Annotated in this window: 37 protein-coding genes and 1 tRNA gene (1 of these 38 running past the window's edge); 18 read left to right on the top strand and 20 right to left on the bottom strand. The window is 33.8% G+C overall.

The genetic code is table 11. The features are described from left to right. The 4 genes in view from mutL to AAGV33_RS13225 are tightly spaced (at most 44 nt apart) and all read left to right on the top strand, a layout consistent with a single transcriptional unit that may run on beyond the window. On the top strand, positions 1-38 hold the end of the coding sequence (gene mutL / locus AAGV33_RS13240) for a DNA mismatch repair endonuclease MutL (protein WP_373392532.1). It extends 1,831 nt beyond the left edge of the window; 38 of the gene's 1,869 nt are visible here — the last part of the coding sequence; its start codon lies off the left edge, out of view; it ends in the stop codon at positions 36-38. Then, positions 35-784: a rhomboid family intramembrane serine protease gene (locus AAGV33_RS13235; RefSeq protein ID WP_373392531.1), complete on the top strand. Its 750-nt coding sequence runs from the start codon at positions 35-37 to the stop codon at positions 782-784. Before mutL ends, AAGV33_RS13235 begins: the two co-directional genes overlap by 4 nt. Positions 785-820: 36 nt before the next feature. Continuing rightward, entirely contained in the window at positions 821-1,693 is an 873-nt protein-coding gene (locus AAGV33_RS13230; RefSeq protein ID WP_373392529.1) for a rhomboid family intramembrane serine protease, read from the top strand. A 44-nt stretch (positions 1,694-1,737) separates the two neighbouring features. Continuing rightward, a complete protein-coding gene (locus AAGV33_RS13225) occupies positions 1,738-2,784 on the top strand; it encodes an endonuclease/exonuclease/phosphatase family protein (protein ID WP_373392528.1) in 1,047 nt (348 codons plus the stop codon). Between the two features lie 80 nt (positions 2,785-2,864). On the opposite strand, the gene AAGV33_RS13220 is transcribed toward AAGV33_RS13225, so the two are convergent. The 6 genes from AAGV33_RS13220 to AAGV33_RS13195 form a co-directional block, all read right to left on the bottom strand. Beyond that, positions 2,865-3,485 (bottom strand): WbqC family protein, encoded by a 621-nt coding sequence (locus AAGV33_RS13220; protein ID WP_373392526.1) that lies wholly within the window; start codon positions 3,483-3,485, stop codon positions 2,865-2,867. A 161-nt stretch (positions 3,486-3,646) separates the two neighbouring features. Continuing rightward, positions 3,647-5,347 carry a signal peptidase I gene (gene lepB, locus AAGV33_RS13215; protein WP_373392524.1) on the bottom strand — a complete coding sequence of 567 codons (1,701 nt, stop codon included), beginning with the start codon at positions 5,345-5,347 and terminating at the stop codon, positions 3,647-3,649. 33 nt (positions 5,348-5,380) lie between these two features. Continuing rightward, the gene (dapB, locus tag AAGV33_RS13210; protein WP_373392522.1) at positions 5,381-6,082 is read right to left on the bottom strand and encodes a 4-hydroxy-tetrahydrodipicolinate reductase; all 702 of its coding nucleotides are present in this window, start codon (positions 6,080-6,082) and stop codon (positions 5,381-5,383) included. Between the two features lie 54 nt (positions 6,083-6,136). Beyond that, a complete protein-coding gene (locus AAGV33_RS13205) occupies positions 6,137-6,697 on the bottom strand; it encodes a DUF5683 domain-containing protein (protein ID WP_373392521.1) in 561 nt (186 codons plus the stop codon). Further along, complete coding sequence (locus AAGV33_RS13200) at positions 6,697-7,596, bottom strand: ParB/RepB/Spo0J family partition protein (protein WP_373392520.1); 900 nt, start codon at positions 7,594-7,596, stop codon at positions 6,697-6,699. Before AAGV33_RS13200 ends, AAGV33_RS13205 begins: the two co-directional genes overlap by 1 nt. Positions 7,597-7,600: 4 nt before the next feature. Continuing rightward, positions 7,601-8,368 (bottom strand): ParA family protein, encoded by a 768-nt coding sequence (locus AAGV33_RS13195; RefSeq protein WP_373392518.1) that lies wholly within the window; start codon positions 8,366-8,368, stop codon positions 7,601-7,603. Between the two features lie 313 nt (positions 8,369-8,681). Here AAGV33_RS13195 and AAGV33_RS13190 point away from each other — a divergent pair, with 313 nt between their 5' ends. Beyond that, entirely contained in the window at positions 8,682-9,467 is a 786-nt protein-coding gene (locus AAGV33_RS13190) for an SDR family oxidoreductase (RefSeq protein WP_373392516.1), read from the top strand. A gap of 50 nt (positions 9,468-9,517) precedes the next feature. On the opposite strand, the gene AAGV33_RS13185 is transcribed toward AAGV33_RS13190, so the two are convergent. Next, positions 9,518-9,592: transfer RNA gene (locus AAGV33_RS13185), tRNA-Pro, on the bottom strand. 152 nt (positions 9,593-9,744) lie between these two features. On the opposite strand from AAGV33_RS13185, the gene trxB reads away from it, so the two are divergent. Beyond that, entirely contained in the window at positions 9,745-10,689 is a 945-nt protein-coding gene (trxB, locus tag AAGV33_RS13180; protein WP_373392515.1) for a thioredoxin-disulfide reductase, read from the top strand. An 85-nt stretch (positions 10,690-10,774) separates the two neighbouring features. Here the strand turns inward: trxB and AAGV33_RS13175 are convergent, their stop codons facing one another. From AAGV33_RS13175 to AAGV33_RS13150, 6 genes are all read right to left on the bottom strand, one after another. Further along, positions 10,775-11,602: a GIN domain-containing protein gene (locus tag AAGV33_RS13175; protein WP_373392514.1), complete on the bottom strand. Its 828-nt coding sequence runs from the start codon at positions 11,600-11,602 to the stop codon at positions 10,775-10,777. 118 nt (positions 11,603-11,720) lie between these two features. Continuing rightward, positions 11,721-12,500 carry a head GIN domain-containing protein gene (locus AAGV33_RS13170; RefSeq protein ID WP_373392512.1) on the bottom strand — a complete coding sequence of 260 codons (780 nt, stop codon included), beginning with the start codon at positions 12,498-12,500 and terminating at the stop codon, positions 11,721-11,723. A gap of 2 nt (positions 12,501-12,502) precedes the next feature. After that, positions 12,503-13,858 (bottom strand): PspC domain-containing protein, encoded by a 1,356-nt coding sequence (locus AAGV33_RS13165; protein ID WP_373392511.1) that lies wholly within the window; start codon positions 13,856-13,858, stop codon positions 12,503-12,505. Beyond that, positions 13,812-14,204, bottom strand: a complete 393-nt coding sequence (locus AAGV33_RS13160; RefSeq protein WP_373392509.1) for a hypothetical protein — start codon at positions 14,202-14,204, stop codon at positions 13,812-13,814. Before AAGV33_RS13160 ends, AAGV33_RS13165 begins: the two co-directional genes overlap by 47 nt. Continuing rightward, on the bottom strand, positions 14,201-14,539 hold the full coding sequence (locus AAGV33_RS13155; protein ID WP_373392508.1) for a PadR family transcriptional regulator: 339 nt from the start codon (positions 14,537-14,539) through the stop codon (positions 14,201-14,203). Before AAGV33_RS13155 ends, AAGV33_RS13160 begins: the two co-directional genes overlap by 4 nt. A gap of 11 nt (positions 14,540-14,550) precedes the next feature. Further along, positions 14,551-15,006: a DUF4870 domain-containing protein gene (locus AAGV33_RS13150; protein WP_373392507.1), complete on the bottom strand. Its 456-nt coding sequence runs from the start codon at positions 15,004-15,006 to the stop codon at positions 14,551-14,553. 150 nt (positions 15,007-15,156) lie between these two features. On the opposite strand from AAGV33_RS13150, the gene AAGV33_RS13145 reads away from it, so the two are divergent. Beyond that, entirely contained in the window at positions 15,157-15,612 is a 456-nt protein-coding gene (locus AAGV33_RS13145) for a DUF4442 domain-containing protein (RefSeq protein WP_373392505.1), read from the top strand. 9 nt (positions 15,613-15,621) lie between these two features. Here AAGV33_RS13145 and AAGV33_RS13140 read toward each other — a convergent pair whose 3' ends face one another. From AAGV33_RS13140 to AAGV33_RS13120, 5 genes are all read right to left on the bottom strand, one after another. Continuing rightward, positions 15,622-16,632: an FAD:protein FMN transferase gene (locus tag AAGV33_RS13140; protein WP_373392504.1), complete on the bottom strand. Its 1,011-nt coding sequence runs from the start codon at positions 16,630-16,632 to the stop codon at positions 15,622-15,624. Positions 16,633-16,650: 18 nt separating this feature from the next. Beyond that, positions 16,651-18,831, bottom strand: a complete 2,181-nt coding sequence (locus AAGV33_RS13135; RefSeq protein ID WP_373392502.1) for a PepSY domain-containing protein — start codon at positions 18,829-18,831, stop codon at positions 16,651-16,653. Between the two features lie 11 nt (positions 18,832-18,842). Continuing rightward, complete coding sequence (locus tag AAGV33_RS13130) at positions 18,843-19,325, bottom strand: DUF2271 domain-containing protein (RefSeq protein ID WP_373392501.1); 483 nt, start codon at positions 19,323-19,325, stop codon at positions 18,843-18,845. 4 nt (positions 19,326-19,329) lie between these two features. Further along, positions 19,330-20,847, bottom strand: coding sequence for an ankyrin repeat domain-containing protein (locus tag AAGV33_RS13125; RefSeq protein ID WP_373392500.1), 1,518 nt, complete (start codon positions 20,845-20,847; stop codon positions 19,330-19,332). Between the two features lie 303 nt (positions 20,848-21,150). Continuing rightward, positions 21,151-26,058 (bottom strand): LamG-like jellyroll fold domain-containing protein, encoded by a 4,908-nt coding sequence (locus AAGV33_RS13120; RefSeq protein ID WP_373392498.1) that lies wholly within the window; start codon positions 26,056-26,058, stop codon positions 21,151-21,153. Between the two features lie 373 nt (positions 26,059-26,431). Between AAGV33_RS13120 and AAGV33_RS13115 the strand changes: the two genes are divergently transcribed. Beyond that, positions 26,432-27,289 (top strand): helix-turn-helix domain-containing protein, encoded by an 858-nt coding sequence (locus tag AAGV33_RS13115; protein ID WP_373392497.1) that lies wholly within the window; start codon positions 26,432-26,434, stop codon positions 27,287-27,289. A 75-nt stretch (positions 27,290-27,364) separates the two neighbouring features. Then, positions 27,365-27,955 (top strand): DUF417 family protein, encoded by a 591-nt coding sequence (locus tag AAGV33_RS13110; RefSeq protein WP_373392496.1) that lies wholly within the window; start codon positions 27,365-27,367, stop codon positions 27,953-27,955. A gap of 112 nt (positions 27,956-28,067) precedes the next feature. Here AAGV33_RS13110 and AAGV33_RS13105 read toward each other — a convergent pair whose 3' ends face one another. Continuing rightward, complete coding sequence (locus AAGV33_RS13105) at positions 28,068-29,648, bottom strand: Na+/H+ antiporter (protein ID WP_373392495.1); 1,581 nt, start codon at positions 29,646-29,648, stop codon at positions 28,068-28,070. 269 nt (positions 29,649-29,917) lie between these two features. Further along, positions 29,918-32,536 carry a beta-glucosidase gene (locus AAGV33_RS13100; protein WP_373392493.1) on the bottom strand — a complete coding sequence of 873 codons (2,619 nt, stop codon included), beginning with the start codon at positions 32,534-32,536 and terminating at the stop codon, positions 29,918-29,920. Positions 32,537-32,849: 313 nt separating this feature from the next. Here AAGV33_RS13100 and AAGV33_RS13095 point away from each other — a divergent pair, with 313 nt between their 5' ends. From AAGV33_RS13095 to AAGV33_RS13055, 9 genes are all read left to right on the top strand, one after another. Next, the gene (locus tag AAGV33_RS13095; RefSeq protein ID WP_373392492.1) at positions 32,850-37,190 is read left to right on the top strand and encodes a hybrid sensor histidine kinase/response regulator transcription factor; all 4,341 of its coding nucleotides are present in this window, start codon (positions 32,850-32,852) and stop codon (positions 37,188-37,190) included. A 650-nt stretch (positions 37,191-37,840) separates the two neighbouring features. After that, positions 37,841-38,677 (top strand): hypothetical protein, encoded by an 837-nt coding sequence (locus tag AAGV33_RS13090; protein WP_373392491.1) that lies wholly within the window; start codon positions 37,841-37,843, stop codon positions 38,675-38,677. A 43-nt stretch (positions 38,678-38,720) separates the two neighbouring features. Continuing rightward, positions 38,721-41,942: a SusC/RagA family TonB-linked outer membrane protein gene (locus tag AAGV33_RS13085; RefSeq protein ID WP_373392490.1), complete on the top strand. Its 3,222-nt coding sequence runs from the start codon at positions 38,721-38,723 to the stop codon at positions 41,940-41,942. 20 nt (positions 41,943-41,962) lie between these two features. After that, on the top strand, positions 41,963-43,858 hold the full coding sequence (locus AAGV33_RS13080; RefSeq protein WP_373392489.1) for a RagB/SusD family nutrient uptake outer membrane protein: 1,896 nt from the start codon (positions 41,963-41,965) through the stop codon (positions 43,856-43,858). 12 nt (positions 43,859-43,870) lie between these two features. Next, complete coding sequence (locus tag AAGV33_RS13075; protein ID WP_373392488.1) at positions 43,871-45,523, top strand: DUF5123 domain-containing protein; 1,653 nt, start codon at positions 43,871-43,873, stop codon at positions 45,521-45,523. Positions 45,524-45,618: 95 nt separating this feature from the next. After that, positions 45,619-47,319: a glycoside hydrolase family 43 protein gene (locus AAGV33_RS13070; RefSeq protein WP_373392486.1), complete on the top strand. Its 1,701-nt coding sequence runs from the start codon at positions 45,619-45,621 to the stop codon at positions 47,317-47,319. A gap of 27 nt (positions 47,320-47,346) precedes the next feature. Beyond that, positions 47,347-48,573, top strand: a complete 1,227-nt coding sequence (locus tag AAGV33_RS13065; RefSeq protein WP_373392485.1) for a glycoside hydrolase family 88/105 protein — start codon at positions 47,347-47,349, stop codon at positions 48,571-48,573. Positions 48,574-48,789: 216 nt separating this feature from the next. Next, positions 48,790-50,466 carry a glycoside hydrolase family 28 protein gene (locus tag AAGV33_RS13060; protein ID WP_373392484.1) on the top strand — a complete coding sequence of 559 codons (1,677 nt, stop codon included), beginning with the start codon at positions 48,790-48,792 and terminating at the stop codon, positions 50,464-50,466. Positions 50,467-50,640: 174 nt separating this feature from the next. Beyond that, on the top strand, positions 50,641-57,671 hold a 7,031-nt coding region (locus AAGV33_RS13055; protein ID WP_373392483.1), incomplete at its 3' end, for a pectinesterase family protein.

The raw sequence follows: 57,671 nt of genomic DNA, 5'->3' as shown, positions 1-57,671 counted from the left end.
TGCGTGTGGAAGATATAGATAAAAAATTTGCACTATGATGAATGTAACCGAAACGGTAAAGCAATTATTGATAATTAATGTTCTTTTCTTTATTGGAACATTAGCTGTGGGTGATCCAGCTTACCAAATGTTAGCCATGTATTTTCCAGAGAACCAAGCCTTTCATGGTTGGCAAATTATTTCTCACATGTTTATGCATGGCGGATTTATGCATATTTTCTTTAATATGTTTGCTTTGTATTCGTTTGGTTCGGCATTAGAACATTTTTGGGGAGGAAAAAAGTTCCTTTTTTTCTACATTTCTTGTGGTTTAGGAGCGGCTTTATTGCATACCGGAATTAACTATTATTATTTTAATGATGCTGTAAGTATTTTAGGGGAAAATGGTTTTCGAAAATCAGAGATTTTACAATTATTGAATGAAGGTAAAATTAATACGCAATGGCAAGCTATTTTGACACCATCAGAATATCAAAATTTTATTAGCGCTTTTGCAGGAAAAGTTGTTGGCGCTTCGGGAGCGATATATGGAGTTGTAGTTGCTTTTGCATTTATGTTTCCTAATGCAGAGTTGGCTTTAATGTTTATTCCAGTGCCAATAAAGGCAAAATATTTTGTGCCTGGATTAGTTTTGATAGATTTATATTTAGGAGTTTCAGGACAGTCCATTTTTGGGGGATCAAGCGGAATTGCTCATTTTGCTCACGTAGGCGGTGCTTTATTTGGTTTCCTGATTATGTGGTATTGGAAGAAAAACCAGTTTAATGACAACCGTTGGAATTAATTGTAGAAAAAGAATCAACCTAAGAAAATAAGCTAAATGAATATTTTAGACGACTTAAAATTACAATACAAACAAGGAGGAGTAGCTCAAAGATTGATCTATTGGAATATTGCTTTCTTTTTGATTTCCTTTGTTCTTCCAGGTCTACTTGGGTTGTTTAGTGTAAATGTGAATTTGTTGCAATATGTTAGCCTGTCGTCTAATCCAACCGACTTTTTATGGAAACCCTGGTCAATAATTAGTTATTCTTTCTTCCATTTTGACTTTTTTCATATTCTTTTCAATTTGCTGGTTCTTAATTTTTCCAGCCAATTGTTTTTAACTTTTTTTACTCAAAAACAACTTTTTGGATTGTATGTTTTGGGCGGGATTTTTGCAGGAGCTGTATTTGTTGCTAGTTATTATTTTCTAAATATCAATTCGGCTATTGTTGGAGCTTCAGGAGCAATTATGGCAGTTTTAGTTGCTGTTACGGCTTATCAACCTTTAATGCAAGTGCGTTTGTTATTAATAGGAAATGTGAAGTTGTGGCATATAACTGCAGTGTTGCTTATACTAGATTTGGTACAACTTCGTTTAGGTAATATGGGTGGGCACATTTCGCATTTGGCAGGTGCTTTTTTTGGGTTTTTCTACATAAAGGCATTGCAAAATGGCACTGATATGAGTATTGCTATTACTAAAATCATTAATTTTTTTGCCAATAGTTTTAGAAAATCGCCATCAACACCCTTTAAAAAAGTACATAGAAATTATTCAAAACCAGTTGAAAAGAGAACGTCTTCCAGAATCGTAACAAAGGATAAAGCGCAACAGCAAATTGATGAAATTTTAGATAAAATCAGTCAATCGGGTTATGATAGTTTAACAAAAGAGGAAAAAGATTTTTTATTCAAATCAGGAAAATAATTGTTTAAAGTTTTCTAGTTTTACTTTAGCATAAATAAAATAAAATGAAAAATCTTTCGTGGTTCAATAGAGGAATGTTTTTCTTAAACATTATTCTCATAGTCGTCACTTTTATCGCTTATGTGTTGCCTTTTTTGGCACCTAAGATTTTTCCTTTATTGTCGGTTCTGACTTTGGTTATGCCTTTGTTTTTTATTTTAAACAGTCTTTTTTTTGTGTTTTGGGCCATCCAATTTAAAAAAAGAATGATGTTGTCTGGCTTGGTTCTTTTAATGGGGATTACTTTTATCAATAAATTTTACAAGTTTTCGACTAAAGAATATCCTGAAAGTGATAAAGACTTTGTGGTAATGAGCTACAATGTTCGCTTGTTTAATTTGTTTAAATGGCAGGACAAATCAGATATTCCAGAGTCAATTTTGGAGTTTATCAATGATAAAAATCCAGATATTTTATGTGTTCAGGAATATTCTAGTTCGGCTCACATTGACTTAAAAGTGTTTCCGCATCGTACTATTTTTATCGATGGAAAACAGATAAAAACAGGACAAGCTATTTTTTCTAAATTTCCGATTATAGAACAAGGTAAAATTGTTTTTCCTAATTCGGATAGCAATGTCGTTTTTGCTGATATTAAGAAAGGGAAGGATATTATTAGAGTGTATAACATGCATTTGCAATCCATAAAAATTTCGCCAGATGTAAATGAGATTTCTGAAAATATTGATGTGATTAACAAAGAAAAATCGCAAATGATGTTTATTCGAATAAGTAAAGCTTTTAAGCAACAACAGCAGCAAGCGGAGATTTTAAACGAGAATATCAAAGAATGCAAATATCCTGTAATTATTTGCGGAGATATGAATAACAGTGCTTTTTCTTATGTGTATCGCATTATCAAAGGGAGTTCAAAAGATGCTTTTGAAGAAGCTGGACAAGGTTTTGGACAAACCTACCGATTTAAATATTATCCAGCCCGAATTGACTACATTTTTGCCGATAAACTGATGATGGTTAAAAAGTTTGAAACTTTTCCAGAATTTGATAATTCAGATCATTATCCAATTATGGCAAAACTTTCGTTGGAATAACATGAGAAATTCCAATTTTTAAACTCCAAATTCCAATTCCGAAGCTTCGGGATGAAAATTCTAAATTCCTCAAAAAAAGACTATACTAATTGCTGCGATTTTAAATAATCAACCGTAAATTTTCCTTCATTAAAAAGTAAATCCAGAATGCTTAAGTTGTTGATAAAACCATGTTTGTCATCAAAAACCTGAGTGTAAGGCTCAAATTGTGAAGGGTCTTTTTTCCCGTTTACCAAAAAACGATAATCTAAAACAGCATTCGGATCTACTTCATGGAAATATTCCGATGTAGTTTCGAAATTGAATTTTGTACGCATGCATTTAGATATGATTTCTAATGCTTCAAAATTCAAATCCATTAAAAATTGATGCTTTTTTTCGAAAAAAGGAATAAAATCATCTTCGAAGAATTCAAAGAAAGGAGAACTTCTGTAAGCTGCTTCCAGAGATTTAAAATGTTGTTTCTGCCAGTCAAAATCATTTTCTATTTGAATGTCCTTAGTTTTTTGATGGCTTGTTTTTGAATGTTTTATTGGAATATTTAAGAGTTGAATTCCGTTTGGACTATAGATATAAGTACGGTTTCTATTGGTTTGCTTTTGGAAATTGTCTTCCATTTCAAATACGATAGTTTCTGCTTGCAATAACGCAACAAAATGGCTAATCGATGGGAAATAAGAAGGGTGTAATAAGGTTTTCATTTTGGTGCTGGTTTCTAAAATAGTTGAAACTATAAAACTTTAGTAGCTATTGCTTTTTAATATTTTTGCCACAGATTACACGGATTTAACAGATTGATCTGTATTAATCTTTGTAATCTGTGGCAAAATAAAAGAATTTTATAGGTATGCTAAATACCTAATTAAATATTATTTTTCTCTTTTCTTTTTTTCCAAAAATACTCACCAACGAAAAACGCTGCCAATAAAATCAAGAAAATTTTGAAATAAGATTGCGGCTGACCTTCGCCACTTACAGTTGTAAACACTCTATCCCAACGCACTTTGTTCAATCCTTTCCCATTAGTATCCCAACTCATCCAGATAAACACAGGTTTCCCCACAATATGATCTTCTGGAACATAACCCCAATAACGACTGTCTTCAGAATGATGACGATTGTCCCCCATCATCCAGTAGTAATTTTGTTTAAAAGTATAATTATTAGTTATCTCGCCGTTGATTTTAATTTCATTACCGTTTATTTCTAATTTGTTTTTTTCATAAGTATTGATTATCCTTTCATATAAGGATATGTTTTTACTATCTAATTGTACTGTTTCGCCAGCTTTAGGAATTAAGATTGGGCCATATTCATCCATAGTCCATAGTCCATTGTGAGGAAAAATAGAACTACCTCCTTTTTGTTTATCTATATATCTAACAATTGAATCTATTGATTTGTTTTTTCTTAATTCTTCTGCACCTTTTAATGTTAGATTTGCTGATGTTTCAGCAAGATATTGCTCTTGTGCGTATAATCCAGTTTTCTCAATAACATTAGCAGGGATACCGTTAAATCCTGTTCGTATTGTATATGTACCATCTTGATTTTGATCAGCGTAGGTAATATAAGGTCTGATAGCTTCTAATTGAGCATCGTTATTCGGTTTTATGATGTACGTTCTTGAGAATTCCGTAGAACCTGCTGCCTTTAATAATTCATTCGACACTCCTTTTACTGAGTAAATAGTGTGTTCGTATTGAGGTTTTGCTCTTTCAGGTAGAATAAGTTCCTTTCCATTGATAAATACAATTCCGTCTTTTATAGCTAAACTGTCTCCAGGAATACCTAAACAACGTTTTACATAATTTGATTTTTTGTCAATAGGCTTGATTACACCTGGTTTTCCTTTAGCTTCAAAAAAGTAGTGTACGGTATCAACAGGCCAGTTAAAAACTACGATGTCTGTGCGTTTTATTTCGTCTTCAATTCCAGGTAATCTTAAATAAGGCAATAGCGGCCAACTTAAGTATGATTTTCTTTTAGTCATTGGAATAGAGTCATGAACCATAGGTAAAGCTACGGTTGTCATGGGAACTCTTGCGCCATAATTTACTTTACTTACAAATAGAAAATCGCCTATTAATAATGATTTTTCTAATGAAGAAGTTGGAATAGTGTAAGGTTGTACAAAATAGGTATGCACTAATGTCGCTACAATAATGGCAAACAATAAAGAACTTATTGTATCTCCCGTTTTGTTTTTTGGATCTAAGTTTCTTTCTTTAGTATACTCTAGTTTTTGAGTGTAATTAACGTAATAGATGTACAATCCAAAAGTTACAATTCCTAAAATAGTATCTAGTTGACTGCGTTTTCCAAAAGTTCTTAAGGTTTCTACCCAGATTACTGGAAACATAATCAAGTTGATAATTGGGATAAAAAGCAATAAAGTCCACCAAGTAGGTCGACTAATAATTTTCATCAGGACAATAGCATTATATACAGGTATTGCCGCTTCCCATTTATTTCTTCCTGCCGCTTCATATAGTTTCCATGTTCCTGAAAAATGAACAATTTGAATAAAAAGGAAGAATACAAACCATTGATATAGTGTCATAGTTCTCTTTAATTAAAGTTAATTTTGGTTTGATTATTGAATATTAAGCACATCTCTCATACTAAAGATGCCTTGTTTTCCTGCTAACCATTCGGCAGCAATTACAGCGCCTAAAGCAAATCCTTCACGATTGTGAGCAGTATGTTTGATTTCGATGCTGTCAATACCCGAATCATAAGTTACAGTATGTGTTCCTGGAACTTCACCAGTACGAACCGCTTCGATATGAATATCATTTTCTGTCGCATTTTCAAGAGTCCAGTTGCTGTATTTGCTGTTTTCGATAACTCCTTGAGCTAATGAAATTGCTGTTCCACTTGGAGCATCTAGTTTATGGATATGGTGAATTTCTTCCATAGTGACTTTGTAACCATCGATGTTAGCCATCATTTTAGCTAAATATTCGTTTAGACCAAAAAACAGATTCACTCCTAAACTAAAGTTAGAACTCGAAATAAAACCACCATTTTTTTCTTTGCACAAAGCAATCATTTCGTCATAGCGGTCTAACCAACCCGTTGTTCCCGAAACTACAGGAACATTGTTATTAAAACTAGCAGAAATATTATCAACGGCTGCTGTAGGAACACTAAAATCAATAGCGACATCAGCATTTGAAAGTCCGTCGTAGGTGTTGAATTCGTCCTTTTTCAAAACAATTTCGTGACCTCTTTCTAAAGCAATTCTTTCAATTACCTGACCCATTTTTCCGTATCCTAAAAGCGCAATTTTCATTTGTGTATTATTTAAATTAAAAAGTATTGAATTTGTCAATTCTTTTGTATTCGATTAAAAGTTATAACTAAGGCTTAGCCCTACGTTAGTTTTATAATTAAGATTGTTTTGGTAAATTGTTGGTTTTACAGATAATCGGTCGTCTACATTAAACTGCATTAAAGCCGCATCCACATTGGCATCAATAATATTTAAAACATAAAAACCTACAACAAATAAAGAGGATAAATCACGATTACGCTGGTAGAATTTTTGTCCCGCAATTAATCGGCTATCGTCTAAAAATGAAAATTCATCATCTGTATATCCCTCTAATCTTCGTTTGTAAGCATCTCTAAATTCATGGTATTTTTTATTACTGTCAATATAAAAATACAAACTAGTTCCTATGGCACCATATACCAAAGGAATTTTCCAATATTTTTTATTGTAAGCCTGACCTAAACCAGGAATAACTGCCGAATAAAAGGCTGCTTTTGCTGGCGTTAGTGGGTCAATATCTATAGACTTTAAAGTGTCTTTAGCAGCTACTTCTGCTTCGGCTTTTTTTTGTGCCAATACAACGGTAGTGCTTAAGATAAAAAGAAATAGTGCTATGGAAATAATTTTGTTCACTATCCCTTAATTAGTTCCATAATTCGATTGAAATCTTCCTCAGATCTAAATGGAATGGTAATTTTACCTTTTCCATTAGTAGCAATTTTAATGTCGACTAAGTTTCCGAAATAATTATTGAAAATCTTTTTCTGGCTTTCGTCAATATCAAAAGAAGCCGTTTTAGCTTTTGCTGCTGGCTTTGGTTTTAAACTTTCGTGGTAATTTTTTACCAAAGCTTCGGTATCGCGAACAGAAAGATTTTGACTTACAATTTTTTGATAAATATCAGTTTGAGCGTCTAAATCTTCGATATTAATGATAGCTCTACCGTGTCCCATACTGATAAAACCGTCGCGAATTCCAGTTTGGATAATCGGGTCTAGTTTTAGGAGGCGTAAATAGTTAGCAATTGTAGAACGTTTTTTACCTACACGCTCGCTCATTTGTTCTTGAGTTAGTTGGATTTCATCCATCAAACGTTGGTACGAAAGTGCGATCTCGATAGGATCTAAGTCATGACGTTGAATGTTTTCAACCAAAGCCATTACTAGCGATTCATTGTCATTCGCAATCCTGATGTAAGCAGGAACAGTTGCTAATCCTATTAATTTTGAAGCACGCAAACGACGCTCTCCAGAAATTAACTGGTATTTATTAAAGTCTAATTTTCGAACAGTAATAGGTTGAATTACTCCCAATTCTTTGATAGAAGTAGCTAATTCTTTTAAAGATTCCTCGTTAAAATTGCTTCTGGGTTGAAACGGATTGATTTCAATAGCTTCAATTTCAAGCTCAATAATATTTCCAACAACCTTGTCTGCATTTTTATCCTCTACCGATTTGATGTCGTTATCTGGATCTTTTAATAAAGCAGATAAACCTCTTCCTAAGGCTTGTTTTTTTATTGCTTTTGTCATAAAACTATTGGATGTTTTTCTTTATAATTTCTTGAGCAAGATGTAAATAATTCGTTGCACCTTTACTCGTAGCGTCATAATTGATGATGCTTTCGCCAAAACTCGGTGCTTCACTTAGCTTCACATTTCTCTGGATAATAGTTTCAAAAACCATATCGTTAAAATGTTTTTGTACTTCTTCCACCACTTGGTTAGATAAACGCAATCTAGAATCGTACATCGTCAATAATAAACCTTCGATGTCTAAATCAGGATTGTGGATTTTTTGAATGCTTTTTATCGTATTCAATAATTTTCCAAGACCTTCCAGTGCAAAATATTCACATTGAATAGGAATAACCACAGAATCGGCAGCTGTTAAAGCGTTTAGTGTTAATAAACCCAGAGAAGGAGCACAGTCGATAATGATATAATCATAATCGTCTTTTACACTTTGCAAAGCTTTTTTAAGCATGTATTCTCTGTTTTCCTTGTCTACCAATTCGATTTCGATAGCCACAAGGTCAATGTGAGCAGGAATAACATCTACATTAGGAGCCGAGCATTGAATAATAGCCTCTTTAGGGGTATTGCTGTGTTCTAGAATTTGGTAGGTACCAATTTCTACACTTTCCACATCAATACCTAATCCTGAACTGGCATTAGCTTGAGGATCAGCATCTATTAATAGCACTTTTTTTTCTAAAACACCTAGGGAAGCAGCAAGATTTACAGATGTTGTAGTCTTTCCAACGCCTCCTTTTTGATTAGCAATCGCAATGATTTTGCCCATTTATTTTGTATAATTTTGAACGGTAAAAATACAATTTATTATCGTTTCTAAAAATCTATTTTGTTAACATTTGCTAATGTTTACTATAGATTCGTATAAACGCATTATTTTTTAATTTGTTTTAAGATTTTAAATATTTCAAATAATGAAATTAGGTTCTATAATCAAGAGTTTTGGGCTTTAAGTTTAGTTTTAAACGATGTCTGGTTTGTTTTTTTATAACAGTTATTAAATAAATATTAGCAATTTATTAACTGCTTTTAGTACTCATGATGGTTAATTTTATAAGAATACAAATTAAAATTTACATACTATGAAAAATGAAGTAATGATTATAACGGGAGCGGCTATGGGTTTAGGCTATGCTGCTGCTGAAGAATTAGCTAAAAAAGGAGCAAATTTAGTATTGGTTGATTATAATGAAGAAAGTTTGAATAAAGCAGTAGCGCAATTAGAAAAGAAATATTCTGAAATAAAAATAATAACTGTAAAAGCAGATGTTTCTAACGAAGAAGACGTTAAAAAGTACGTTGCCGCAGCAGTGAAAGAATTTGGTAGAATAGATGGACTGTACAACAATGCAGGTATCGAAGGAAAACAAGCTTCAATTACGGAATATGATATTGCTATTTTTAAAAAAGTAATTGATATCAATTTGATGGGTGTATATTATGGATTACGTCATGTGATTCCTGTGATGCAAAAACAAAAATATGGACGTATTGTAAATGTAGCTTCTGTAGGCGGAATTAGAGGAGTAATCAATCAAATGCCTTATGTTGCAAGCAAACATGCTGTTTCAGGAATGACTAAAAACGCTGCTATTGAATATGGAAAGGACGGTATTTTGACCAATGCAATTGCTCCCGGTGCAATATTGACTCCAATGGTAGCAGAGGCTTTTAAGCAAGTTAATCCAAAAGATCCAAAAGCAGCTGAGGAAGAATATGCAAAACACAATCCTACCAGAGCCCTTGGTGATCCAAAAGATGTTGGGAAGTTAGTGGCTTTTTTAATAAGCAAAGACAATGGATATGTCAGTGGACAAACTATTGCTATTGATGGAGGAGAGTCTAATATGTATGGAAATGCCGAGTAATAATGATATTTTAAAATAAAAAAAGCCGAACACTTGTTCGGCTTTTTTTGTCGGGGTGGCAGGATTCGAACCTGCGGCCTCCTGCTCCCAAAGCAGGCGCGATAACCGGGCTACGCTACACCCCGTAACGCGGATGCAAATATAGTAATAAATTCTTTTTGCAAAAGGAATTTAGTAAAATAAATAAAACTTATTTTAGAATAGTTATTTAGGATTTATTTTCAGTGTGATTTTTTATAATAAAGTTTACATTTGCAACACACAAAAAAACATAATTATGTCTGATACAATCGAAAAAATAAAATGTCTTATTATAGGTTCAGGGCCTGCTGGTTATACTGCGGCAATTTATGCGGCTAGAGCCAATATGAATCCCGTTTTATACCAAGGAATGCAACCAGGTGGTCAATTGACTACAACTAACGAAGTAGAAAATTTTCCAGGATATGTGGACGGAGTTACAGGTCCAGAAATGATGATTCAGTTGCAAAAACAAGCAGAGCGTTTTGGTGCTGACATCCGTGATGGATGGGCTACTAAAGTTGATTTTTCTGATGATATCCATAAAGTTTGGATTAATGATACCATCGAATTACACTGTGAAACGGTTATTATTTCTACTGGTGCTTCAGCTAAATATTTAGGATTACCATCAGAACAACATTATTTGAAAATGGGTGGTGGTGTTTCGGCTTGTGCCGTTTGTGACGGATTCTTTTATAGAAATCAAGAAGTGGTAATTGTAGGAGCAGGAGATTCCGCTTGTGAAGAAGCTCATTATTTATCAAAACTTTGTAAAAAAGTAACTATGTTAGTAAGAAGCGAGAAATTTAGAGCTTCTAAAATCATGGAAGAGCGTGTGCGTAAAACGGAGAATATCGAAATTTTATTAAATCATGATACAGTTGAAGTTTTAGGAGATAATCAAGTAGTGGAAGCTATTAAAGTTTTGAATAAAACCAATAACGAAACTTATGATATTCCGGCAACTGGTTTCTTTGTGGCTATTGGTCATAAACCAAATACTGATATTTTTAAAGACTTTTTAAATTTAGACGAAACAGGTTATATAATCAATACTCCAGGAACTTCTAAAACTAATATTGAAGGTGTTTTTGTTGCTGGTGATGCTGCTGATCACGTGTACCGTCAAGCTATTACGGCTGCTGGTACAGGTTGTATGGCTGCTCTTGATGCTGAAAGATATTTAGCTGCGAAATAAAAATTAGCAATTGCTAAAAATAAAAAACAGGCTGTTTCATAATGTTGAAACAGCCTGTTTTTTTGCATTATAGTTTTATTGAAAATTATTTTTTAGATAATTTTGCTTTATCAGCAAATGTATTCATTTCAATTTTTGCTTCGCCATATAAATCTATTTCTGATTTTTCATTGGCACTAATAATGATGTTTTTTACAGCATTTACACTGCTTTTACTCTGTCCTTCGGTAGTTAAATCTATAGTGTTTATTTGTAATTTAGATGCTTCCAGTTCGGCGTTGTTTTCTAATCTTATGACAGCTGTATTTGCTGTTCCTTCAATTTCTACCTTTGTTTTTTGATACATATCTAAGGCTAAATCATTAGTGGTAATTAAAGATTTTAATTCTGCATCTTTAGAGAGTTCGATTTTTATTTTTTCGGTTTTTACATTCAATTCTACTTCTGAATTTCCATCGGCTTGTAAAACAAAACTCTTTGTATTGGCATTCATTAACACCTTAGAATCGTCAAAAGTTTTAATGCTAAGATTGTCGGTTTGGATTTCCTGAATGGCTTTTATTACAACTTCATTTCTAGATATAACCGTGTTTAGCTCTGAAGTGTAAGTTACTTTAACCTTTAATGCTTTTCTTTTTTGAACTTTTTTTGAGGTTGAAAGATGCAATGTCCCATCGGTAACCTCAATATCGATAATGTCCATAAGATTGTCGTCGGCTTCAATTTTTATTTCGGGAAATTCACCTCTTTCTAAAGAAACTTCAAAGTTGTCTTCGACTTCAATAGCATTAAAATTGCCAATGTTTTTTTCCTTTGTGGATATACTTTTGGAACCACTTATTTTTTCTTTTTTCTGAGCTAAAATAACGGTTGTAGATAAAAAGACTAAAAATATAAGACTAATTTTTTTCATAGTAAATGCTATTTGTTTTATTGGAAATATGATGACCTTTTCATTTAGATTACCTACAAATATAAAGAAATCGCCTATTAGTAATGGGCGATTTCTGGTTTTTTAACGGGACTTTTTGTTAATCTTGCTTAATGTTTCCTCCTGAATTAATTGTTTTTTCAATTTGCTTAGGAATCTTTTTGTATTTAATTTCTCCTGCGCTACTGGCGTTTGCTTTTAAACTTATACTAGGTTGAATACTAATTTTTGATGCACTTGAAGATTCCGCTGTCGCAATGTTGACTAATAAATCATCAGCCTCTATTTTACTTGCACTTGATGCGTATGCATTGAAATCGAGTGCCATTCCTTCAAGGTCAATTTTACTTGCACTGCTGGATTCGGCATCTATTTTTTCGTATTCTAAGTTTAGTTTTATTTCACTTGCGCTTGATGATTTTAGCGCGATACTGTTTCCTCTTAAAATTCCTTTGTTTTCAATTTTTGATGCCGAATTTGCTTCTAATTCTTTTATTATTGGTAATTTAACAATGACTTTTTTAGTAGCTGCATCATGAATTTTGGTGCGTTTGTATCCAAATATTGAAAAAGTAGTTTTGTTTGTGGTATTTGAAATATACAAAGTACCATTTTCTACTTTGGTTTTTATTTTCTGCTGAAAGTCTTCATCGGTAATTACAGTAACTTCAGTATTATTAGACTGTTCAATAACTACATTAATCCCGCAACTCACATTAATTTTATTGAAATCTTCGTCAAAATGCCGAGATTCTTGAGTTATATTTCCTGAAGATTTTACGGTCTTTACGGTTTCGGTTCTTTCATAATTGATACACGAAGCAAATAATAGTATTATAAAAGAGAATAAAATAAATGTATTGAATTTAGTTTTTTGCATGACTAATTTGTTTTAATAATGATACCATTTTTATCCACTTTTAATCTTGGAAGACTATTTACACTGTCTTTTGTTATTGTAATTCCATCTTTGTTGATAATTACTGATTCGGTGTTAGTGTCTTGATTTATAATTGTATTATCAGAACAATTTAAGCAGGAAACTTCAGAATAACCTACTTTGTACAATGGTTTATCAGTATCATGATCTATATTAAAAAAGTCATTATCAGATCGGTCGTAATGATGAACACTATCATCTAATTTAAAAAGCGTTCCTTCGGTTAAAAACAGGGTAATCTCTACTTCTTGATTTCTAAATTTATTCTTTAAATCGGTCAGTAAATAATTGTCAAAAACAAGTTGGTTTCCATTTATTTTATATTGATAGCGAATTTGTTCTGCTTTTTCTCTGGCTTCCGAAAATGATTTTCCTTTGGCTTCTTTTTCGATTTGGATATAAGAATAATTTTCGTTCGATTTTTTTATTCGAAAACGTACATCATTCGAGTAAATGATGTCATTGTTTGTAGAATCTGTTGTAATCTTAAATTCGGAACGATCATGAATGTCTTTCGAAAAATAATCGTTGTGTTTGAATTTAATTAGCAAAGTATCATTTAAAGCAATATTTAGTGTTTCTTTTTTAACAGTTCTGCCTTCATTAGCAAAGGCTGAAGCTTGTTGTATTCCTAAAGATGTTGCTAGGGCTATGGCAATAATCCAAAGTGCTAATAAAGTGTATTTTGCAATAGCACCAATCGATTTTGTATTTGGAGCTAATAACTTAAATCCTAATAAAGTCAGGAAAAAGAATGGAATTCCAATGGCAAAAAACATCAATAAACCAAAAGACCAGATAGGATAATCGGTAAAATTGCCTGTTTCTATAAATCCTTGCCATGGAAAATCGATAAACGTATTAGTTCCCAAAGTAAAAACGCCAATTAGTAAAATTACCAAAGTAACTAGACCCGTAATGATCAAAATAATTCCAAGAAATTTAGCTATAGTTTTAAAAAGACATAGAATAAAATTACCTAATGAATTCCCAGCTTTGTTGGCTCCGCGTTTAATTTGATTGCCATATTTGTCGTAATCAACATTTTTAATTTTTTCAGAAACAGTTTCAAATTCTTGCCTCACTTTTTTTTCGATATTAGAAATAGTAACGGGTTCTCCGGTCATTTCTAATTTTTCAGATGTAGTTTTGGCTTCTGGCGTTACAATCCAAAGAATGATGTAGGCAATTATTCCTGTTCCAAAACCAAAAAATATGAAGAGTATTAATGTAATTCTAATCCATATCGTATCAATCCCAAAATAGTGGCTCAATCCTGCTGCTACACCACCAATCATTCCTTTTTCGCCATCGCGGTATAGTTTTTTTTGATTTGAAAGAAGGGGTAGAATGATACTTATTTTCAGTTTTAGGTTCGTCTTCAATAATATAATCCTCTGGTTGTCCCATGATGCTAATTACTTCGTCTACGTCTTTTAAACCCACTACGTGTTTTTCGCTTTTTTGTTTTTCGTTTAACAACTCAGCAATCCTCATTTCGATGTCTTTAATGATTTCGTCTTGGCCAGAAGAATTGGTAAGCGAACGTTTTATAGCGTCAAAATAGCGTGATAATTTTTGGTATGCGTCTTCGTCTATATGAAAAAACATACCGCCTAGGTTTATGTTTACAGTTTTGTTCATGACTCTGTATTTTGGTTTGTGATTAGGTTTACGGCATTGGATAATTCAGTCCAGGTGCCATTGAGTTCGTTCAGGAAAGTTTGACCAATTTCGGTTAGACCATAATATTTTCTTGGTGGTCCCGAGGTGGATTCTTCCCAACGATAAGTTAGTAATCCGTCGTTTTTTAGTCGTGTTAGTAAAGGATAAATAGTGCCTTCGACGACTAATAATTTTGCGTTTTTTAATGTCTCTAATATTTCGGATGTATAGGCATCTTTTTCTTTTAAGACTGATAAGATGCAAAACTCGAGAACACCTTTACGCATCTGGGCTTTTGTGTTTTCAATGTTCATGATTTTTTTGTTTACTTAATAAAGTTAATCGTTAAAGGATATTTGTATTCTTTTCCATTGGAAGCATTTATAGTTCCAATTATAATCAAGAAAAATTCAACTATTTTTAATAAAATAACTAATAATACTGAAACGATTCCTAAGGTGATTAGACCAATATTATCAGCCATGTTAATGCCTTCCCAAAAGAAATCGTGATCGTTTATTAGTTCATTCCAATTCATATTGCTAAAAACTACCGTCATAAAAGTAGGAACAGCAATAAGAATAAGTACAATCGAATAAAGTAATAAACTAAGCTGAAAGTTGATTACATGCTTTCCGTTTGTATCAATAGATTCCGATTTGTCTTTTTTACTACTCCAAATGATTATAGGAAAAATAAAATTCCCAAAAGGGATAAAGTACTGTGATAATGCACTTAAATGCGTTAAAGCTGCTATTGTTTTTTCGTTTTTGGTTTCCATATTTTATAGTATATAGTAATTTCTTATGCAAATATATATCTTAAAACAGGTATTATGTATTGCAAAGTACTAAATATTAACAAAATATTAACTATTTTGAATTCGAGCAGAATTATAAAATATGTTGTATATTAGTTCAAAACCAAGGATATGATACTTACAGCACCAAAACTGAATCGTTTTTTATTATTCAAATTACCTTCGGCATTCCTTTGCGGAGTTCGGGTAAAAGAAATCGTTTTTGACCGCTGTGTAGTGTCAGTAAAACACCGATGGATTAACCAAAATCCATTTAATTCCATCTATTTTGCCGTACAAGCCATGGCTGCCGAATTATCAACAGGAGCTTTAGTGATGTTTCATATCCAAAAGAGTAATCGAAATATTGCAATGCTTGTTGCTAATAATAAAAGTAGTTTTACTAAAAAAGCTACAGGAAGAATTACATTTGAATGCCAAAATAAAAATCAAATAGAAACAGCAATCCAGAACACAATAGCCACTGGAGAAGGACAAACTTTTTGGCTAAAATCTATTGGAACAAATGAAAAAGGGGAGCGGGTTTCTGAAATGGATTTTGAATGGACTATTAAATTAAAGTCATAAAAACAATTTCTAGTTTTTGTATTTCTTTAATTGATGTTTGGGGAAGTTTTTAGACTTTATCATTTTCCCTGAATCGGTAATCATAATAAAATAATACTCAGGATATTTCTTTAAAAGCTGAATTGCTTCTTTTTTACCTAAAACCATAGCCGAGGTACTAAAACCATTAGCCGTTTCAGCATTAGGACCAAAAACAGTTACACTACAGAATCCCGTTGCAGGATAACCTGTTGTTGGGTTGATAATGTGTGAATAACGTTTCCCGTTAAAAACAACAAACTTTTCATAAGAGCCAGAAGTAGTCACAGCGTCTTGTTTTAGTGAAATTGTAGCTAAAATTTGGCTTGGATCAAAAGGATTTGTGATGCCAATATTCCAAGGTTTGCCGTTAGGCTGTGTTCCCCAAACACTCATGTCGCCGGTGGCATTTACAATTCCGGATTCAATTCCTTTGGCGAGCATCATTTGTTGGCATTTGTGGGTGGCATAACCTTCGCCAAGTGCTCCAAATCCAATTTTCATTCCTTTTAATTTCAGGAAAATAGTCGAATTGATACTGTCCAGAATAATGTTTTTATAACCTACTTTTTCAACTGATTTTTTTATGGCTTCCGCCGAAGGCATTTCGGTCATGGAACCATCAAATTTCCAAATTCGATCCATTGCAGCAAAGCTAATATCAAAAGCGCCATTGGTGATTTTAGAAAAGTGTAAAGCTCTTTTAGCCAATTCAAAAACTTCTTTATCCACTTTTACAGGACGAATTCCTGCATTCTGGTTGACTTCTGAAACTTGAGATGTGGGTTTCCAATCGGAGATGAGGTGTTCAATACGGTCAATCTCGGCAACAATGATATCAATATTTTGTTCGGCAGAAAGAGAATCCTGCGCTACAATATTAATATCAAAACGACCGCCCATAAGCATTGTTGTTCTTTTTCGTAAAACTTGCGAATGACAAGATAAACCAAATAGCAGAAAAGTAAAAAAGCTTACTATTGATAAGGATTTTGTTTTCATTCGAATATTACATAGAAATTAATAACAATCCGTCAGGATTTGTCCTTTGACTTTGTACTCAGTAAGTGTTGCGTTATTTTTAGAAATACAAATAGCATCCAATACTTTTTCGACATCAAATTGCATAGCCAGTGCGCCACAAATCATGATTATGCCACCATTTTTTAATAATTGGGCAAAGAAATCAGCGTCAATTTGGATTAAATCCATCACATAATGATGATTGGCTGCGCGGGAATAAGCTAAATGAAATTGTTTTAAATATTGCTTTTGAATCATTTCATTAGCAAAATCCTGATAATGTTTGGTAATTTCAGTTTCCTGACGGAAACCTGAATACAAATGAATATCTGTTTTTTTCTTGTTTTGTGCAATCATTCCCAGAAAAGGAGCAATTCCTGTTCCGTTAGAAATTAGAGCGACCTGGCTTGCTTTTTTTGGAAAATGAAAAGCATGATTGCTAATGATTTGAGATTTAATGGTATCTCCAGGTTTTAGATTGTATAAAAATCCAGAACCCAAACCAGAGGGATGCAATTTTACGGCTAATTGAAGATTTCCATTCCTTTTTCCAATAGAATACAAACGTTCCCGATTATCATTAGCCGGATAAATGGCCAAGAGATCTCCCGATGTGAATTTGCTTCGTATTCCGGCTCTTAAAGTCAATAAAAAAGTTTGGTCCGTTTCTGAAATAGTAGTTTTGTCTAAAACCATTAATTGTTGTAATCCTTTTGGAATATGATTGTAAACCGATGGGGTAGTGCTCAGTGAAATTCCCGTTTTGGCACTCCATAATTGTACCCAATTGACAAATTCTTCGGCTGATTTATCATTTACGGTTTGCAATTCTAACAAGCGATTTGCCCAGGCTTTAGTTTCTAAAAGGGCATCAACTTCTTTAGCATAACCACAAAAATCAGGATAGGATTTGGAACCAAAACCAATTACAGAATAATTAATTGGTTGTTGTTGCGAATTTTTTTCTAAAAGAGTTACAAATTTACTCGCATTAGAAGGCGCATCACCCAGACCATAAGTTGAGGTGAAAATTAGTAAATGTTCTGCTTTTGGATAGCTGGTGTAATTATTTAATTGAGCAAGGTGTGCTTTCTTACCTTGATCATTTAATTGTTTGAGGATTGCATTGGCAAAACGAAGCGAACTTCCGTTTTCTGAACCCACTAATAAAATGTATTTGCTTTCTTCAGCTTTAAATTTATTTTTAATACGGCTTGCTCTTCTTTTAAAGGTCATAGCAAATCCGGAATAGATAAAAAACAGAATGTTTAAAGACGCTAATCCGATGATAAATGCCCAGATACTATTTGTTCTTCCAGTGTGTAAGTCCAAACTTAAATCGGATAACAATTTTGTAGTAGGGAATTGTTCTTCGGAAACAATCGCATTCGAATATTGATCGACTTCAATTTTTCGGTCTTTTAATTCAAAGATGTAATAATCTTCAGGATCATCTGAAAAAGGAAACTCTATTTTAGTAACATTCGCTAAAGGAGTATTTTTTAAATCGAATGTTTTTTTAGTTTGAGTTGTGGTTGGATTTTCGGTTTGGTTTTCATTTTCATTTTCGAAAAGATGAAAACGATCCATTGACAAATAAGTTCCCGAAAGCGCTATAATCAATATGGGAATTAATGCCAAGCGTCCCAATAAAACATGGTAGTATTGTGCAAAATATTCTTTGATAATTTTAGAAAAGAAGTTGCGTAAACCTCGCTGTCTATTGATGACAAGAGCAAAACCTGAAAGAGCAATTAATACTAATAAAAAAGAATTAATTCCTATAAAAATTCGTCCCGTTTCATGTAGAAATAAAGAACGGTGTAGTCCAGTAACCCAATTAATAAAATCACTTTTTTTAGTTGGTGTGCCAATGATTTTTCCTGTTGTAGGATCAATATACCCATTGACATCGTTTCCATCATTATCAATTGCTTGTAGGGTTACAAACTGATTGTGGTCGATACTTAATTCGGTTATTTCGGGATAGGTTTTACGTAATGTAGGCAAAGTTTGTCCCAAAGTAATATCATCGAAATTTTCCACCCGATGCGGTGGTATTTTCTCCTGTATAGCATCTACCGCAAGTATAGTACCTGTTACGGATGCGATAATTAAAAATGCAGCAGAAAATACCGCCAAAGCGAGGTGTGAGTACCGCCAAAAAGAAAGAGTCATCTAGTATGCTATTATATTTTGCTTAATCTTACGTAACGGATGTATCCTTTTCCTTCAGATTTAGCCGCAATTCCAGCTGTTGTAAGAGGAATTTCAACATCAGAAACATGGTATTTTTGGTCTTCTACTGCCGATTCAAAACGCAATTTATAACCGCTATTAATTTTAGCATTGTCAATTTCGAAAGTTGTAATACTGCGGTCACCACCTGTAACAGAAGCTCCTGTAATAGCACTAATGTTAGTTGGTTTTTTAGAGTTGAATTTATGCCATTCTTTTAAACTATTGTACCATTTTTTGTCGTCTCCCATCACGTAAAGTGTTTTTTCGTATTCTCCTTTGGCGTTAATTAAAGAAACTACTACATAAGCACCTTCGCCAACATAATTTGACATTTGAAGCATGCATTTGTATTTACTACTTTGTGCTGTAGCCTGAAAAGAAATAAGGAAGATGAATGCGCCTGCTAAGGCTGTTTTAATAATAGATTTCATTTTGTTATTTTAAAATTTCAACAGAAATGTTGTTTTGAGTTAAGGTTTCGTTTTCTTTAGCTAAGTCATAAGCACTTTCGTCAAACTCAGTTTTAATGTCTTTTTTAGCACCAATTGACAATAGGTATTTTATTATCAAATCATTTTTTGCAATCATGGCTGCTTTGTGCAATGCAGTTAATCCATCTTTATTTTTTGTATTGACATCAATGTTTAAATTAGCAATCTTTTCAAGTAAATTTAAATCATTTTTTAGAACAGCAAAATGATACAAGCTGCTTCCGTCTTTTTGAGCCTGAGCTAAGTTCAATCCACTATCTTGTAATAATTTTAATTTCATTGCAAAAGAATCTTCTTTAGGAGCATTATTGCTAGATTCAGGACCACGTCCTCCCATCATTTGTGGGCGATACGATTGGATTAAGTAATACCCTAAGTTGTTGTTGTCTTTGTCTAAAACATTAATATTGGCTTTTTTACTTAATAAAAGTTCAACTGCTTTAGGACTTCCTGATTGGACTGCTACAGACAAAGCTGATTCTCCTTTTGCATTTTGAACATTCACGTCTTTCACTTTTGAAAGTAATAATTCTAAAGCTTCAGTATCTCTTCCAGATGCCGCGTTAATTAAAGCAGTATTTCCATCATTATCTGCTTTGTTAACATCAACTCCTTTGCTTATGAAGTAATTGATAATTTCAGTTTGATTAGGTTTGCGTACTAAACTATGTAAAACGGTTTCTCCATCAGCAGAAACTACAGTTGGTTTTAACTTTAAATCATCTACTAAATATTGAAAAGTTTCAATAGTAGTGGCATCCCGACGAGAACCTTGTGCAGCAATAATAATTGCATTATCAGTAGGTTTTACTCCTTTTTGTAAAAGTGTTTTTAGAAATTCTATATTTCCTGATCTTGCAGCATAATTAAAGGCAGTGTTTCCTTTGTTATCCGTGTCTTTTAATGATAATCCTTTAGCAATAAAATAATTAGTTAAAGTCAAATCTTTGTCATTTGGTATAGCCAAAAGCAAAAGACTAGCGCCGTCTCTGTATTTTTTCTTAACATCTAATCCCGCTTTGAAGAAAGCATCGTAAATAGCTGTGTTTTTTTGTCCGGCATTAATTGCAAATGTTATTGGAGTTGTTCCGTGGCTGTCTTCAAGATTGATATCTGAACCTTTACCAATTAAATAATTTACTATTTCAACATTTCCTTTATTAGCAGCCCAGTGAAGATAGATACGACTATCATGAGTAGGTTTGCTAACTGGATTTCCGGGTTGTTCTAGTAAAAATTTAATTGTTTCAGCAGGAGCATCATTGTTTATTGCATAAACTACAGCATCAAAAGCCATTCGGTTATTTTCTGACGGATTATTTCCTTTTGCTATTTCTGCTTTTACTACACTAACATCAGGAGATAATTTCCAAAAAGATTGTTCTAAAAGCGAATTTTTTTGTTGAGCTACTGCCAAGAAAGTAGTAGCCAAGGCAAGGGAAACAAATAGATTTTTCTTCATTATTATATTGTTTTTCGATTAGATATTGCTTTTTTCTTTTGGTTTAATCTATTTAGTCTATTTAGAATAAATAAAAATAATGCAAATGTAGAAATAAAAACTATAGTATCAATTTCTTACTATATTATTTTTCGAAAAATTTAATAAACTACATAGAGTTTCTGGGCTAATTAATTAGAATAGAGAAGAGTAAGATGTATGCAAAAAAAATCATCCCAAAATGATTGTATTAATCAAATTTTGGGACGACTCATCTAGTTTTGTTTATTTCAAAAGATATCAAATAAACGCTTTGTAATTATTTTATTGAATAATTATTTTCTTAGTAAAATCGCCTTTAGTAGTTTCTACTTTTACAATATACAGACCTAATCTTTTCTTTTTGATATGAACCTGAATATTAGATTGGTTTCGGTTTTCTTGAATTTTCCAATTTTCAATTTCAACTCCAGAGCTGTTATAAAGTCTTATCTTTTTAACTTTACTATTTTCAAAACTATTATTAACATTAATATTGTCTGATTTTTGAATGTATATAATTTCACAATTTTCGTTTTCAAGTTGCTTTGCAGGCTCTTCTGGTTCAATTGGAGCATCGGCTGGATTATAGAAGCGTAAAGAAAATCGTGTCGTGTTTATTCCTGTAGTTAAGTTGACTTCGTAGTTTTTTTCTCGAATGTTATTATAGACATTAGTTTCACTATCAAAAATATAAATAGCTTGATTAGGGTCGAAATTATCTACTTCATCAATCATAAATTTTACGGTTCCCTCGGCACTTGTTTTTACACCAATTGGATAAGAAGCATTTTTATCGAAAGCACCAACTCCTTGAATTACAAATCGATTGCCTCCAATTAAGAAAAACATATCATTAGGAAAATTATCCATATTATGAGCATCATAACCAAAATCGATTCCATCAGTGGCTTTTTCGTCTATAAAGCCTAATAATAGTTGTCTGTGGTAATCGTTATAAGAGGTAAATCCTAAGCGAATTTTTTTATGTTTTTCTTCCACTACAGCATCATTATCACTATTTCTCCATGAAGTTTTGGTAGGAGTATTTACTTTGAATATCACATTAGAATTTTCAGCATCATCTTCTTTATGGAAAGCTCTTTGATTGTTGTCATAAGTAATTGTACCTCCAGCTCCCGATTTTCCAATTAATAAGAAAGCTTGTCCAACTGGAATAAAACGGTTAGGAATTCCTCTTGATGGAGTTCCTTGTTTACTTATAAAATCTACATTGGCAGATGATGGTGCTACACCTCCAGTTAGGTTTCTGATAGCATAGCCTCCTTGATAATCTTTTAAGAAGTGACTGTTATTGCTGGCGTAATGTTCCCAAAAATAGATGGATCCGTTTATTGAATTGACGTTGTCATTAATAAAAGCATAGCTATCTAAGGAGCAAGGATATGGATTTCCTGCTAGTAATAACTGATTGTCACTTACAGAATTAGAATTAATTAACCCATTGTTCGGTTTTCCTACGAAAGTGTAGTTTTGAGTAGGTGTAGCCGCTCCACTGCCTTTCATAGTATAACCTTGTCCCACTCTAACTGTTGAGTTTTCATTCATTTGTACCCAATTGGCGTAAGCATTTGCATAATTATCAAATTTAAAAAGCCAATAGCGAGCAGTACTTATGGGGGTGGTTGGTGCTCCATTGTCTCCTCCAACCCATTTGATATTTTGTGGTGTAGTTGTGGTGCCATCTTTCATTACACTTCCCACAGAGTAATTTATATTATTGGCAGTAGTACTCAATCCACCAACAGGGGAACTCCAATAATTGTAATTGAATAAATTAGATTGACCTTGCTGGTCTCTTTCTATAGTCCCACTACTATTAACATCTAAAACACTTCCTTGGGTTTGTACTAACTGTGATTTGTTTACCAGATCAATTTTTCCGTCTAATTTTAAATAATGAGAAATTTCTATTTTGTTATCGCTATTTGCGCTAATGACATTGCTGGTAACCAATAATCCTAAAACTGTTTTGTTGCCTGCAGTTGTGATATTATGGTCTGTTTTAACAATGTTCCAATCAATAAAAGTAGTATTATTTATTGCAGTTGTATTTGGAATGTTCCATACATCACCATGTGTCCAAGTGTTGTTTGTCTCCCAGACTCCATCAGCTGTAGAGGTATAAGGTAAAGGAGCTGTTTCAGGTTGTGGAGTGTAAATGTTTAATAATTTTCCATTACGAATATTTGCACTTTTATCTATTAAATACCCATTATTTAAATCAGTTGCTTGCACCATTTGATAATATCCTTCTAAATTATTCCATGATAAATCAGGGATGTTTAAAGGTACCGTTGAACCTAAAATAGCAGTATTGTCCTGCTGAATTTTTTGATTCATCATTTGGTGTATTTGAGCTTCGGTTAGTGCTACATTCCAAATGCGTAGTTCTTCCATCCATCCATCAAAATAGTGAATAGGAGTGTATGGGAAAACAGTATTTTGTGCCATTGCTCCTAGGATAAATCTTGCGTTACTGTTTGCAATTGGGTTTGCTCCAGCAACTGCATTGTGAACACTTACTCCATCAACATACATATAGTAATTGTTTCCATCAAAAGTAACCGCAACATGATACCATCTGTCTGTATTGATAGCATAATTGGAGCTAATGGAATTTCCGTTGTTCCAATGGAACGAAATAATATTATTGACTAATCTTAAATCATAGCCATCATTTAAGTTAGCTGCATTTCGTTTTGATAAAATAGTTTGGATATTTCCATTTGTAGCTTCTGATTTAATCCAAACTTCGATACTAAAAGAACCACTATTAAAGTTGAAATTGTCTTTGAAGTTAACGTTGTCATCCGTTCCATCAAAATCAAGATGACTGCATGGATTGAACGTTATTTCTACATCATCACTAACATCAGGACATTCACCAGCTCCAGAGACAGTCCATCTTAAAGTATAAATACCATTATTAGGGCTGTAAAATTCAGAATTTGGACTAGTAATATCAGAAAATATTTCGCCATCGCCAGCAGGAGCATTAATAATTGACCAAAGTCCTGTTGATCCAGAAGTCGCTTCTAATTGTACTGATTCTGAACCGCATGAAGTTATTTGGTTATTGCCAGCTAATGTTGACAAACAGGAAGTACCATCTATAGCTACTATTATAGAACCCTCAATTGGTTTTTTACATTCCGAATCATCATAGCCTTGAAAAAAATATTCAGTTGAGGGATTTCCTGAAATTGCTCCAACACCAGTAATATTTCCTGTTTCTAAAGATACTCTAGGATTACAACCTTCATTTATTATGATACTACAATCATCAGTAACATTAAGATTGAAACTTAAATCAGCATAAATATATTCTGGATGACCAGCAGTAATGGGTAAAGTCCCTAAATTCCATACAATACTGTTAGTTCCTTCATCATAAGCAGGTGGGTTAGTAGGATTAAAATTGTGGTAAGTGTTGAATGAAATAATGCCACCTGTATTAAAAATGGCAGTTTCGGGTATCGGAATACTTACAATAGTGTTATTTATGGCTTCAGTTCCTGAATTGCTAATAGTGAGAGCATAATTGATGGCTTGTCCAGGCAAAGCATTTAGAACTGTTGGGTTGGTAACATTGTTAATTGAATTGACACTAATTAACCCTTTTGGTTCAGGAACATAAGAATCAACAGACATAGCAAAACCAAAAATAGAATAAACTTCGTAGTTAGAACCAAATCTAAAGGTCGTTGAGCTTTGATTGTTGCCTATGACTAAGTTATCTGCATTTGGGATAGTAAACATACTAAAATCGACACCTGTGTTATTCTGTAAAATAGGATTACTCGTTCCAACTGCTGGCTGTGGAAATATAGAAGAATTAAAGAAGTTAGTTTGTGTATTGTTAGCATGATTTAATGTTAAGTAATTGGTAGTATTATAAGTAGTTGGGTCAGCATTTAGTTTTTGAACTGCCAAGTAATCAGTTCTTCCTGAAGCTGTTCCAACATCTCCTTCTGCAGCCATTACACCTAGTTTCATATTTACAGGACCAGAATCTACTGTAGTAAACCCTGAAATAGGAATGTTTCCAAATTCGCCACCACCACTACGTTGTCCATTTACGTATGCACAACCATCAAAAAGGGTTACAGCCCGGCTTTTCATTAATGGGTTTTCATATATAACAATCATTACCCATCCTCCAAAATAACCAGGATTTGAATTTGTTCCTTCTATTAAAGCTATATCAGCCACAGTATAAGCTCCAGAGCCATGAGTTTTAACATAATCGGTAACTTCTTGATAGCCAATAAATATTCCACTTAATGCAGATCCAGGGAAATAAATGTCTGAATTTGAAGTTACAGAAGTGTAAGAAGTGGCTCCGGGACCTTTTAATGAAATAACTTTCTTATCGTAATTTTTAGATGAGTAGTTATTGATGCTAGCATAACCATTTGCTCGATATGTAAATTCAGTTTCATTTGTTCCTGTAGCTCTTGTTAATTCCGTTAAAGTAAAACTTGTTCCAAAAGCAGGATTAGATGTAAAGGGGGTTGTAAATGTTGCTCTTCCAGCGTTATAGGTTACATTTATGGCGGGTTGTGAAATACCATCTAAAGTAAGTGTAACAGTGGAAGTACCACTTGCTGCAGCATTGGAAAAATTAAAAACATAACTATGACCATTACCTGTAAAGGTATAAATAGGATATCGATTACTATTTGTTCCCCCTCTAGTTATATTTAGTGTGTAATTAGTGTTTGGAATAGTAGATCCATGAGTAGCAGTTGAAACTGTAAAAGTATCCGCATCCTGAGATTTTCCCGTCCAATAAAGCCCCGCAAAAATTACGGTAGAGCAATCTTGGTTGGCACTGTTTTCTCCTGAATTTGAAAGTTCAAGTGTTGCCATAGAAGAATTCAATGTATTGCTGTCACCATCTACATCGACGTATTTCATAAAGTTACTTTCATTGTTGATTGTGTTATCATAATTAACAAGTGTTAAGTTGGTATTGCCTAACATCGTAAAATCTCCATTAATGTTATAAATAGTTTTGGCAGGACTAGTTGCCGCAGTTCTTTGCGTAAAATTGACTTGAGGAGAGGTAAGAGATTGAGCTGCAACTAAATTAGGGAATGTAAATACAGCAAAAAGAATTAATAAGTAAAATTTGTTTTTTGTCTTTTTTGAGTAAAGTTTTTCCATACATCAGGTTAATATTTACTATTGTATAAAACAGTTGTTTTAAATTTTAAGATTAAATTAACTATTCTTATACAATATGGGGGTTTTGTATGGAATAAAAGTAATGTCTTTTTAATTAAAACACCGATTAAATGTATATAAATATCGATTAAAATCATTTTTTTATAAAAAAAGAAAGAAAAAACCGTTTTATTTAATGATGTTCTTCAGGGCTGTTAATGAGGTTAAGTCGATTGGATTCAATATAAAATAAAAAACACACATAATCAGTGATCATAAGAACTAATGAAGGATTACTGTTTTAGGTGATTTTTCAAGCTATTTTAAATAATAGATTTAATAGTTTTGTATTCAATTCAATAAGCAGTGAGTTATGAAAAATATTTTAGGAGATAATGGAGAATGTCTTATTGGTATTGAAAAAAGCGAAAGTTTCTCTTTAAAAAATCCTATTCAGTTATCTGAATATACTATAATTTTAATCCATAAAGGGGAAGGTATTTATCATGCTGATTTTGCTTCTTTTCATTTTTCGGGTCCCATATTACTTTTTTCTACCCCTCTTCAAACTATTTTTATAGAACAGTTGAAGAATACTGAGTATACACTCTTAAAATTTCATGGTGATTTTTATTGTATTGAAATTCATCGGGATGAAGTAGCATGCAATGGATTGCTTTTTAATAATATCTATTTAGAACCTTCGGTAATTCTTTCGGAGCAGCAGCATTACGATTTTTGCCAATTGTTAAAACGCTTAGAAGAAGAACTTATAGATTCTAGTTCTTCGGAGATGATTTTAAAATCCTATTTGCAAGTTGTGCTAGCAAAATGCAGTACCATTAAGTTGAGAAGTATGGAAAAGAAGGCTGCTGTTAGTACTAAAGATGAGAAAATGGAACAGTTTAGGCTGCTGTTAGATGAAAAATATTTGACACTTCATAAGCCTAATGAATATGCAGAAATACTATCTATTTCGTCTAACACACTTGCCAAAAAAAGCATTAAGTATTTTGGTAAAACCCCTTCCCAACTCATTCAAGATCGATTGATATTGGAAGCCAAAAAAATGCTCCATCTTACTACTCTTAGCATTAAAGAAATCGCTTATCAATTACAATTTAACGACGAATATTATTTTAGTCGTTTTTTTAAGAAACATACACAAATTTCTCCGCAAGCTTTTAGAAATAGAGTAGGCATTTCTAAAGTAGCTTATTTGTCCAAGTAATATCCCTTTTTGTCCATTTTAAAGCAAAAATATTCGTTATAAATTTGTTTTTATAAATAATCAGAACAATTTATTATGAAACGAATTTTATTAGCAGGACTACAGTTTTTAGCAAATACTCAGCCGCAATTCATTAACCTTATTAGGATTGCAGTTGCCATTGTGATGATTTGGATTGGCGGACTTAAAGCTTTTCACTATGAAGCGGATGGAATTGTTCCCTTTGTAGCTAATAGTCCTTTGATGAGTTTTTTCTATAACAAAGACGCTCCTGAATATAAAGAGTATAAGAATCCTGAAGGTCAGGAAGTGGCACAAAATATTGCTTGGCATGAACAAAATGGAACTTATACTTTTTCAATACTATTAGGGCTTGTAATTATTGCAATTGGATCGATGCATTTACTAGGTATTTATTACTCAAATATTGGTTTGTTAGGCGGTCTTTTAACTTTTATAATGTCGCTAGTAACCTTATCGTTTCTGATTACTACACCAGAAGTATTTGTGCCAAATTTAGGCGGTGATTTTCCAACTAAGTATTACGGATTTCCCTTTCTATCCGCTGCAGGTCGATTAGTTCTTAAAGATGTAATTATGATGGTTGCTGGTCTAATCATTGCATCTGATTCTTCAAAAAGAATACTTATTTCACTTGAAAAGTAAGATTATAAAACAGTCTATTTTCCTTTTTTTTATATACTGTTTAATGTTCTTATGAACTCATTTTAGAATTTGGGATATTATAAAAACTCATTTTAAAGAAAGAATATTTTTTCTATAAATACCGCAATTTTTCTTCTTCAATGTCTAAATAATGCATCTGTCTTCTTATGATTGATTCGTCTAAGCTTTGATCTTGTTTATTTTTATTAATAAGCCATTGTCTTTGCTGATTTAATAAATCGAGATAAATATCTTTAAGTTCTATAGCAATGGATTCGTCCTCTATTTTATTACTATGTTGTTCCCATCTTTGAATTAGATGTTGCAATGCAGCATTACTTTCTACCTGATTATTATAATTTGTTTTCAAATGATTTACAGCAAATTCGGCTAATTCTTGTCGAATGGTATTATAAATTTCATCACGTGACAAAGCATTATCAATTGTTTTAAATTGAGCTTTTCTAATAAAATAAGGCAATGTTAATCCTTGAATTAATAATGTTAAAAGGATAACAATAAAAGTGATGAACAAAATTAGATTTCGCTGTGGAAATCCATTACCGTTATTCAAATAAACAGGAATTGATAATGCTGCTGCCAAGGAAACAACACCTCTCATTCCAGTCCATCCAAGTATAAATGGCGCTTTGAGACCGGGATTTCTGCTGTCAGCAACTGTAATGAAATTTCGGGCAATTAGCGTAATAATTACTGCACCGTAAGAAGATAATATTCTGCTTACCATTAAAACAACGGTAATTATTATACCGTAACCTACAGCTGTTGGAATGCTGATATTTGCTTCCTCCAGACCTCTGGTAATTTGAGGTAAATCCAATCCGATAAGCATAAAAACTAATCCGTTTAATATAAAACAGAAACTTTCCCAAACGTTTAATCCTTGTAAACGCGATTTGCTTGTAAGAAAACGATGCCTGTTATTAGCCAAAAGTAAACCGCCACATACTACGGCTAATACACCAGAACTATGCACTTGCTCGGCAGCAAGATAAATTACATAAGGTGTAAGCAGAGATAGAACAATATCAATATTAGCATCAGTAGGCATATATTGATGGGCTTTCATGAAAATCCATCCAATAAATAAGCCAATTCCAACACCACCAATAATCATCCAACTGAAATTCAATGCCGCTTTGTAAAATATAAATTGTTCTGTTGCAACGGCAATCATTGCAAATCTGAAAATAATCAATGAAGAAGCATCATTCAATAAACTTTCTCCTTCTAATATTGACGAAATTGATTTTGGTACTTTAACAAATTTCAAAATAGCTCCAGCACTTACAGCATCGGGAGGTGATACAATTCCGCCCAATAAAAAACCTAATGCTAATGAAAAACCAGGAATGATATAATTAGCAACCAATGCTACCGAAAGTGCCGAAAGAAAAACCACTACAAAAGCAAAACTGGTAATAATGCGTCGCCAACGCCACATTTCTTTCCATGAAATTTTCCAGGCCGCTTCATACAATAAAGGGGGCAGAAAAATAAAAAATATAAGTTCGGGTTCAATATTAATTACAGGAATACCTGGAATAAAACTAATAATCAACCCTGCTAATACTAATAGAATAGGATAAGCTACTTTTATTTTATCTGCCAACATGATCAACAATAAAATAACGATTAATATCGCTAGATAAAAAGGAAAATTTTCAAGCATTTTTTGAATTTATAGCTATCTGTTAAAAAATATAAAAGTAAATTATTTGCTCTAGAATAAGTATATTTTGTATTTAAAGTAAATGAATAATATAAAACGAAATGAGAGTTGGTTATAAAAGGCTAATTAATTTCGCTTGTTTTAGTATTTTTAATAATTCAAAAAATAATCAAAAAAACAAACATCCCCTTAAATACATGATGATTAAGGGGATGTTATAAAAAATTAAGAGGCTAGCAGAAAATGAACACTCTCTAAAAGCTTAGACACTATTTGTCTAATAGTATTGTTGGTTTTTTAGAAATATTGAAACGAATTTTTTGTATGTCATCAGAATCATCAGGTAATTTTCCTCCCACAGCAATGGTAAACCATCCTGGTTCTATAATGCGTTGCCCTTTTTTATTGATTAATGATAATTGTCTTGGAGTCATTTTAAAACGCACAGTTTTTGATTCTCCTTTTTTTAGATTGATTCGCTCAAAACCTTCTAATTGCCAGATAGGGCGTGGAGTAGAGGCTTTTTCGTCTTTTAGGTACAATTCAACTACTTCGTCTCCGTCACGATCGCCAATATTAGTTACGTCAACCAAAACCTCAAAATCTTTTTCAGCATCAATAGAATTTGGAATTTGTATGTTGCTATATTTGAATTTGGTATAACTCAAACCAAATCCAAAAGGGTACAATGGTTTTTTGTCGAAATAACGATAAGTACGACCTTTCATATCATAGTTTTCGAAATCAGGCAATTGGTCTACCGATTTGTAATATGTAACGGGTAATCGACCTGCAGGATTGTAATCGCCAAAAAGCACATCAGCAATAGCGTTACCACCTTGTTGACCTGGATATCCAGCGGTTAAAATTGCAGGAACATTATCATTGGCCCAATTGATAGAAAGCGCACTTCCGTTTATTAAAACCACAGTTACAGGTTTTCCTGTAGCTACTATGGCTTTCATTAATTCTTCCTGATTGGATGGTAAGTTAAGACTGGTACGATCTCCACCATCAAAACCATCTGCTTCTACTTTCATTTCTTCACCTTCTAAGCGTTCATTTAATCCCAAAACCAATACTACAGCATCCGCCTGATTAGCAATTTGAATAGCCTCTTGCAATACATTTTCTTGTGGTTCCGCCCATAAAAGTTGTGCTATAGCATCGCCATAGTTGTTTTGGTATTTAATCTCAATTTTGTATTTTTTCTCAGCTTCCAATTCAATTTTTTGGGATCGAATGCGTGGATGATGGTTGTTTTTTCCACCAGTACTTTTTCCACCTTCAATTTCGATAGTCATAAAAGGTTTTGACCATTCAGAAATACTATAAGTTCCAGTTTTTGGTGCTACAATATATCCCGTCCATTTCACACTATAATTGCCCATTTTCATACGAGGATCTGGAGTATTAATATCCCAATGAAAATCAATATTATCATCTGTACGGGTAAAAATCGGTTTTCCTTCCCATTCTTTATTGTCAAAATATTCTGCTTTTAAACCTTGTGTTCCGTTTTCATTTTGAAAATAAACAGACGGTATCACATTCATTTCAGGAACACCTTTAGCCAAATCAGTTCCTTTTGCATAAAGTACTTTTGCATTCGGTTCTAATTTGTTTTGGATTCCTTTTAATACAGTGATTGGATTACTAGGAATACCGCTGTAATTACCCCATAACGATTGTACATCATTGGCATTTGGTCCAATAACAGCAACAGTTTTGATGTTTTTAGAAAGAGGAAGCGTATTATTCTGATTTTTCAAAAGAACAATACTTTTTTGAGAAGCTACTCGGGCCAGATAGTCGTGAGACGAGTTGTTGTTTACTGAAAATGGGATTTGGGCATAAGGAACCATTTCTTCTGGATCAAACATTCCCAGTTTAAATCGTGCGGTAAACAAACGTTTTAAAGTGATGTCAATATCAGCTTCAGTCAGCAATTTGTTATCTAATGCTTCTTTTAATGATTTATAACTACTTCCGCATTCCAAATCTAAACCTGTTTTTACTGCCAAAGCCGAAGCCGAAGCCGCATCTTTGGTAATTTTATGGTATTTCCAAATATCAGTTACAGCACCACAATCGGATACGATGTAACCATTAAATCCCCAATCTTTTCGAAGAATATTGAAAAGAAACGGACTCGCACTAGCCGATTCTCTTCTAAAACGGTTGTAAGCTCCCATTACCGAATACACATGACCTTCTTTTACTAAGGTGCGGAAAGCAGGAAGGTAAGTTTCGTAAAGATCTATGTCACTGGTTTCAGCATTAAATTGATGACGAGATGGTTCAGGACCTGAGTGAACCGCATAATGTTTAGCAGTGGCAACTACTTTAAGGTATTTTTCATCAGTGCCTTGAAGACCGGTTACATATTTTAGTCCTAATTGACTAGTAAGATAAGGATCCTCGCCATAAGTTTCATGACCGCGTCCCCAACGTGGATCACGAAAAATATTAACATTGGGTGACCAAAATGTCAATCCCTGATACATTCCGTGTTGTCCTCTTCTTAAATATTCATGATGTTTGGCACGAGCTTCATCCGAAATAGCATTGGCAACATCAAAAATTAATTGGCGATCCCAAGAAGATGCAATGGAAATAGATTGCGGAAAAACGGTTGCATATCCCGCACGGGCAACTCCGTGTAAGGATTCGTTCCACCAATTGTATTCTGGTACACCAAGACGCTCTATAGCAGGTGAAGAATCCATCAATTGACTAATTTTTTCTTCTACCGTCATTCTGGAGACCAAGTCATTTACACGCTGTTCAATAGGTAGATTGGGATTTTCAAAAGAGAGGTCTTGTTGTGCAAAAGTGGTTGTGGTTATTAGGTTTATAAAAAACACTACATAGGTTCTTTTTTTCATTTGATTTTTTTGGTGATTACTGTTTTTGGTTAAACTTTTTAGCAATTATTGAGTAATGTAATTTAGGAAAGATTTTACTTATTCGAATACAACTAAAACAAATTTAGGGGTTTAAGTATCATTTCATTGGGGTAAATTGCTATTTGAAGGATGTTGTAAAGCTTGATGTTCTTTTTTCGATTTTTTAGAATACTACAAATAGGGGACAAAATGCTATTTAAGAAGGGGTATTTAGCTAGGAGGTGGTATCGTTTTAGGTTCAGACTGGAATTTTGATACTTTTGTAATTAGTATGAGTTTTAAAAAATAAATTTTGAAAAGAAATATAATTGTTACTCTTTTTTGTCTGATTTTCGAATTGTGTTTTTCTCAACCATTTGGAGTTCTAAAACATTTTTCGCATGACGTAAAGTTGAGTCAGTCGCACATCCTCGATATTCAGCAGGATTCGAAAGGATTCATTTGGATGGGAACTTATAATGGACTGATTCGATTTGATGGGAATGTTTTTCAAAATTTTGATGTAGTTCAAAGAGGGAAATTGAATTTATCGTCTAATCGTGTTTCCAGTTTTAAATTTGATAAAAACGGACGAATTTGGATCAAGTCAGAAAAAGAAGAAGTTTACTATTTTGATACTCAAAGTCTAAGTTTTCATTATCCTATGGACAGTCAAAACAATACGTTTTCTAATCTCTCTTTTAATCAGTTTAAATTGATGCCTTCAGGCTTAGTGTGGTTGTTTCCTGTAAACAAAAATTACTTGATTGTTCTAGATGCTAATAAGAAAGTAAGACAAATAGTTTTTGATCAGGCTAAACTTCGTGGACGTAAAATTAATGATGTATTTGAAGATAGTACTGGTGATACATGGTTTTTGACTGATTTAGGTATTTGCAGGTTAAAAAAAGGAGATGAAAAACTAGAATATTTTTTTTTCAACATGACCAGACTTTCTGGTAAATCCTATTCATTTAGTGCTGTTGTGGAAATAAATGATGAATTATGGTTTGCTGGAACTAATGGTAAGTTGACACGTTATTCTAAAAAGTCAAGTACATTTTTTGATGTGCAATCAGGAATCAATTCAGATATAGTTCAAATTAAATATGTTAATGGAGGCAAAGTACTTATTGTTACCAATACAGAAGGTATTTGTTATTATGATATAAAATCAGGAAAATTAGATGTTTATAATAACAAAACAATAGCAGGATTCCCCAACGGAACTATTAATTATATGGGATTGACTGATTCCAAATATTTTTGGTTTGAAACTTCAGCATCGGGAATTTATAGATTTGATTTGAATACTAAAAAGTTAAAACACCTGCAGGTTGATACCAGCGACCCTATTGTTATTGTCGATAGAAAAACATTTTTACTCACCGCACCTAATGGGTCAGTTTGGATTCAACCTAAAGGTGGAGCATTAGGCTATTGGGACAAAGAGCAGGACAAATTGTTGTCTATTTCACATTATACAAAGGAATCCTCAGTAGAAATTTCTGATGTAATGCATACAGCAACATTTGATAAATTAGGAAATTTATGGTTTTGTTCTTATCGAAAAGGCTTGGATTTAATGATTTTTAATAACAATAATTTCTCAGTTTTAAATTTAGATTCCTTTGAAGAGAAAAAGAAAAATAATGTTAGGAGTTTAATGGAAGACAAACGTGGAAATCTATGGCTATCCTGTCGTTCTCAAAAAATTACAATACTTGATTCTAGAAAAAAGAAAATAGGTATGCTAGGCGCTGATGGAACCTTGTCTACTAATAGTCCAGGATGGGGAGCAGATATTTATCACATGCTGGAAGATAACAAAGGTAGAGTATGGGTGGGAACTAGAGGAAACGGATTATTTTGTCTAATCCCCAACGGAAAACCTTTTAATTATAAAGTAGTTCATTATAAGCACAATGAGCTGAATCGTTATAGTATTAGTGCGAATGATATTTATAAAATTTTTCAGGCTGCTTCGGGTAAGATTTATTTGGCTACTTGGGGAGGCGGAGTAAATCTTATCCGAGAGTCAAAAGATGGAATTCGTTTTGTTAATTATCGAAACGAATGGAAAAATTATCCAATAAAATCAGCTGATAGAGTACGATCGATTGTGGAAAATAGAGAGCATCAATTGTTTTTTATTTCTTCTTATAAACTGTTTTCTTTTCCAGACGAAAATAGAGCATTAGGCAAATTAAAATTCAAAGATTTTTCACAAGTTTCAGGTAATGATATTCTTGATATTTTAGTAACATCAAAAAATAAATTGGCATTAGCAACTAACGGCAAAGGCTTGCAATTGGCTTATTTGAATAAAAATGGAAAGCTAGATATTCAATCTTTTGGAGAAGAAACGGTTGCTTTACCAGTTGATGAAGTTGTAGCTATGCAAGAGGATAAATTGGGAAAAATATGGCTCATGGGCGACAATCAAATTGTTCGATTTGATACCAAAAAGAGTACTGCTGAAACTTTTCCCGAATTAAAATCGCTTATTGGAAATGAAATTTTTTCAGAAGCTACAAAATGCCGTCTTGCCAATGGTGAAATTGTCTTGGGTTATTCTAATGGTGCTATTTATTTTAAACCAGAAAAGATAAAAGCTTACCAGTTTAAACCCTATTTAGCCATTACTGGATTTTCAGTAAATAATAAAGAATTACATGAAGTAAATACAGATACTCCTAGAAATCCAGATTTGCTTAAAAAAGTGGTATTAGAGCATGACCAGAATTTTTTAAGATTACAATTTGCAGCTCTTGATTATATTAAAAATGAAAATATTGTTTATCGTTATAAATTAGAAGGTGTAGATAAGCAATGGAATTACATAAAAGGAGGGCAGTCTATTAATTATACTAATTTAAGTAGAGGGAAATATAAGTTTTTAATATCGTCTACTAACGCTCATAATTTATGGGTAGATAATCAAAGAGAAATTGAAATCACAATTTTGCCATCAATTTGGTGGACTAATTTGGCTATAATTTTTTATATTTTGTTGGCTGTTGGTCTTTTTATGTTGATTAGACGTACATTATCAACTATAATCAGGTTACGAAATGATGTGCAAATTCAACAGGAAGTATCTGAATTGAAGTTGAAATTCTTTACTGATATTTCACATGAAATCCGAACTCCGCTGACTATGATTACCGCTCCATTAGAAAAAATGCTTTCTGACAATGAGGTTCCAGATTCAATTAAAACACAGTTACAGGGAATTGAAAAAAACAGTAATCGATTGTTGAATTTGGTAAATCAGATTTTAGATTTAAGAAGAATTCAAAATAGAAAATTAGAAGTTAAAACCATCAATTTAGGAGAATTTGCGGCTAAGGTTTGGGAAAATTTTCGAGAAATAAGCCTGCAAAGTAAGATACGTTTAGAGCTAAAAATAATTGCTTCAACACCAATTATATGGGCAGATGCTGATAGCCTTGATAAAATTTTGATTAATCTAATTTCAAATGCTTTTAAATATTGTCATAAAGGAGATACAATAGAAATAATTGTTGAAGAAACTGAAAAACAAGTTTTATTAAAGGTTAGTGACAATGGACCGGGAATTAATCCTGTTATCCAAAAACGATTGTTTATCCGTTTTTCTAATTATAATGAAAATCCAAACAATCCCAGTACAGGTATTGGGCTTTCGATAGTCAAAGATTTGGCCGATAAGCATAGCGCAAGTATTGTAGTGGATAGTGTAGCTGGTAAAGGCAGTAGTTTCCAACTTTGTTTTTTAAAAGGATATCATCATTTTAATGATGATGTAGCTATTTTATTTGAGGAATCTGATACGCATTTAGAAGAGAATATTACTGTAATCGAAAATGAGCCTGTTGTAACAGTAGAAGAAGAAATAAGAAAAGGCAAGCCTGTAGGTCTGGTTGTGGAAGATGATCCTGAATTAAGAAATTTTATAGTTTCTGTGTTAGAAAGCGAATATAAAATTCACCTTGCCGAGAATGGAATTGATGGACATTTGAAAGCGGCAAGACTATCACCAGATTTTATTATTAGTGATATTATGATGCCCCAAATGGATGGAATTGAAATGCTCAAATTAATCAGAAATAACATTGCAACGAGTCATATTCCTGTTATTTTGCTAAGTGCCAAAACAGCCATAGAATCTAAATTAGAAGGAATGGAATATGGTGCTGATGAATACATGGATAAACCTTTTAATGTGAGTTATCTAAAAGCCAGGATTAAAAATGTTTTAGAACAACGTAAGCGTCTTCAAATTTTATATTCTAGTGGTAATATTACTGAAATTCCAGGCGAAGAACCTTTGCAAATTTCAAATCAGGATCATAAATTCATGTTTCAGGTAATTAAATTAGTTAAGGATAATGTATCCAAAACCGATTTCTCAGTGGAAGAATTAGGAAAATTAATGTGTATGTCACGTGCTAGTTTTTTCAATAAATTAAAAGATTTGACTGGAGTGTCACCAGTGGTATTTATTCGTGATATTCGATTAAATGAAGCTGCCGAAATGCTTAAAAAAGAAGATCTGTTAATTAAAGAAATTTGTTTTGAAGTTGGTTTTAGTGATCTGAAATATTTTGGAAAGTGCTTTAAATCTAAATTTAATTACACACCAGCCGAATACCGCCGTCTTTATCGATAATAGAAATAATTAAGTTATTAAATTTACAACAATAATACTTTAAAGGGAGTATTTGAGTAATTCCACAATTTAAAATGATGAGGTTTTTAAAGCCTCATCATTTTTTTACCCTGTGTTTTAAAATAGTAATTAATGTTGGATTTTTAACATTTAAAATATTGATTTTTAAATACTTGTGTGCCGTATTTGTTTAATGAGTAGAATAGGTTTTATTATTATTTAGTTAAATACCCCCTGTTATTTATCAATTTTTTTCTCGTTTTTAATGCTCCAAAATTAAGAGCTATTTCATTAGTAATATCACCCATCTTGAAAAGTGATTTATCTACCAAATAAATAATTGCTATATCTAGTTTTACATCCGAACCAAAAGTCTTTCGGGACAAAGCTTTAACTAACTATTATTAAATTATTAAACTTATGAAACAAATTAGCACTTTCATCCTGCCGCTATTGGTAGGGATGTTTATAGTGTCGTGCAGTCAAATTATTGAACTCACGGGATTGTCTCCAACATCAAAAAATGGAGAAAAAATAATCGGTTTGAAATTCGGGAGCAATATAAAAAAGAGGACATCAATCAATGTTGCTATCCTTGGTATTTGTGCTGCTTTATTCTTTAATGAATTTCAATTTTAAAATTACAGCGTATGAAAAAGATAAGAAATAGTATCGCTGTAATTGGAATGTTGCTTTTATTGATGACGGCTTGTAGTAAAGACGTACTACAATATGATACATCAATTGTTAAGGATTTTGTGATTCAGTTAAATGGAGAACCTTGGAGTTTAAATACAGGTATTTCAACAAAGCCCATTTTTATTTATAATAATGACGGTGATTTTTTTGCTAACTACAGTTCGCACTATCGTTTTGCATTAGATAATGGAAAATACAAATTCCTGGCAACCGATATTCCAGAGCAAATGGTTCCTTCTCCAGTTAATCTAAACGATTTGATTATTCCTCAATCACCTAATGCTGATCAGGCGGTTAAAATTTCAGCGGCAATGCCTTATGAATCTCCATTTGCTAATAAGTTAACGATGAATATTTTAGCGAGAACTGGTGTGTTACGATTGAAAGCCCTAGACATTGTTGCTGATCCAAGTTATACCAATATTAAAACTTATGTAAAAGTAAAACGTAGTGGTTATAAAGTTGCTGATGAAACATTTGTACAAGAAGACTTGACGGTTTCCAGATCTAAGAAAACAACTTCAGGAGGAATTAATTATACAGACGATTTTATTTTGTTCCAAACAGATGCTGAAGTTAATAATGTTAGCATCCTTATAGAGTTTATGACAGATGATTTAGTTGTTGTTAAGACAAAAGAGATTTCGGGTTCTTTTCCAATTTTGGCTAATGGTGTTACCCAAATCAGTTTTAACTTGAATGATGTTGATACACCAATTATTGAGAATTATGAAGTACTCATTAATGGTGTCGCTCCAACAGCAAAACAAATCAATCAGATCAAATAATGCTTAGACTTAAAATAACAATTTTAAATAAAATATTGTAGTTATGACGATAAAAAAACATATCGTGAGCATTTTAACTGTTTTGCTTTTTGCATTAAATAGTTATGCTCAAGAACGTGTAATTGTAACTGGTGTAGTTCGAGATAATATGGGCTCGATACCATCAGCATCAGTTATTGTAATGAATCAAAATACAAGTACTACCACTGATTTAGATGGTAAATTTTCTATAAAAGTAAGCGACCCTAAAACAGCGGTTATAGTGGTTAAATTTATTGGGATGAATGATGTTACAGTACCTCTTAAAGGACGTACATCAGGAATTGATATCCAAATGAAAGAATCTACGAGTGAATTAAATGAAGTAGTTGTAATTGGATATGGTACGCAAAAACGAGGCAATCTTACAGGTGCTATTTCAAGTATCAAAGGATCTGAATTAGCTAAAGTGCCTACAAGTTCTGTAGCAGAAGCTTTAGTTGGTAGATTACCTGGTGTTCAGGTTACTTCGGCAGATGGTTCACCTGGTGCTGAGATTATGATTCGTATTCGTGGAGGAGGTTCAATTACCGAAGACAATTCGCCATTAATTTTAGTTGATGGATTTGAGGTAGCTAATTTAAATGATATTCCACCCACTGATATTGAATCGGTTGAGGTATTAAAAGATGCTGCGTCAACAGCTATCTATGGAGCTCGTGGTGCTAATGGGGTTGTTTTAGTAACTACTAAAATGCCTAAAGCAGGGAAGGTTGCTATAAATATACATAGTTATGCCCAGATGAAAACACTAGCTAATCGTTTGGATGTAATGGATCCGTATGAATTTGTGATGATGCAATATGAATTTGAACGCCAACGAAATTCAAATCCTACTGCTTTTTTCAATCGTTATGGTCGTGCCAACGAATTGTATATCTATCAAGGAGACAAAGGAGTTGACTGGCAGGATGAAATTTTTGGAACTAATCCAATAGCTAAATACATGGATTTTAGTTTGAACGGTGGTAATGAGAATACAAAATACAAATTTGCATATATCAATCAGGATCAACCTGGGGTTTTATTAGGAACAGGTTTAAAACAAAACAATTTAAACTTAATAATGAACACCAAATTGTCGGATAAATTTACTTTCGAATTTCAGACACGCTTTTCTAATCAAACCATCAATGGATCAGGAACTGATGGAGTTAGTTTACTAGATGCACTGCGTCAAGCACCTACTTTAGGTTTAGAAGATTATATGACTTTGCCAGATGATGATACTTTTTTTGATCCTGAAGATTATCAAATTACAACACGTTTCAATCCAAAACAAGAAGCCGCAAAAAATTACCGCAAACGCAATACAAGAACATTTAATACTGTTGGAGCCTTGACTTGGCATATTATCGATGGTTTAAGTCTGCGTAGCTCATTTGGTTATGAATACAAATACAGTGAAGATGGTCGTTTCTGGGGTACTGATACTGGTACAGCTAATGCTAATAACAATCAGCCAGTAGTTTATTGGGGAATGACTCAAAGTCCGCGTTGGCAATTGAATAATGTATTGAATTATGGATTTAGATTAAAAGACATTCATGATTTCCAAATTATGGTAGGTCAAGAAATGAAAGAACAAGAAAGTTCTAGTAAATTTTATCGTACTCGTTTTTTTCCTGAAGACATAACAGGAGCTAAGGCATTAGACAATTTAGCTTTAGGAACACCTTTTGAAAACGGTTCTGCTTCGGGTTCACCGAACCGAATTTCATCCTTTTTCGGACGTGTAAATTATGGTTTTGATGATAGATACCTTGCCACATTTACAGTTCGTACCGATGGTTCAACAAAGTTTGGTCCAGGAAATCGTTGGGGAGTGTTTCCTGCGGCAGCATTTGCTTGGAGAATGTCAAATGAAGACTTTTTGAAAGAAAGTAAAATCATTTCAAACTTAAAAATGCGTCTAAGTTATGGTGTTTCTGGTAATGATAGAATTAGTGGTGATTTGTATGCTAAATATTATGGTGTTTCCCGAAACCGTTCAGTGGGATGGGGAGAAGTAGATCATTACTATTATAATTTCTACAATAATAATTTTTTAAGTAATCCTGATGTAAAATGGGAAACAACTTATACTAAAAATTTAGGTTTCGATTTTGGTTTTTTTAAAGAGCGTATTAGTGGTAATCTAGATTTTTACGATAATAAGGTGAAAGATTTGTTAGTACCTTCAGATATTCCAGGAGCAGCAGGTTTTACAAAAATTATGACCAATGTAGGACAAACTTCGAACAAAGGAGTTGAGCTAGCTCTTAATGCCAGTGTAATTCAAACAAATGATTGGCAAGTTGATTTATCATTCAATATTGGACATAATAAGAATAAAATTGATAGACTATCAAGTGGAGAGAAAGAATGGATTTTGAGTTCAGGATGGGCAGGAACACAATTGTTAAATGATGATGATTACCGTGCTTATGTTGGAGGACAAAAGGGGTTGATTTATGGTTTTGTAAATGATGGTTTCTATACTATGGACGATTTTGAATCTTTTGATCCAATAACTAAAGCTTGGAAATTAAAAGAGGGTGTTGTTAACTCAAAAAACTTGTCAGGAGATCCTCGTCCAGGTAATGCTAAGTTTAAAAAATTGACAGCTATTGATTTAACCGATCCAAATACTTTTGTAATTGGCGATAATGATCGAAAAGTAATTGGCGATACTAATCCTGATTTTTCAGGAGGTTTTGGTGTCAATGCAACATGGAAAAGTTTTGACTTTTCTACTTTTTTTAATTTCATGGTTGGATTTGATGTGTACAATGCCAATAAAATCATGATGACTTCTTGGTATCAAAATGCTCAAAATAATTTAGGAATGGAAGTTTCCTTGGATAATCGTTGGAGAAACTATGATGATATGGGGAATGAAATTCGTTACCAACCAGAAGTTTTAGCCAAATTTAACGAAAATGCTACAATGTGGAACCCTACTTCAATAGGTCGTCCTATTGCTATGTCTTACGCAATAGAAAATGGTTCTTTTTTAAGATTGAACAACCTTACAATAGGATATTCAATTCCTCAAAAATGGACTACGAAATTTGGTCTCAACAGAGTTCGTTTCTACGCTACGGGTTCCAATTTATTTATTTGGACTAATTACTCAGGTTACGACCCAGAGGTTAATTTAGAAACAGGATTAACGCCAAACATTGATTATAACGCTTATCCTAGATCAAGAAATTACACTTTTGGAGCGCAGCTATCATTTTAATTGAATTAAATCTTAAAACAATGAACAAAAAGATATTATTAAGTCTTCTATTAACTTTTGTGCTGACTTTTACAGCTTGCGAAAATTATTTGGAAGTTGAGCCTGCAACAGGTTTTACTCAGGGAGAAGTTTTCAAAACGGAGAAAGAGATTCAATCTGCCGTTGCTGGAGTATACACGCTCATGTTGAGCGATGATGCTTATTCTAACCGTCTTGCATTTGTTTTCAATATGAATACTGATGTAGAAATGTCGGGAGTTTCAACCAATACCGTTAATGTTAATGGTTCAGATCTTTCGTGCTATGAACCAAAACCGTATTGGACAACCTTAAACTCGACTTGGAATAATATGTATAAGATTATTAATTTCTCTAATGATGTTATTGAAGGAATTGAACAGTCTGAAATTTTTAAAACAGCGAGTAAAGAGAGTCCGTCAGAGATAACACAGCTTTATGGAGAAGTGAAAACACTTCGTGCTATGGTTTATTTAGATATGATTCGTATATGGGGGGATGTAGTTTTTCGTACCAATTCATCTTCAGGAGGAGAAAATTTTGCTGTAGGTGTTACAGATAGAAATCAGATTCTTGAATTTTTAATTGACGATTTGAAGTCGGTTGAACCTTTAATGCAATATGCAAATGAATTGGATTATGGTGTAGAACGAGCTTCAAAAAGTTTCAATCAAGGTTTGATTGGTTTGCTTGCACTTACCCGTGGTGGATGGACCTTGCGTCCGGACACTAACAATCCAGCCAGCATTGGACAAATGGTACGTGGAGAAAATCATGAGTTGTATTATGATATAGCCATTCAATATTTAGGAAAAGTAATTCAAGAGCAACATCATGATTTGAAACTAAGCTATCGTGATTTTTGGATTAAACAAAACAATTGGGAAACACCAGTTGATGATGATGTTTTATTCTCTTTGCCTTTGTTGAAAAATTCCTCAAGCGAGTATGCTTTTTATATTGGTGTGCCAATTACAGAAGGGAGCCATCCTTATGGAGGAGCTTCTGGAAATCTAAGTCTATGTGGAACTTATCTATATTCTTTTGATAATCAGGATTTACGACGTGATATGACTTGTGCTCCATTTTCCTATAATGAGAATTTAAATCAAGTAATACGCTTGGATTTAGCTCGTTTGGCTGTAGCCAAATGGTCTAAGTTGTATATGAGTGATCCTTTGGGAAGTACCAGCAGCAAAGGAACAGGGGTAAATTATTCTTGGATGCGATTTGCTGATGTGTTATTAATGTATGCCGAAGCGGTTAATGAGCGTTTTGGTCCTCGTAACGATGCTAGAGAATGTTTGAAACGTGTACGTCGTAGAGCTTTTGACGAGACAACTTGGTCGGATAAAGTAGAGAATTATGTGGATTCTAAAACTACTTCTGAGGCTTTTTTCCAAGCTATTATGGATGAGCGCGCATGGGAATTTGGAGGAGAAAGTAAACGAAAATTTGATTTGGCTCGCTGGAATAAATTTGGTGAAGTAGTTTACAATCAGTATTTCAAATTATTAAACTGGGGACGCGTGGCTAATGGAGCTTTTGTTCCAGGAATTGATGAGGTACCAGGAAGCGTTTATTGGAAAAACATTCCAGATCCTAATAATTCAGGTAGAACAATTTTAGATATTAAAGGAATTGACGAAATTCTGCAAGCTCGTCCGGCAGGTTATACCGAACATGTTTTTGCAACAAAGTGGTATTCACTTAATAACGAAACTGCTAGCTATGAGCCTATAAATGACATTAAATGGAGTTTTAGAGGCTTTATCAATTACAACAACGCTTCGAGTGTGACGCCTAATGACCCTGTACGTTATTTATGTCCTTATCCGTCAAAAGTAATTACGGATCACCGTGGAGCTATTCAAAATTATTATGGTTTTAATTATTAAACTGAATAGATCATGAAAAAATTAAAAAAAAATACAATTTGTATTTTATCATTCATAGGCTTAATAGTTTTAGGCGGAATGTTAAAATCTTGTCAAGCTGACAATTTGATTTACAGTAAGACTGGCGACTTATTTCAACCCAAATTTGTACTTGCTGCCCCTTTGGTTCAAAGTAATTCTATTGCTTTAGTTTGGTACAAAGTAAACGATGCCGATTCTTATACTATAGAGTTGCATACCGATAACTATTATAAAAGTTTATACAAGGAATATATAGTTACTGACACACAGGTTTTTATGGATGATATTCCATATAAAACGCAGTTTTACATTAGACTTAGAGCCAATCATGCTGATGCGGCACATAATTCGGAATGGGCTTATACAAGTGCTTTGACAGAAGATCGTCCTGCATTTGCAGAAATTTTACAGCGTGTGGAAAAATTAAATATTAATGAAACATCGGTTAAACTAAATTGGATTGTAGATACACAAAATCCAGTTGATAGTATTTCGGTTGAACCATCATTAGCTAAGGAGCTTCCTGCAATTGGACGTTATTTAACATCAGAAGAAATCAGTAGTGGAGAAGCTACCATTACAGGTTTAGAAAAAAACACCTTGTATAATGTTAATGTCTATGATACTAATAAACCAAGACGTTATGATAAACCTTATAATCAGGTAACTTTCCGTTCAGCAGGGCCATCAGCTGAAACAATTTTAGTGGAAAATGGCACCGATTTGGATGCACTGTTGAGAGCTAATAACGAAGATCCAACTATTCCAGAAGGAACAGAGTATTTTCTTGAGGCAGGTTCACTATTTAAAATTACTCCTTTTACCATATTAAAAGGCTTTAAATTGATAGGAGGAACTCAGGGAGAGCGACCTCAAATTGAAATGAACGGAAACTGGAATATTGCTGAGGGATCCTATCTTTCTTCTTTAGCTTTTGAAAACATTCGTTTTTACCAAACTATTGATGCCAGTTACTTTTTTAATAGTGGAAATTCATGGACAATAGGCGAAATTACATTCTACAACTGTGTATTTAACCATTTCAAACGTGGTTTCTGGAGACATCAGGGCGGCGGGAAATATAAAGAAATAGGAAATCTGGACATGAGCTACTGTACTTTTGATGAAGTTGGAGGTCACACAGGGCCTTACGGTACATTTGTCTTTGGTTCTGCCGGAGCAGATAATGTTAAAAGAGCTATTTTCTCTAATTGTACTTTTATGAGAGATTATTATCAAACTACAGATAAAAATAGAAACTTTAAAAACTTATTTGATTACGGTACATCGGCATATCCAATCCATTTGGAGTATCAAAACATTTCCATTTATGACTATGCTTATAACAGATCATTAATTAATATTCCTGCAGCTGTAGGATCGACGTTGATTTTTAAGAATGTGTTATTAGCCTCTGCTTCTGGAAGAGTAATTCAAGCCATTGCAGCAAATACTACTACTGAATTCAGCAATAATTATACTACTACTGATTATTTACTTGGAGCTTCGGCTATTCAAGGAACCGAATTAGGTATTAGTGCACTGGATTTATTTGTGAATCCAACAGCAGGAAATCTAATGATTAAAGATTCAAATTCTCCAATTGTTACCAACAGAGTAGGAGATACCAGATGGCTTCCTTAAAAAGAACTATTAATAATTTCTAAATAGAATAGGTTAAAAAAGGAGTATCCGCAATGGATACTTCTTTAAACCTATTTGATTGAAAACTTTTTAAAATGAGATTAAAAAAATTACTACTGTCACTAGGTTTGACAATATGCATGTTAAATGTAAATGCGCAAGGATGGAATGCCGATTTAGGAAATGGAAAGTACAAAAATCCAATTCTGCATGTTGATTATTCAGATCCGGATGTATGTGCAGGCGAGGATGGCTATTATATGACTGCTTCCAGTTTTAATAGTTCTCCTGGACTGCCTATTCTTCATTCAAAGGATTTGGTCAACTGGGAATTAATTGGGTACGCATTACAAAATCAGTTTCCGGTAGAGCATTATCGTACTGTTCGTCACGGTGATGGTGTTTGGGCTCCTTCCATTCGCTACCATAAAGGCGAATATTATATTTATTGGGGCGATCCTGATTTCGGAATTTATATGGTAAAAACCAAAAATCCTGCGGGGATTTGGGATGAACCAGTATTGGTAAAAGAAGCCAAAGGAATTATTGATACCTGTCCGTTTTGGGATCAAGATGGGAAAGCGTATCTATCTTATGCTTTTGCAGGCAGTCGAGCTAATGTAAAAACAGTTTTAATGTTATCAGAACTTACGCCCGATGGGACTAAATTAATTGGTAATCCGGCAATGGTTTTTGACGGACATAATGGACATACTACCGTTGAAGGTTCTAAAATGTACAAACGTGATGGATATTATTGGATTATGGCTCCGGCTGGAGGAGTAAAACCAGGATGGCAGTTGGCTATGCGTTCTAAGTATGTTTGGGGACCTTATGAATCTAAAGTGGTTTTAAATCAAGGAAATTCTCCAGTAAACGGCCCTCATCAAGGTGGCTATGTGGAAACTCCTAACGGTGACGGATGGTTTATTCATTTTCAGGATCGTTGGGCTTATGGTCGAATTGTGCATCTTCAACCTGTTACTTGGAAAAACGGATGGCCTTTAATTGGGATTGACACAAACAAAGATGGTATTGGAGAACCAATAATGGAATGGACAAAACCTAATGTAGGGAAAAATTATCCTGCAACACCGTTAGTTTCTTCGGATGAATTCAATGGTCATCAATTTGGATTGCAATGGCAGTGGCAAGCCAATCAAAATCCTAGTGAGCAATGGGGTTGGTTATCGGCTAATCTTGGTTTTATGCGTTTGAATTGTATTCCACGTCCGGAGGAAATTAAAACCAAATGGATGATGCCCAATCTTTTATTACAAAAATTTCCAAGCGATAATTTTACAGCAACAACAAAACTCACTTTCGAAAATAATCCCGATGCAGGAGAATGCACCACTGGTTTGATTGTTTTTGGCGAAGACTATTCATACATCGCTATTGAGCAAGACAAAGAAGGGAAATTGAAATTAGTACAACGTACACTTAAAGATGCTCGTACTTCTAAGGATTTAGAGACCGAAATTGCATCTATAGCTGTTGATCAAAAAAACATCTATTTCCGAACTAAGGTGGAGATGGTGCAAAACATTGAACCTTTTGATGCAAAAGTTACTTTTTACTACAGTACTGATGGAAAGAATTTCAAAGTATTTGGAAATGCTTTTACACCACGTGCTGGACGTTGGGTTGGAGCAAAAATTGGAATGTTTGCAACGGGAACTAAATTAATTAGCGATAGTAGTTATGCTGATTATGATTGGTTTAGAGTAGAAAGTAATAATGAAGTTAAGAAAATAGCATTGTCAACAAGTTTGCAAGAGCAAAACAATAAATAAGTTGACTACTAAAAAATAAACATGGCTATGAAAAGTAAAATCAAATATTGCATTTTCTTTTTGCTGGTTTGCCATTTGGTTTCTTTTGGACAATCAAAAGCGAAAAGTGATTTTGAAAGAATCGCTCCTATCGAATGGGCAAAAAAAATGGCGGATTCAGATCAAAAAAGGATTCCGAATCCTGTATTTCTGGATGGTGTAAAATTTCCGAAGTGGAATTACACTAATGGTTTGGTAACGTTGGCGAATCAGAAATTATATGATTATACCAAGGAGCAAAAGAACTGGGATTATGCACTTTCTTATGCTGAACAATTAATTGATAAGAACGGAAAAATATTGGGAGGTTATGAACTAGAAAAGTATAGTCTTGATTTGATAAATTCTGGGAAGATACTTTTTGAAATTTATAAGAAAACAGGTGATAAACGCTATAAAACAGCCATGGATGTACTCCACAAACAGTTGGAAGGTCACCCAAGAAATTCAGATGACGGTTATTGGCACAAGAAAAGTTATCCTTGGCAAATGTGGCTTGACGGTGTGTATATGGCCGATCCTTTTTCGGCAGAATATGGAGCGGTTTTTAATGTTCCGAAAGCCATTGATGATGCTATTTTGCAAGCAGAATTGATTCAGAAACACACTTTTGATTCAAAAACAGGATTGAATTTTCACGGTTATGATGAAAAGCGGGAACAATTTTGGGCTAATAAAAAAACTGGACAATCGGCTCATGTATGGGGACGTGCTCAAGGCTGGTATTGTATGGCCTTGGTTGATATTTTAGATTTTGTTCCCAAAGATCATCCAAAACGCAAGGAGCTGATACAAATTGTTCAAAAAGTATTTGCTGCTGTTCTCAAAGCGCAGGATAAAGATTCGAGAGTATGGTGGCAGGTGATGGATCAGCCTGAAAGAAAAGGCAATTATCTAGAATCGACCTGCTCTACTATGTTTGTCTATTCATTTGCCAAAGCCTATCGCAATGGATATGTGGGTAAAGCTTATCTGAAATCAGCTAAAAAAGGTTTTAACGGAATTCTGAAACAATTCATTAAAGAAAATTCCTACGGAAATATTTCTATTACACGTTGTTGTGCTGTTGCAGGTTTAGGAGGGAAAAATCCTCAGGATAGAGATGGTTCATTCGAATATTATCTTTCAGAACCTATCAGAGATAACGATGCTAAAGCGGTTGGACCATTTATTATGGCAGGGATTGAATTGCAAAAGATTTTAGACAAAAAATAAAAATGACTGTCCGCTAAGCGGACTAAATAAAAAAATAGGCCACAGACCTGTCTGCCGACAGGCAGGTGATACTGATTGAACAGATAAAAACGGATTTTTCATAGCTCTTTGGTAAATCACAACCTGCGATAATCCGTTAAAATTAGTTTCATCTGTGTACCATTCTCAATAATTGGTATAAGAAACGGATAGTCATAAAAAATAAAATAGAGATTAATGATGATAAAAATTAAAACCAGCTTCTTTATAGGTACAGTATTATTGGCTGTTATTTCTTGTGGAAATACACTTTTTGCTCAAAATAAGCCAGCTGTAAAAAGTAATCTTCCTTTTAAAATGCCGGAAGTACAGATTCCAATATTTAAAGCTGATACTTTGAATATTGTTGATTTTGGGGCGGTCCCAAACACAGAAGAGCTTTGCACCAAAGCGATTAATGAGGCAATCACAAAATGCTCGGAATCGGGTGGAGGAGTTGTTGTTATTCCTGCTGGATTGTGGACAACTGGTCCTTTGAAAATGAAAAGTAATGTGAATTTACATACTAAAAACGGTGCTTTTATATCCTTTACCAGTGATTTAAGTCAATACAAACTAATCGAATCTTATTTTGAAGGCAATAAGATGCTTCGATGTGAATCTCCTATTATGGGAGTTGGTGTAGAAAATATTGCTATTACAGGAGAAGGAATTTTTGATGGAAATGGTTCGGCTTGGCGTCCAGTTAAAATTGGTAAAATGACCACTGCACAATGGCAGGAATTAATTAAATCTGGAGGCGTTTTATCTAAGGATGGTAAAATTTGGTATCCATCAGAGGGAGCTTACATTGGCAATGAAGAAAAAGATAAATTGCCTAAAACGCCTACGGTTGAAAATATGGTGTCTTACAAACAGGCACTTCGCCCGGTAATGGTAAGTTTAGTGAATTGTAAAAAACTACTGTTGGACGGTGTTACTTTTCAAAATTCTCCAGCATGGAATGTCAATCCGTTGCTATGTGAACATTTGACTTTAAGAAATCTAACAATCCGTAATCCATGGTATTCTCAAAATGGTGATGGACTGGATATAGAATCCTGCCGAATTGGAACGGTAACTAATTGTCGTTTTGATGTGGGCGATGATGCTATTTGTATTAAATCAGGAAAAGACACAGAAGGCAGGGAACGAGGAAAACCAACCGAATTATTTGTTATTACCGATTGTGTCGTATATCATGCCCATGGTGGTTTTGTAATTGGTAGTGAAATGTCTGGCGGTGTTAAAAATATATTTGCTAAAAACCTAACGTTTAATGGTACCGATTGTGGTTTGCGATTTAAATCTGTCCGAGGTCGTGGCGGAGTGGTTGAGAACATTTGGATGGAAGACATCCGAATGAACAATATTCCAACTGATGCCATCAATTTTAACCTGTATTATTTTGAAAAAGCGATTAAAGAAGATCCACAAACAGGCGAAGTAATTGTTGATAAAATGCCAGTTTCAGAAACAACTCCTGCATTCCGAAATATGTATTTCAAAAATATTTATGTCAACGGAGCCAAGCAGGCTTTGAAGATTATGGGAATACCTGAAATGCCTGTTGAAAATCTTCAATTTACAAATATGATTATTCGCTCTGATATTGGTATCCAAATGAATTATGTCAGCAAAATTGATTTTAAAAATATCAATTTAAGACTAGACAAACCAGGTATAGCTGCAAGTTTTTCTAATAGTCAAAATGTAACTGTTGAAAGTTTTAAAGCCACGGGAGAAAACCAATTATTCTGGGTGGGAGGTGCTGAAACAAAGGCGATTTCGTTGCAATCAAATACAAATAAAATAGCTTTTGATAAAGTAAAATTAGAAGAATCAGTTAAAAGTCAGGTAAAAATAATCAAATAAAACAATCTGCTTGGATTGCTTTTATAATTAAAAAAATACTAACACTTAAATCAAAAAAATATGAAATAAAAGAATTCTTGAATCAAGTTAATGAACCTTTAAATTAATTTGAAATGATTGAAATTTTGAATTGTGAGGGGAATAATAAACTATTTAACTAAACCAAACCAAAAAATGAAAAAACAATACTTTATGTTTCTATTGCTGCTACTTTTTTCAGCAATGGGATTTTCGCAGACAATTCAGCGAATTGAAGCAGAAACTTTTAATGAGGCTTCGGGAGCAAGAGCAGAAGTGAATGCAGCTCTTTCGGGTACGGGAAATGTAGGTTACATTAAAAATAATACCTGGATTAAATTTGCTGCCCATGTATTTAGTGAATATGACATTCGTTTTGATGCAAAAGCTTCAGGAACTACGGGAGGTACTATAGAGTATCGGTTAGATGCCGCAGATGGTACTTTAATTGGTACTGCAACAGTATCTGGAAGTATAGGATGGACTGATTTTAAAATTTGTTCAACAGCAATTACACCCACAACAGGTACACATGATTTATATCTTGTTTTTAAGCATCCAACAAGCACAGGATATTTATTCAATTTAGATTATTTTGAAAAAGTAACTAATAATCCTAATGCTGTTACATATACATTAGCAACTTCGATAACTCCTTCAACTGCTGGGACTATTAGTGCAAATCCGGCCGGGACTACTGTTAATCAGGGAACCGAAGTTACATTGACAGCTAATAAAAATTTCGGCTATAAATTTACACGATGGGTTGATGGCAATGGAACTCCGGTTTCAACGGCTAATCCTTATACCTTTACAATTACTGCAAATACAACTTTAGTTGCCGAATATGAAGTTATTGACACTTATACTTTAGCAGTAAATGTTGCAGGGGCATTTGGATTAGGAGACTATTCAATTGCACCAGCGGGTAAGGATGGAGGATTTTCTGTTTACGAAAAAGGTACGAATGTTACTATCACAGCTATTGAAAATGATATTGTTAAATTCAATAACTGGTCTGATGGATCTACAGCTTTAAGTACGGTTGTAGCCATGAATGAGAATGTGAATATTACAGGGACTTATGATAATCAGTCTTTTATAGCAGGTTGGACTTTTAAAAACGATCAATATGCTAATCCTAGAGTAGCCGAATTGTATTCTAAAGTAGAAAACAGACCACAGTTATTTGCTTATAATGTTACCGATAATGTTTTTACACCTAATATTCGATTATTAAATCGAGGAGGAGCAAATGGAGTAGGTGTTTGGAATACCGATAGAGGACAGTTTTTCTATTATATGACTTCTTTTTCAACTATTGGGTATAAAAACATTACTATTTCATCGGGGCTTATAGGTTACTATTATGGTTGTGACGAATGGACTTTTCAATATTCATTGGATGGTGTTAATTTTCAGAATATTTCCAGTTTGACTACAATTAATACCAATTCAGTTACAGCAATTGGAGGAATATTGCCAGTAGAAGCAGAAGGAAAAGAAAAAGTATATATCAGATGGTTTCCGAATGTAAATGGTACAAAACACGGAAGTGCAACTGATGTAACAGCAACAGTATTGTCGAATGTAATGGTTAAGGCTGATGAAGTTTTAGTTGTTGATACAACGGCGCCTATTCTTCAATCGAGTCTTCCGGCAGTCGCAGCTACATCTGTTGGAGCGAGCGGTAATATTATATTGACTTATGATGAATCAGTTCAATTTGGCGCAGGACAAGCCACTCTCAACGGTAAAAATCTAAATGCTGAGTTTGTAAACAAAACGGTGAAATTCAGTTATTTCGGATTAGAATATAATAAACAATACACTTTTAGTTTACCGGCAGGATTTGTTAAAGATATTTCGGCTAATAATGCAGCAGCATTTGAGTTGAGTTTCACAACAATGTCAAAACCAGTTCCAGCAAAACGTAATTTTGATTTGATTGTGGATGCTAATGCAACCGATGAGCAAGTTACTTCTGGGAAATATGTGAAAACCATAGCTGAAGCATTCAATGCTGCGCCATCAAATTCATCAACTAAATTTTTGGTGTTGATTACTAATGGAACTTATAATTTGGGTGGTGATGGTACAAATCCGCAAGGAGTTGTTTTGAAACTTCCTTCAGGAAAAAATAATGTTTCCTTAATTGCGCAATCAAAGGATAAAGTTATTCTTCAGGGAAATCCAGGCTGGGGTATAAAAAATGCCGTACTTTCTATTGAAGCCAATGATTTATACATGGAGAATGTAACCATTGAACACAAGGACGGAATAACAACATCTGGTCAGCGACCTGCATTGAATCCAGCAGGAGACAGAAACGTTTATAACGGAGTGAGACTAAGAAGTAAGCAGGATACTCAGGTTACTGGTGGAAATAGAAGTTTTTATTATAAATCAACCATCGAAGGTGATGTGGATTTTATTTGCGGAGGCGGAACACACTGGTTTGAAGATTGTAAATTAGTTTCGGTTGCTGCAGGCTATCTTGTAGCACCAAATCATGATGCCAATGTTCAGTATGGTTATATTTTTAATAATAACACAATCACAGCTACTACGGCTTATTATTTAGGTCGCCCTTGGCAAAATGCACCCAGAGCGGTTTATTTGAATACCAAAATGATAAATGAACCTCATACTCAGGGTTGGGCTTCTATGGGAACGGTGCCGGCACTTTTTGCTGAGTACAATAGTGTAGATGTCAATGGAATTAAGGTTAATACTGATAACAGAACCAATGTTTTTAATGTAAACGGAGTTCCTCAAACAGGAAATTACAATCCGGTATTAACTAAGGAACAAGCGGATACTTATACAATAGAAAATGTATTAAGCGGAACAGATAAATGGAATCCTCTTGAAATAGTGGAACAAATTGCAGCTCCTGCTAATTTGGCTATCAGTAATAGTACCCTTAATTGGGAAGCGAATCAATATGCTATTTGTTATGTAATTTGTAAAGATGGTAAAGTGATTGCTATAACAACCGATCCTACTTATGTAGATACAGCAGCGATCAGTGGTACTCATGAATATACGGTTCAGGCAGCTAATGCTTACGGAGGTTTGAGCGCAGTGAGTTCTGTAACAGTGGGAGGAGCGGTAACATCTTCAATATCTTATGTAAATTCTATTGGAAATGTGACTTTGTCTAATTTAACTCCAGTAGAATATACTGAAGGAACTGTAGTAACATTGCCAACTCCCGTTATGGAAGGTTATACATTCTACGGTTGGTCAACATCAGCTACAGTAGCTGCTTCAATGAAAGAAATTGCAGCTACAATCAAAGGTGCACAAACCTTGTATGCTTTTTGGGGAGTTGGAGGAAATAATCAGCCAGATGCTATACTTCCACCAACTAATTTTGATTATGTATTTACTGCAACTCAAAATAAAAGTTGGGATGTTGCAGCCAATTTTAATCCAGCAGTAATGCCAGAAGCGGGTAAACAGGTTTCAGTAACCAAAGAAATTGAAACTACTGCAACTGTTTTTCCAGCCGATATTAGTTTTTCAGAAGGAGGAGTTCTGCGTTTAAGAGGAACGCATAAAGCGACTGGAACGATGAACTTTAAAGACGGAACTCGTATGTACTATTTCACTAGTGGAGCTGGTATGGCATTTGAAGCTCCAATAATTATAAGCGGTAATGTGAGACTCGAAATGATATCAGGTATACTAGGGGAAACCATGATGACATTAACTGGGCCAATTTCAGGTAGTGGAAATATTATTCCACTTAATATTGGTCAGGGGACTAATGTAAATACAGGAATTTTACTTTTAAAAGGGGATAATAGCGAATTTGTAGGGACTTGGGATTTAACTCAAAAAAGCATAAAATATGCCGGCATTGATTATCCTACAGTAATTGAAGGAAATGTTGCTAATGCTTTCGGTGCTGGAACAATCAACGTTGATCATGATAATTCTGTGATTTTTAGTCACGAACGTGCTGCTGGGTCAGAATTGAAATTAAACCTAGCAGGGAATGCTAAAGCAGTTTTAAATACGGTTTTGAATGTACAAAAGCTGACTATTAACGGAGTAGTTTTTAGTAATGGAACTTATGATAAAACAAGCCATCCTGCATTTTTTACAGGAGCAGGTAAAATAGAAGTTGGAGAGAATAACAGCGGAGGTGGCGACACTATAAAAGTTCCAGCTTTTCCAGGAGCAGAAGGTTATGGTAAATATGTAACCGGTGGTCGAGGAGGAAAAGTTATTTATGTAACTAATTTAAATGATTCAGGTGCAGGTTCTCTTCGTGCTGCAATCAATCAAAGTGGTCCTAGAATTGTTGTTTTCAAAGTATCGGGAACTATTAAATTGGAAAGCGAATTAAATATAACGGATAATATAACCATTGCAGGTCAAACGGCACCTGGTGGAGGAATTACCCTAAGAGACTATAATGTGAAGGTAAGAGGAAATAATGTTATTATTCGTTATTTACGCTTTAGAATGGGAGATGCTAAAAATGTGGAGAATGATGCTTTAGGCGGACGTTTCCAGAAAGATATTATAGTAGATCACTGTTCGATGAGTTGGTCAACAGATGAATGTGTTTCTTTTTATCAGAATGAAAATTTCACATTGCAATGGTGTGTGATTTCTGAGAGTCTTCGAAATTCGGTTCACGGTAAAGGAGCTCATGGTTATGCTGGTGTCTGGGGAGGTAAAAATGCTTCGTTTCATCATAATTTGTTAGCACATCATGATAGCCGAAATCCAAGATTAGGTGAATATGCTAATGATCCTTTTGCATTAACTGATTTAGTTGATATTCGTAATAATGTAATCTACAACTGGGGCGGTAACAGCTGTTATGGTGGAGATGCTATGAATGTAAATTTGGTAAATAACTACTGGAAACCAGGACCTGGAACTTCTAATTCTACTAGAGAACGAATTTTGTCAACAGGGAGAATTCTGGATTCAACATCACCATTATACGGAATTTGGGGGAAATTTTATGTTGACGGAAATTTTGTAAATGGCTCACCACGTACTACTCAGGATAACTGGACTTATGGCGTTTACAATCAGTTTCATGGTAGTCAGCTTCCTGTGAGTGATGCAGATAAAAAAGCATTCAAAATTGATGTACCTCACAATCCAGGGGAGGTTACTACTCACAGTGCCACAAAAGCGTATGAGCTAGTTTTAGATCATGTAGGAGCAAGCTTATACAGGGATGCAGTTGATAAAAGAGCGATTGATGACACACGATCTGGTACTGCAACTATTATGAATGGTGGTAACGGAAGCACAAATGGGTATATAGATACTCAAACTGCAGCGGGGGGATGGCCAGAATTGCCTACTGCGGAAGCGCCAGTTGATACTGACGGAGATGGTATGCCAAATGCTTGGGAAATAGAGAAAGGTTTAGATCCTGCTAATGCTACTGATGGTAATTTGAAGACACTTGATGAAGGATATACCAACATTGAAGTATACATCAATAGTATTGTAAAACATATAACGGAGAATCAAAACGGGAGTTTAGACGTGTACGTAAATCCTCAGGATTTTATTGAGAAATACGATAAAGCTGAAGACGGTACCAAGTTTATTATGGCAAGTGGTACTTACACGGTTCCTACTGCGCTTTCAGTTAAAAATCATAAATATAGATTTGTTGCCGATGAAGGAGCAAAACCGGTTTTTGCAGCTTCTTTTCATGCTGATAATGCAGAAGTTAATTCAGGAAGTTTTGATTTTAATGGTGTTGATTTTGATTTGTCAAATGCCAATGCTAATCTTATCCAATTGAAAAATGGAGCTTCTATTTCGGGAATAGAAATTAAAAATGCAACAATCAAAGGGATTAAACAAAGTTTATTAGTTACTGAAGGAGCTAGCGAACATCCAATTTCTAAAATTTTATTTGATAATTGTATTATCGATGGAACAGCAGTTAACGGATATAATTTTATCCAACCCGATTTGCGTATTGTTGCTGAGGTTACGGTTAAAAATTCAACCATTTATAATTTTGATAAAGGGAATCATTTTATCCTGCTTCAAAATAAAGATGCAATAGATCAGACTATCAATGTTACGGTTGAGAATAACACCATTTTTAATATTGGTAGTCAGGATAACCATGCTTTTGTGACAGTTGATAATCGTTACAGTAGTGCTTCAAACTTTACGTTTAAAAACAACATCATGCAGGATGTACGTGAAAATCCTAAAGCTATTTTCATGTTCCGTTCTACTAATGTTGCTGGTGCTGGAACTGCAGTTTTAGATAATAATCTTGTAGTAGGAGTTGTATCTCAGTCGGTAAAGGGAACGGTTTCGGTGACTGAAACTAATGCTAAAACACTAAGTGGTTTAGGTATGGTAATGCTTTCGTATCCAAATTCAACAGCTGGTGATTTTAGTTTCTCTAAATTTTCACCTTTGGCTACAGCAGGAATAGGAGGAGTTGCCTTAGGAGATCCTAGATGGCTAAAAGCAACGGCTACTTTTTCGCCAATTAGCTTTATTAATGCAATTGATGGACAAACAATTACAACACTTTCTTCTTTAGAATATAGAGAAGGAAGCCTAACAGTATTGCCAACTCCTGTGTTAGATGGTTATGTCTTTTTTGGTTGGTCAAATTCAGCTACCATACCTAGTGTAATTAAATCTATTCCTTCAACAGCAACAGGAACTCAGGTGCTTTATGCTTTTTGGGGTGAAGGAGGTAATAATAAACCAATTGTAAACACACCTACAACTTATACTATTTCGTATTTAAACCTGCCTAAATTGGTAATCAATCCAAATGCAAAAACGGTATCGATTGGTACTGATTATGAGTTATTGGAAGCACAGTGTAGAGGCTATCGATTTATGGGTTGGTATTCAGATGCGACGCATTTACATGAAATTACTGGTTTTGATACTACTCAATCCCAAAACACTACGGTGTATGCCCGTTGGAAAAAATTAGAGGCGTTTTATGCTTATCCATCGGTAGCTAAACATAGTGTAACCTTAAAATCATCGGTTGAAAATGATACGGTAAATATTGTTTCGGCAACAGGTATTGTTATCAAACAAATTAAAACCAGCAGTTTTGAAACAGAAATTTCTGTAAGTGATTTGCCTACGGGCTATTATCTGATTCAAAGTGCAAAATCAGGTTTGACTACCAAAATTATTATTAAATA

Origin of the sequence: Flavobacterium magnesitis (genome assembly GCF_041729735.1) — a bacterium.
Lineage (GTDB): Bacteria > Bacteroidota > Bacteroidia > Flavobacteriales > Flavobacteriaceae > Flavobacterium > Flavobacterium magnesitis.
Note: the sequence above shows the minus strand (reverse complement) of the source record. Positions and strands in the feature narration are given on the sequence as shown.

What these genes read in the sequence shown, in the direction of transcription:
- AAGV33_RS13110 (WP_373392496.1), top strand. Translation starts at nt 27,365, where the DNA reads ATGAAACGAATTTTATTAGCAGGACTACAGTTTTTAGCAAATACTCAG.
- AAGV33_RS13190 (WP_373392516.1), top strand. Translation starts at nt 8,682, where the DNA reads ATGAAAAATGAAGTAATGATTATAACGGGAGCGGCTATGGGTTTAGGC.
- AAGV33_RS13235 (WP_373392531.1), top strand. Translation starts at nt 35, where the DNA reads ATGATGAATGTAACCGAAACGGTAAAGCAATTATTGATAATTAATGTT.
- AAGV33_RS13160 (WP_373392509.1), bottom strand. Translation starts at nt 14,204, where the DNA reads ATGAACAAAACTGTAAACATAAACCTAGGCGGTATGTTTTTTCATATA.
- AAGV33_RS13065 (WP_373392485.1), top strand. Translation starts at nt 47,347, where the DNA reads ATGAAAAGTAAAATCAAATATTGCATTTTCTTTTTGCTGGTTTGCCAT.
- AAGV33_RS13200 (WP_373392520.1), bottom strand. Translation starts at nt 7,596, where the DNA reads ATGACAAAAGCAATAAAAAAACAAGCCTTAGGAAGAGGTTTATCTGCT.
- lepB (WP_373392524.1), bottom strand. Translation starts at nt 5,347, where the DNA reads ATGACACTATATCAATGGTTTGTATTCTTCCTTTTTATTCAAATTGTT.
- AAGV33_RS13060 (WP_373392484.1), top strand. Translation starts at nt 48,790, where the DNA reads ATGATGATAAAAATTAAAACCAGCTTCTTTATAGGTACAGTATTATTG.
- AAGV33_RS13155 (WP_373392508.1), bottom strand. Translation starts at nt 14,539, where the DNA reads ATGAACATTGAAAACACAAAAGCCCAGATGCGTAAAGGTGTTCTCGAG.
- AAGV33_RS13120 (WP_373392498.1), bottom strand. Translation starts at nt 26,058, where the DNA reads ATGGAAAAACTTTACTCAAAAAAGACAAAAAACAAATTTTACTTATTA.
- AAGV33_RS13105 (WP_373392495.1), bottom strand. Translation starts at nt 29,648, where the DNA reads ATGCTTGAAAATTTTCCTTTTTATCTAGCGATATTAATCGTTATTTTA.
- AAGV33_RS13225 (WP_373392528.1), top strand. Translation starts at nt 1,738, where the DNA reads ATGAAAAATCTTTCGTGGTTCAATAGAGGAATGTTTTTCTTAAACATT.
- AAGV33_RS13195 (WP_373392518.1), bottom strand. Translation starts at nt 8,368, where the DNA reads ATGGGCAAAATCATTGCGATTGCTAATCAAAAAGGAGGCGTTGGAAAG.
- AAGV33_RS13165 (WP_373392511.1), bottom strand. Translation starts at nt 13,858, where the DNA reads ATGATTGGTGGTGTAGCAGCAGGATTGAGCCACTATTTTGGGATTGAT.
- dapB (WP_373392522.1), bottom strand. Translation starts at nt 6,082, where the DNA reads ATGAAAATTGCGCTTTTAGGATACGGAAAAATGGGTCAGGTAATTGAA.
- AAGV33_RS13085 (WP_373392490.1), top strand. Translation starts at nt 38,721, where the DNA reads ATGACGATAAAAAAACATATCGTGAGCATTTTAACTGTTTTGCTTTTT.
- AAGV33_RS13075 (WP_373392488.1), top strand. Translation starts at nt 43,871, where the DNA reads ATGAAAAAATTAAAAAAAAATACAATTTGTATTTTATCATTCATAGGC.
- AAGV33_RS13125 (WP_373392500.1), bottom strand. Translation starts at nt 20,847, where the DNA reads ATGAAGAAAAATCTATTTGTTTCCCTTGCCTTGGCTACTACTTTCTTG.
- AAGV33_RS13100 (WP_373392493.1), bottom strand. Translation starts at nt 32,536, where the DNA reads ATGAAAAAAAGAACCTATGTAGTGTTTTTTATAAACCTAATAACCACA.
- trxB (WP_373392515.1), top strand. Translation starts at nt 9,745, where the DNA reads ATGTCTGATACAATCGAAAAAATAAAATGTCTTATTATAGGTTCAGGG.
- AAGV33_RS13090 (WP_373392491.1), top strand. Translation starts at nt 37,841, where the DNA reads ATGAAAAAGATAAGAAATAGTATCGCTGTAATTGGAATGTTGCTTTTA.
- AAGV33_RS13115 (WP_373392497.1), top strand. Translation starts at nt 26,432, where the DNA reads ATGAAAAATATTTTAGGAGATAATGGAGAATGTCTTATTGGTATTGAA.
- AAGV33_RS13220 (WP_373392526.1), bottom strand. Translation starts at nt 3,485, where the DNA reads ATGAAAACCTTATTACACCCTTCTTATTTCCCATCGATTAGCCATTTT.
- AAGV33_RS13135 (WP_373392502.1), bottom strand. Translation starts at nt 18,831, where the DNA reads ATGACTCTTTCTTTTTGGCGGTACTCACACCTCGCTTTGGCGGTATTT.
- AAGV33_RS13070 (WP_373392486.1), top strand. Translation starts at nt 45,619, where the DNA reads ATGAGATTAAAAAAATTACTACTGTCACTAGGTTTGACAATATGCATG.
- AAGV33_RS13145 (WP_373392505.1), top strand. Translation starts at nt 15,157, where the DNA reads ATGATACTTACAGCACCAAAACTGAATCGTTTTTTATTATTCAAATTA.
- AAGV33_RS13080 (WP_373392489.1), top strand. Translation starts at nt 41,963, where the DNA reads ATGAACAAAAAGATATTATTAAGTCTTCTATTAACTTTTGTGCTGACT.
- AAGV33_RS13150 (WP_373392507.1), bottom strand. Translation starts at nt 15,006, where the DNA reads ATGGAAACCAAAAACGAAAAAACAATAGCAGCTTTAACGCATTTAAGT.
- AAGV33_RS13170 (WP_373392512.1), bottom strand. Translation starts at nt 12,500, where the DNA reads ATGCAAAAAACTAAATTCAATACATTTATTTTATTCTCTTTTATAATA.
- AAGV33_RS13175 (WP_373392514.1), bottom strand. Translation starts at nt 11,602, where the DNA reads ATGAAAAAAATTAGTCTTATATTTTTAGTCTTTTTATCTACAACCGTT.
- AAGV33_RS13140 (WP_373392504.1), bottom strand. Translation starts at nt 16,632, where the DNA reads ATGAAAACAAAATCCTTATCAATAGTAAGCTTTTTTACTTTTCTGCTA.
- AAGV33_RS13130 (WP_373392501.1), bottom strand. Translation starts at nt 19,325, where the DNA reads ATGAAATCTATTATTAAAACAGCCTTAGCAGGCGCATTCATCTTCCTT.
- AAGV33_RS13230 (WP_373392529.1), top strand. Translation starts at nt 821, where the DNA reads ATGAATATTTTAGACGACTTAAAATTACAATACAAACAAGGAGGAGTA.